This window comes from Microcoleus sp. D2_18a_D3, assembly GCF_036702455.1.
Lineage (GTDB): Bacteria > Cyanobacteriota > Cyanobacteriia > Cyanobacteriales > Microcoleaceae > Microcoleus.
In genome coordinates, this window is the sequence record NZ_JAUBTK010000011.1 from 57,672 (window position 1) to 114,784 (window position 57,113).

Annotated in this window: 52 protein-coding genes, 1 tRNA gene and 1 pseudogene (2 of these 54 cut by a window edge); 26 read left to right on the forward strand and 28 right to left on the reverse strand. The window is 45.8% G+C overall.

Annotation, left to right across the window (positions count from 1 at the left end):
• Positions 1-571, forward strand: partial view of a choice-of-anchor L family PEP-CTERM protein gene (locus QUB06_RS07685; RefSeq protein WP_333434790.1) — the 3' portion only. It extends 311 nt beyond the left edge of the window; the window shows 571 of its 882 coding nt (coding positions 312-882); its start codon lies beyond the left edge, outside the window; its stop codon occupies positions 569-571.
• Between the two features lie 532 nt (positions 572-1,103).
• Here the strand turns inward: QUB06_RS07685 and QUB06_RS07690 are convergent.
• From QUB06_RS07690 to QUB06_RS07705, 4 genes are all read right to left on the reverse strand, one after another.
• The gene (locus QUB06_RS07690; protein WP_333434791.1) at positions 1,104-2,306 is read right to left on the reverse strand and encodes a pentapeptide repeat-containing protein; all 1,203 of its coding nucleotides are present in this window, start codon (positions 2,304-2,306) and stop codon (positions 1,104-1,106) included.
• Between the two features lie 108 nt (positions 2,307-2,414).
• Positions 2,415-3,263 (reverse strand): alpha/beta hydrolase, encoded by an 849-nt coding sequence (locus tag QUB06_RS07695; protein WP_333434792.1) that lies wholly within the window; start codon positions 3,261-3,263, stop codon positions 2,415-2,417.
• 197 nt (positions 3,264-3,460) lie between these two features.
• A complete protein-coding gene (locus QUB06_RS07700) occupies positions 3,461-4,186 on the reverse strand; it encodes a DUF3120 domain-containing protein (protein WP_190662774.1) in 726 nt (241 codons plus the stop codon).
• Positions 4,179-4,763 carry a hypothetical protein gene (locus tag QUB06_RS07705; protein ID WP_333434793.1) on the reverse strand — a complete coding sequence of 195 codons (585 nt, stop codon included), beginning with the start codon at positions 4,761-4,763 and terminating at the stop codon, positions 4,179-4,181. The genes QUB06_RS07700 and QUB06_RS07705 overlap by 8 nt, the downstream gene beginning before the upstream one ends.
• 712 nt (positions 4,764-5,475) lie before the next feature.
• Between QUB06_RS07705 and QUB06_RS07710 the strand changes: the two genes are divergently transcribed.
• The 3 genes from QUB06_RS07710 (at position 5,476) to QUB06_RS07720 (ending at position 9,428) form a co-directional block, all read left to right on the forward strand.
• Entirely contained in the window at positions 5,476-6,729 is a 1,254-nt protein-coding gene (locus tag QUB06_RS07710; protein ID WP_333434794.1) for a ferrochelatase, read from the forward strand.
• A gap of 290 nt (positions 6,730-7,019) precedes the next feature.
• Positions 7,020-8,078 carry a trypsin-like peptidase domain-containing protein gene (locus QUB06_RS07715; protein ID WP_333247720.1) on the forward strand — a complete coding sequence of 353 codons (1,059 nt, stop codon included), beginning with the start codon at positions 7,020-7,022 and terminating at the stop codon, positions 8,076-8,078.
• A 42-nt stretch (positions 8,079-8,120) separates the two neighbouring features.
• Positions 8,121-9,428, forward strand: coding sequence for an SUMF1/EgtB/PvdO family nonheme iron enzyme (locus QUB06_RS07720; RefSeq protein ID WP_333434795.1), 1,308 nt, complete (start codon positions 8,121-8,123; stop codon positions 9,426-9,428).
• A 35-nt stretch (positions 9,429-9,463) separates the two neighbouring features.
• Here QUB06_RS07720 and QUB06_RS07725 read toward each other — a convergent pair whose 3' ends face one another.
• Positions 9,464-10,795 carry a DUF4041 domain-containing protein gene (locus QUB06_RS07725; RefSeq protein WP_333434796.1) on the reverse strand — a complete coding sequence of 444 codons (1,332 nt, stop codon included), beginning with the start codon at positions 10,793-10,795 and terminating at the stop codon, positions 9,464-9,466.
• Positions 10,796-11,052: 257 nt separating this feature from the next.
• The gene (locus QUB06_RS07730) at positions 11,053-12,219 is read right to left on the reverse strand and encodes an aminotransferase class V-fold PLP-dependent enzyme (protein WP_333434797.1); all 1,167 of its coding nucleotides are present in this window, start codon (positions 12,217-12,219) and stop codon (positions 11,053-11,055) included.
• 95 nt (positions 12,220-12,314) lie between these two features.
• Here QUB06_RS07730 and QUB06_RS07735 point away from each other — a divergent pair, with 95 nt between their 5' ends.
• The 4 genes from QUB06_RS07735 to QUB06_RS07750 all read left to right on the forward strand — a co-directional run bounded on the left by QUB06_RS07735 (position 12,315) and on the right by QUB06_RS07750 (position 16,283).
• A complete protein-coding gene (locus QUB06_RS07735) occupies positions 12,315-14,111 on the forward strand; it encodes a TM0106 family RecB-like putative nuclease (RefSeq protein WP_333434798.1) in 1,797 nt (598 codons plus the stop codon).
• 88 nt (positions 14,112-14,199) lie between these two features.
• Positions 14,200-15,327, forward strand: a complete 1,128-nt coding sequence (locus tag QUB06_RS07740) for an esterase-like activity of phytase family protein (RefSeq protein WP_333434799.1) — start codon at positions 14,200-14,202, stop codon at positions 15,325-15,327.
• Between the two features lie 56 nt (positions 15,328-15,383).
• A tRNA-Asp gene (locus QUB06_RS07745) sits at positions 15,384-15,457 on the forward strand.
• A gap of 163 nt (positions 15,458-15,620) precedes the next feature.
• Positions 15,621-16,283 (forward strand): Uma2 family endonuclease, encoded by a 663-nt coding sequence (locus tag QUB06_RS07750; RefSeq protein WP_333434800.1) that lies wholly within the window; start codon positions 15,621-15,623, stop codon positions 16,281-16,283.
• A 58-nt stretch (positions 16,284-16,341) separates the two neighbouring features.
• On the opposite strand, the gene QUB06_RS07755 is transcribed toward QUB06_RS07750, so the two are convergent.
• A complete protein-coding gene (locus QUB06_RS07755) occupies positions 16,342-16,551 on the reverse strand; it encodes a hypothetical protein (RefSeq protein WP_333267459.1) in 210 nt (69 codons plus the stop codon).
• A gap of 97 nt (positions 16,552-16,648) precedes the next feature.
• On the reverse strand, positions 16,649-17,146 hold the full coding sequence (locus tag QUB06_RS07760) for a DUF393 domain-containing protein (RefSeq protein WP_333434801.1): 498 nt from the start codon (positions 17,144-17,146) through the stop codon (positions 16,649-16,651).
• Positions 17,147-17,530: 384 nt separating this feature from the next.
• On the opposite strand from QUB06_RS07760, the pseudogene gltX reads away from it, so the two are divergent.
• Positions 17,531-18,973 (forward strand): annotated as a pseudogene (gltX, locus tag QUB06_RS07765) (glutamate--tRNA ligase); the annotation flags it as partial.
• Between the two features lie 402 nt (positions 18,974-19,375).
• Positions 19,376-19,810 carry a CAAD domain-containing protein gene (locus tag QUB06_RS07770; protein ID WP_333434844.1) on the forward strand — a complete coding sequence of 145 codons (435 nt, stop codon included), beginning with the start codon at positions 19,376-19,378 and terminating at the stop codon, positions 19,808-19,810.
• Positions 19,811-20,057: 247 nt separating this feature from the next.
• On the opposite strand, the gene QUB06_RS07775 is transcribed toward QUB06_RS07770, so the two are convergent.
• From QUB06_RS07775 to QUB06_RS07785, 3 genes are all read right to left on the reverse strand, one after another.
• Positions 20,058-23,714, reverse strand: coding sequence for a CHAT domain-containing tetratricopeptide repeat protein (locus QUB06_RS07775; protein WP_333434802.1), 3,657 nt, complete (start codon positions 23,712-23,714; stop codon positions 20,058-20,060).
• Between the two features lie 40 nt (positions 23,715-23,754).
• Entirely contained in the window at positions 23,755-24,978 is a 1,224-nt protein-coding gene (locus QUB06_RS07780; RefSeq protein ID WP_333434803.1) for a transposase, read from the reverse strand.
• A 678-nt stretch (positions 24,979-25,656) separates the two neighbouring features.
• On the reverse strand, positions 25,657-26,928 hold the full coding sequence (locus QUB06_RS07785; RefSeq protein ID WP_333434804.1) for an aspartate aminotransferase family protein: 1,272 nt from the start codon (positions 26,926-26,928) through the stop codon (positions 25,657-25,659).
• A gap of 128 nt (positions 26,929-27,056) precedes the next feature.
• On the opposite strand from QUB06_RS07785, the gene QUB06_RS07790 reads away from it, so the two are divergent.
• Entirely contained in the window at positions 27,057-28,337 is a 1,281-nt protein-coding gene (locus QUB06_RS07790; RefSeq protein ID WP_333434805.1) for a ribulose bisphosphate carboxylase small subunit, read from the forward strand.
• Between the two features lie 444 nt (positions 28,338-28,781).
• On the opposite strand, the gene QUB06_RS07795 is transcribed toward QUB06_RS07790, so the two are convergent.
• The 4 genes from QUB06_RS07795 to QUB06_RS07810 form a co-directional block, all read right to left on the reverse strand.
• Entirely contained in the window at positions 28,782-31,010 is a 2,229-nt protein-coding gene (locus QUB06_RS07795; RefSeq protein WP_333434806.1) for an AAA family ATPase, read from the reverse strand.
• 58 nt (positions 31,011-31,068) lie between these two features.
• Complete coding sequence (locus QUB06_RS07800) at positions 31,069-31,344, reverse strand: type II toxin-antitoxin system VapC family toxin (protein WP_333434807.1); 276 nt, start codon at positions 31,342-31,344, stop codon at positions 31,069-31,071.
• A gap of 110 nt (positions 31,345-31,454) precedes the next feature.
• Entirely contained in the window at positions 31,455-31,793 is a 339-nt protein-coding gene (locus tag QUB06_RS07805) for a hypothetical protein (RefSeq protein WP_333434808.1), read from the reverse strand.
• A 29-nt stretch (positions 31,794-31,822) separates the two neighbouring features.
• A complete protein-coding gene (locus QUB06_RS07810) occupies positions 31,823-32,905 on the reverse strand; it encodes an ATP-binding protein (protein ID WP_333434809.1) in 1,083 nt (360 codons plus the stop codon).
• A gap of 148 nt (positions 32,906-33,053) precedes the next feature.
• On the opposite strand from QUB06_RS07810, the gene QUB06_RS07815 reads away from it, so the two are divergent.
• Positions 33,054-33,365, forward strand: coding sequence for a TRADD-N-associated membrane domain-containing protein (locus QUB06_RS07815; RefSeq protein WP_333434810.1), 312 nt, complete (start codon positions 33,054-33,056; stop codon positions 33,363-33,365).
• Between the two features lie 45 nt (positions 33,366-33,410).
• Here the strand turns inward: QUB06_RS07815 and rbsK are convergent, their stop codons facing one another.
• Positions 33,411-34,331, reverse strand: a complete 921-nt coding sequence (gene rbsK, locus QUB06_RS07820) for a ribokinase (RefSeq protein WP_333434811.1) — start codon at positions 34,329-34,331, stop codon at positions 33,411-33,413.
• Between the two features lie 265 nt (positions 34,332-34,596).
• Here rbsK and nblR point away from each other — a divergent pair, with 265 nt between their 5' ends.
• The 4 genes from nblR (at position 34,597) to QUB06_RS07840 (ending at position 37,014) form a co-directional block, all read left to right on the forward strand.
• The gene (nblR, locus tag QUB06_RS07825; protein ID WP_333434812.1) at positions 34,597-35,292 is read left to right on the forward strand and encodes a response regulator transcription factor NblR; all 696 of its coding nucleotides are present in this window, start codon (positions 34,597-34,599) and stop codon (positions 35,290-35,292) included.
• 170 nt (positions 35,293-35,462) lie between these two features.
• Positions 35,463-35,978 (forward strand): DUF192 domain-containing protein, encoded by a 516-nt coding sequence (locus QUB06_RS07830; RefSeq protein WP_333434813.1) that lies wholly within the window; start codon positions 35,463-35,465, stop codon positions 35,976-35,978.
• A 493-nt stretch (positions 35,979-36,471) separates the two neighbouring features.
• A complete protein-coding gene (locus tag QUB06_RS07835) occupies positions 36,472-36,786 on the forward strand; it encodes a hypothetical protein (RefSeq protein ID WP_333434814.1) in 315 nt (104 codons plus the stop codon).
• A 12-nt stretch (positions 36,787-36,798) separates the two neighbouring features.
• On the forward strand, positions 36,799-37,014 hold the full coding sequence (locus QUB06_RS07840) for a DUF2949 domain-containing protein (protein WP_333136155.1): 216 nt from the start codon (positions 36,799-36,801) through the stop codon (positions 37,012-37,014).
• A gap of 59 nt (positions 37,015-37,073) precedes the next feature.
• Here the strand turns inward: QUB06_RS07840 and QUB06_RS07845 are convergent, their stop codons facing one another.
• The gene (locus QUB06_RS07845) at positions 37,074-38,231 is read right to left on the reverse strand and encodes an alanine--glyoxylate aminotransferase family protein (RefSeq protein ID WP_333126546.1); all 1,158 of its coding nucleotides are present in this window, start codon (positions 38,229-38,231) and stop codon (positions 37,074-37,076) included.
• A gap of 78 nt (positions 38,232-38,309) precedes the next feature.
• Complete coding sequence (locus tag QUB06_RS07850) at positions 38,310-38,555, reverse strand: DUF5340 domain-containing protein (protein ID WP_333434815.1); 246 nt, start codon at positions 38,553-38,555, stop codon at positions 38,310-38,312.
• Between QUB06_RS07850 and QUB06_RS07855 the strand changes: the two genes are divergently transcribed.
• Entirely contained in the window at positions 38,554-38,742 is a 189-nt protein-coding gene (locus tag QUB06_RS07855) for a hypothetical protein (protein ID WP_333434816.1), read from the forward strand. The two genes, QUB06_RS07850 and QUB06_RS07855, sit on opposite strands and share 2 nt — an antisense overlap.
• Before the next feature lie 162 nt (positions 38,743-38,904).
• Here the strand turns inward: QUB06_RS07855 and trpC are convergent, their stop codons facing one another.
• Positions 38,905-39,804 carry an indole-3-glycerol phosphate synthase TrpC gene (gene trpC, locus QUB06_RS07860; RefSeq protein ID WP_333434845.1) on the reverse strand — a complete coding sequence of 300 codons (900 nt, stop codon included), beginning with the start codon at positions 39,802-39,804 and terminating at the stop codon, positions 38,905-38,907.
• Between the two features lie 150 nt (positions 39,805-39,954).
• On the opposite strand from trpC, the gene QUB06_RS07865 reads away from it, so the two are divergent.
• The 3 genes from QUB06_RS07865 (at position 39,955) to QUB06_RS07875 (ending at position 41,193) form a co-directional block, all read left to right on the forward strand.
• Positions 39,955-40,347: a XisI protein gene (locus QUB06_RS07865; protein WP_333434817.1), complete on the forward strand. Its 393-nt coding sequence runs from the start codon at positions 39,955-39,957 to the stop codon at positions 40,345-40,347.
• Between the two features lie 157 nt (positions 40,348-40,504).
• Positions 40,505-40,837 (forward strand): DUF433 domain-containing protein, encoded by a 333-nt coding sequence (locus QUB06_RS07870; RefSeq protein ID WP_333055073.1) that lies wholly within the window; start codon positions 40,505-40,507, stop codon positions 40,835-40,837.
• Positions 40,834-41,193: a DUF5615 family PIN-like protein gene (locus QUB06_RS07875; RefSeq protein ID WP_333156722.1), complete on the forward strand. Its 360-nt coding sequence runs from the start codon at positions 40,834-40,836 to the stop codon at positions 41,191-41,193. Before QUB06_RS07870 ends, QUB06_RS07875 begins: the two co-directional genes overlap by 4 nt.
• A gap of 254 nt (positions 41,194-41,447) precedes the next feature.
• On the opposite strand, the gene QUB06_RS07880 is transcribed toward QUB06_RS07875, so the two are convergent.
• Complete coding sequence (locus QUB06_RS07880) at positions 41,448-42,899, reverse strand: NB-ARC domain-containing protein (protein WP_333434818.1); 1,452 nt, start codon at positions 42,897-42,899, stop codon at positions 41,448-41,450.
• Positions 42,900-43,114: 215 nt separating this feature from the next.
• On the opposite strand from QUB06_RS07880, the gene QUB06_RS07885 reads away from it, so the two are divergent.
• The 4 genes from QUB06_RS07885 (at position 43,115) to QUB06_RS07900 (ending at position 45,198) form a co-directional block, all read left to right on the forward strand.
• Positions 43,115-43,618, forward strand: a complete 504-nt coding sequence (locus QUB06_RS07885) for a hypothetical protein (RefSeq protein ID WP_333434819.1) — start codon at positions 43,115-43,117, stop codon at positions 43,616-43,618.
• Positions 43,619-43,651: 33 nt separating this feature from the next.
• Positions 43,652-44,206 carry a hypothetical protein gene (locus QUB06_RS07890; RefSeq protein WP_333434820.1) on the forward strand — a complete coding sequence of 185 codons (555 nt, stop codon included), beginning with the start codon at positions 43,652-43,654 and terminating at the stop codon, positions 44,204-44,206.
• Positions 44,207-44,485: 279 nt separating this feature from the next.
• The gene (locus QUB06_RS07895; protein ID WP_333434821.1) at positions 44,486-44,812 is read left to right on the forward strand and encodes a nucleotidyltransferase domain-containing protein; all 327 of its coding nucleotides are present in this window, start codon (positions 44,486-44,488) and stop codon (positions 44,810-44,812) included.
• A complete protein-coding gene (locus tag QUB06_RS07900) occupies positions 44,809-45,198 on the forward strand; it encodes a HEPN domain-containing protein (RefSeq protein ID WP_333434822.1) in 390 nt (129 codons plus the stop codon). Before QUB06_RS07895 ends, QUB06_RS07900 begins: the two co-directional genes overlap by 4 nt.
• Positions 45,199-45,212: 14 nt before the next feature.
• Here QUB06_RS07900 and QUB06_RS07905 read toward each other — a convergent pair whose 3' ends face one another.
• From QUB06_RS07905 to lpdA, 3 genes are all read right to left on the reverse strand, one after another.
• Complete coding sequence (locus tag QUB06_RS07905) at positions 45,213-45,794, reverse strand: hypothetical protein (protein WP_333434823.1); 582 nt, start codon at positions 45,792-45,794, stop codon at positions 45,213-45,215.
• The gene (locus QUB06_RS07910; protein WP_333434824.1) at positions 45,791-46,282 is read right to left on the reverse strand and encodes a DUF4365 domain-containing protein; all 492 of its coding nucleotides are present in this window, start codon (positions 46,280-46,282) and stop codon (positions 45,791-45,793) included. Before QUB06_RS07910 ends, QUB06_RS07905 begins: the two co-directional genes overlap by 4 nt.
• A gap of 285 nt (positions 46,283-46,567) precedes the next feature.
• On the reverse strand, positions 46,568-48,004 hold the full coding sequence (lpdA, locus tag QUB06_RS07915) for a dihydrolipoyl dehydrogenase (RefSeq protein WP_333434825.1): 1,437 nt from the start codon (positions 48,002-48,004) through the stop codon (positions 46,568-46,570).
• A gap of 446 nt (positions 48,005-48,450) precedes the next feature.
• Between lpdA and QUB06_RS07920 the strand changes: the two genes are divergently transcribed.
• Positions 48,451-48,729 (forward strand): hypothetical protein, encoded by a 279-nt coding sequence (locus tag QUB06_RS07920; protein WP_333434826.1) that lies wholly within the window; start codon positions 48,451-48,453, stop codon positions 48,727-48,729.
• 265 nt (positions 48,730-48,994) lie between these two features.
• On the opposite strand, the gene QUB06_RS07925 is transcribed toward QUB06_RS07920, so the two are convergent.
• The 3 genes from QUB06_RS07925 to QUB06_RS07935 form a co-directional block, all read right to left on the reverse strand.
• Positions 48,995-51,277, reverse strand: coding sequence for a lipopolysaccharide biosynthesis (locus tag QUB06_RS07925; protein ID WP_333434827.1), 2,283 nt, complete (start codon positions 51,275-51,277; stop codon positions 48,995-48,997).
• Between the two features lie 178 nt (positions 51,278-51,455).
• Positions 51,456-53,033 (reverse strand): polysaccharide biosynthesis/export family protein, encoded by a 1,578-nt coding sequence (locus tag QUB06_RS07930; RefSeq protein ID WP_333434828.1) that lies wholly within the window; start codon positions 53,031-53,033, stop codon positions 51,456-51,458.
• A 129-nt stretch (positions 53,034-53,162) separates the two neighbouring features.
• Entirely contained in the window at positions 53,163-53,873 is a 711-nt protein-coding gene (locus tag QUB06_RS07935) for a cyanoexosortase B system-associated protein (protein WP_333434829.1), read from the reverse strand.
• Positions 53,874-53,983: 110 nt separating this feature from the next.
• Here QUB06_RS07935 and QUB06_RS07940 point away from each other — a divergent pair, with 110 nt between their 5' ends.
• On the forward strand, positions 53,984-55,153 hold the full coding sequence (locus QUB06_RS07940; protein WP_333434830.1) for an RNA-guided endonuclease TnpB family protein: 1,170 nt from the start codon (positions 53,984-53,986) through the stop codon (positions 55,151-55,153).
• A gap of 41 nt (positions 55,154-55,194) precedes the next feature.
• Here QUB06_RS07940 and crtB read toward each other — a convergent pair whose 3' ends face one another.
• Positions 55,195-56,073, reverse strand: coding sequence for a cyanoexosortase B (crtB, locus tag QUB06_RS07945; RefSeq protein ID WP_333434846.1), 879 nt, complete (start codon positions 56,071-56,073; stop codon positions 55,195-55,197).
• Positions 56,074-56,223: 150 nt separating this feature from the next.
• Positions 56,224-57,113, reverse strand: the 3' portion of a protein-coding gene (locus QUB06_RS07950) for a DegT/DnrJ/EryC1/StrS family aminotransferase (protein WP_333434831.1). Its footprint extends 250 nt past the window's final position; the window shows 890 of its 1,140 coding nt (coding positions 251-1,140); the start codon falls outside the window, past its right edge; the stop codon is at positions 56,224-56,226.

The window sequence follows — 57,113 nt, forward strand, 5'->3', positions numbered from 1 at the left end:
TTTAAGCACGGACTTTGGTGCTAAGGGTGAACGGGGGGATGTGACTCAGCTAAACCTCAGCTTTTTTGCTGATAGCACGGTTCAAAAGTTGTTCTTTGAATATGTATTTGCTTCTGAGGAGTTTCCTGAGTTCGGCGCTTATGAAGAATATAATGACGATTTTGAACTGCTGCTGAACGGCACTAATTTGGCCCAATTGAGCGACGGAAAAACAGTTACGATTAATAATCTGGTTCCAGATCCATATAATCGCTCTACATATCACCCAGACTATATTGACAACCCAAGTTTGACAGGTATTGCTGCTAACATTGTTAAGCTCGACGGTTTTACTAAAGTTTTAGGTTTTGAGGGTTTGCTCAAGCAAAATCAGACGAATGTTCTCAGCATCCGCATTAAAGATGTGGGCGATGGCTATTTAGATTCTGCTGTATTTATTAAAGGCGGTTCTGTGGGGACGGTTCAACCTGAGCCGGTTCCCGAACCGATGACTGTGGGGGGTTTGATGGCGGGAGGCGCTATGCTGGCTGCTGGACGAAAGTTACGCAATCGCCGTGCCGGAAGTAATTAATAACTGAAGGAAGTTCGGCAACGGATTATGTAACGGATGTAACGGATATAACGGATGTAACGGATGTCAGGAAGAAGGCCCTTCGACTTCGCTCAGGGTAAAAAGAAGAAAGAAGGAAGAAGGAAGAAGGAAGAAGGAAGAAGGAAAAAATAGAACAGGAAGCATTTTGGCGGTTGCTGTAATATGAATATCGAGGAGCCGTGTTGGAGACAGAAAGGGGGTTTGATGAAGGAAAAGACCTTGTTGCAGTTGTTGAACCGGGTAAAAAAAACTCGGTTTGTGCGATCGCGATCGCGTAATATCATCTCAAGTAATTTAAGCATTATGGGTACGCAGCGAGGAATGCAAGTCCTCATACAATTCTGACGACGAATGCCCTCACTACGAACCAATTTTATGGCGGTTGTTCTAGCGGACAGAATATAAGTTTTTATCCCAAATTCGCAAAGGGCGGATTTTTTTGTGTTTGGAGTTGCAGCAAATATTGCGGGTAAAACCCGCGTCTACAACCACTGACTAAAAACTAAATAATTTAGCTATGAACAGTACCGTCGGGTAAGATTGTACCTGTTAATGTAGTCCGGGTAAGTTTGACCATAACTCGATCGCCGTAACCGATTTTCGCTCCTGTTAAGTCAGCACCGCTCAAGTCAGCACCGCTCAAATCGGCTCCGATTAAGTTGCTTTCTCTCAAGTTGGCATTGATCAAACAAGCTCCTAACAAATTGGCCCTGAACAAGTTTGCTTGGTGCAAATTCGCGCCTGTGAGATTGACGTTGTGTAGAAAAGCATCACTTAAGTCGGCTTCACTCAGGTTTGCATTGCTCAAGTTTCTTCCTGAAAAATCCTTTTCTTTTAAGGAAGCTCCTTTGAAGTTGGAACCGCTCAAATCGGGAGCTTGCGGCCCAGCTTGGCGGTAAGACTGAGATGGCGGCGGCTGCGATTGGTAGCGGGACGCCTCTGAATAGGGCCCTGCAGGGTTTCCCCCATAGTTTCCCCCATAATTTCCAGGATATTTTCCTGAAGAGGGTTCAGAAGAGTAGCGGGGTTCTTTAGGGTTGGCCGGTGGTGGCTGGGTGTTTTGGTGCTGGGTGTTTGGATACTGAGTATTTCTGTACTGATTGTTTTGGTACTGAGTATTTTGGTACTGAGTATTGGGTTGCTGATTGTTTTGGTACTGAGTATTGGGTTGCTGAGTGTTTTGGTACTGAGTATTGGGTTGCTGGGTACTTTGTTGCTGGGTATTTTGTTGCTGAGTGTTTCTGTACTGAGTATTTTGTTGCTGGGTAGTTTGTTGCTGGGTATTTTGTTGCTGAGTGTTTCTGTACTGAGTATTTTGTTGCTGGGTATTTTGTTGCTGAGTGTTTCTGTACTGAGCGTTTTGTTGCTGGGTATTTTGTTGCTGAGTGTTTCTGTACTGAGCGTTTTGTTGCTGAGTGTTTTGGTGCTGGGTGTGTTTGTGCTGGGTATTTTGGTGCTGGGTGTGTTTGTGCTGAGTATGTTTGTGCTGAACGTTCTGATTCTGACCTCTTGGTTGAATTGATCGCAATTGTTCGCGAGCTTGATTAATTTCCTTAATCTTTTCTTCAGCTTTCTGTAGTAGTCTGGGATTGTCTTTGGGGATGCGATCGGGGTGCCAAATGAACGCTAAATCCTTGTAGGCTTGGCTAATTTCTTCTCTGGAAGCTCCCGGCAACAGTCCCAGCACTTTATAGTATTGGTCGAGGTCGTTCATTGTACCACCTTTCGCTTTAAGAAATTAGGAATTAAAAATTAAGATCGGAGCAAAAGCCGTTCTCAAAGCTTGCTTGTCCGATCGTACATTAGATGAACAATAACTCAGCTAAGCCGCTGCTGGCAAAAATTCTCGAATTCGCTGCAAGTATGTTGCGGCATCCTCCAGCATCGGAAAGTGAGCCGTATTCGGAATTATAACAAATTCTACTTTTTTGCTGAGGGAGGCTGCTTGCTCTCCCATGATGGCGGGGATAATTTGATCGAATTCTCCGGCCACAAGCAGTGTGGGAACACTCAGCCGCGCAAATTCTTGGGGCATTTCCTCGGCTGCTCTTTTGCTGACGGCCGTCACCATTGTACCTATAGCAGCTTGCTCGTCTGCCATTAAAAAATCCTTGAGAAACGCCAGACTTACCTCTGTGGGCAGGGAACGGCGCAAAAACCGGGCCATAAATAGCCGATCGGCAAACGGGATGGATGCCAACCAAGAGGGTCTAAATTTTACCACATAGCCACCGAATTTGTGAAAAGTTGTAAAAGATTTTTCATCGTATTCAAAAATCCCGCTGCAAGTGAGAATTGCTTTTTCTACTTTTTCGGGGTAAAGGTTGAGAAATAAAGTAGCAATTGATGCACCTGTGGAGTGAGCATTGAGAAAGACGCGGCTTAAATTCAGAGATTCTAATAATTCAGCTAAGTCGCGGGCGTAGGTTTCGAGTTCGTAGCTGGACTCAGGAGGCTCTTTTGGCAAGGGCGATCGACCAAAACCTCTCATATCGTAGAGCAAACAATCAAAATCATCAGCAATAGCCCGGGCCGTGCTTTCCCAGTAGCGCGCTGAGCCCGCCCAGCCGTGCAGGAATACCATCACTGGTTTACCGCTAGGTTGGGCCGTGTTATCTGCCGTTATCCACTCGTAATAATGTTCTACACCGCGAATTGAAATGAAAGACATGATATTGATTTGGGATTCTTAGATTTTAGATTTTAGATTTTAACTCATAATTGTTCAGTAAATGCCCAAATTCCCGACTTCTTAAAAAAAAGTCAGGAATCTCAAGGCTATATCCATCAAAAAACTCTGCGTTAACCTGCGTCAATCCGCCCACATTTGCGGTCAAAAATTACCAACATAGGAACCAATTATAAATCTTAAGCTGCGGAGGCTGCTAGCCAAAATAAGCCGTCTACTAAAAGAGTGCTCAAAACTGCTCCGCTGAAAGCGCGCCAGTGCAGTTCTCGATCTCGCAAACTCAGCAAACCGACTGTTAGCAGCACAGCGATTAAAACTAAAGCACAGCCTATCCCCCAAGGAGTTTCAATTTGACCGATCGCACTTTGAAAAATCGGCATTGCTAATTCCGGTTCTGCGTGCATCACTTGCCGCCAGTAGGGCATCAACCCAGTTAAATAAAAATATAAATCAGTAATGGCAGTGCCCAAGAGCGAACCTAAATAAAAATAGCCGCCCACTTTTCCCCAAGATTTGCCCAAGCACCAAATAGCAAAAGGCAAGCCAATTGATTCTATAGGTAGATGTAAAATTGGTTCCCATCTAAACCAGCCCCAATAGATAGAACCTGCGAGCCAACATCCGGCAAATCCTAATAATAAATCTCCCCAAAGTTGTGTTTTGGGGCGAAAAATTAGAATTAAACTCAGAACGAACCAGGGGATAGTTGACAGCAAACTGATCGTTGGATATAAGCGCACTAACGGTGCTTGCACGAAGACTGGAATTGAGACTAAAAATGCTGAGGCACTAAATATCAACCACTGTTTGATGGTGTTTGTTGTGCCTGAAGTGACAGAATTGTCGAGGCGGGCGATGGTGGCAATAGGTGCGATCGCTGATGATACTAAATTAAGATTAAACAACTGATTGGACTCCGTATTGTTTCAATAGGTGGACTAAAAATTTTGCTGCGGTTGTGGGTGCGACAGTCTCAACGCCGGCGGTGGTTTGGCTGACCTGCCAGCCTTTTGCCGTTTGGGGAGCTCGCCATAAATCCAAATGTTCGATCGCGGGATCTGCATAAAAGCTTTCTCCACCGCCACCGAGAATGGCTGAACTCCAGTGCGTAAAGCGATCGTGGCTGATTCGGTGGATGGGAAAATTGCCCCCCAGGGGTACTCCCCAACCGTCTAAGGCAAAAAATGCCCCGACTTTGCCGCCGAGTTGCTGCCACATCCAAGCCGCCCCGATCGCCCCGGCTACTCCTGCCGAAAAGCTGACAAATACTAGACTTTCTCCTGCTAACTCTTCGCTGCACAAAAAGTGCAATATGTCAAGAGGTGAAAAAGGCGGATATTTATGAGCGGGAAAAATCTTGACACGATCGACTATTTGCTGGTTTTGGCGATCGGCTGCCACTCCCCAAAGCCCCGAAAGTCCCGCCAGGAAACAGTCGGTTAGCTTTGGTTCGTGGACTCCGGGGCAAATTACCAGTCTCATAGTTCGTCAAGAAAGTTAATATAGTTCGCAACATAACTTTATCATATAGCTATTATATCATATACTACCCCAGGGGATAGGGTGTTAAACTTATAATAGAGTCAAGTTTGAAGAGTATCCCCCCAAGTTAAAAGCTGGGAACGCTCCAAACAGCTTTAATCTGAGGCAAGGTCAGGGAGTCTTAAGAAAACATGAAACTTATCCCCCCCCGCCCCATCTCCTGTCAAGCTTAGCAAAGGCTGATTCTAGTTTTAAGCAGTTCTGTATTTAGATTTAACTTTTCCGGCGGCGTCGAAGCTGACCCCACAAAAGCTTAAACAAACAGGACTGTGAAAATTAAGAGGCCTGCCAGCTTAGCTGCCCTACGAATTTCGGGTCAGGGTCAATCGATTTTAGATTTGAGATTTTAGATTTGAGATTGACCCCACGGATAAATGCGGAGGCTTGAGGATTTTCGATTTGGGATTGATTCCACGGATAAATCACGTGGCGGGTACCATCAAGAAATTCTTGGTCAAAAAACCTACTTAGGACTGATGCCCATCAATCCGGTTTCTAGGATAAATAAGAGGTTTAACCGGGAAGTATGGGCGCAGAAACCGGGAATCAGCCCCGCGCACGTCAGTCGTGCGATCGCACACAATGAAAAATCTCCGATTCCCCCTTCATCCTGCCTGGATCTCTTAGAATAAATAAAATTGAGGAATACAAAGTGGTTGCTTCTCCAGAAAAAATCGAGTACAAAACATCTGCAGCACCCGCAAGTAACGATCGCGTTGCTGTATTGCTGATGGGTTATGGCGAAGTCGAAAGCTACGACGATTTTGCCAACTACAACGAACAAGCTTTAAATTTGCTTACGGCAAAGTTTGCGCCAGTACCGCTTTGGATTTATCCGCCGCTGGCGAAGATTTTAGCAATCTTTGACTTGCACGAGTGGAGTCACCAACACGGTCAATTCGTTTCGCCGCACAATGCAATTTTTGAACAGCAGCGCGCCGGGATTGAAAAGAATTTACAGGAAAAATGGGGCGATAAAGTAAAAGTGTTCAAAGCTTTTAACTTTTGCGCGCCGTTTTTGCCGGAACAAGTAATCCCTCAAATTCAAGCAGAAGGATTTGACAAAATTCTGATTTATCCGCTGTTGGTAGTTGATTCTGTTTTTACCAGCGGCATTGCAGTCGAACAGGTGAATAAAGCTTTAGCACAAACCTTTGATGGCAAAGAACATTGGGTAAAAGGACAGCGCTACATTCCTTCTTTTTACGATGAACCTGCTTACATCCAGCTAATGGCGGATTTGGTTGAAGAGGAAATTAAGAACGATTTAGCTGTAGCGCATTTGCCTTCTCAGATTGGGATTGTGCTGATGAATCACGGTTGTCCGCACAAGGCGAAGGGCTTTACTTCGGGTATTGTGGAAAGTCAAGCTTTGTACGATCGCGTGCGGGAACGTTTGATGTATCGCTATCCTTTGATTTCGGTGGGTTGGCTGAATCACGACACACCCCTGATTGAATGGACACAGCCGGATGCGACGTTGGCGGCGAAGAATTTGATTGATTTGGGTGCAACTGCGATCGTCTTTATGCCGATCGGATTTGCGACAGAAAATCACGAAACATTGTTAGATGTTGACCACATTATTGAGTCTTTGCAGAAACAGCGTCAAGGAGTTACTTACCGCAAATTACCTTGCGTAAATGACCATCCAGAGTTTCTGAAAATGGCGGCAGAGTGGGCAAATCCGCAGATTGAAGCGTTGTTGAGTGAGACTGCGGTTGCTGTTAATCCGAGTTTGGCTTCGGCGCACCGCGAACACAGCCATTCTCACGGCGATCACGGTCATTCTCATGGCGATCACGGACACAATCACGGTGGACATTCTCACGGTGGGCATTCTCATGGTGGGCATTCTCATGGTGATCACGGGCATTCTCATGGCGGGCACGGGCATAGTCACTAATAAAACTTGGGCCTGAGAGCTCAGAAACCGGGTTTTTTGCGAAGATACTGCATGGAAATGGCAGGTTTAGTGAAAAACCCGGTTTCTTTTGTTGAGGTGCGTAGGTCTAAATTTGGGTGAAAAGGGCGATCGACCTTTGTGTTTTTGGAGAAGGGGCGATCTGCTTTTTTATTTCAGGTGTTAATTGCTAGCGGGAAGCATTAAGCTGGTTATAATTTTGTGCAACTGGTATATTCAAAGCCTGTTTTTATTTTATGTAGTAAAAATATTTTTATTAAAATACTAAAAATATGGTCAATCTCGAAATTGAAGATCGTAAACAATTAATAACTCTGCTAAAAGATTTACAAGAACTGGGGACAGAGCGATCGCGCCAGCAAATTTTGGAGTTAGCAGGGCTGAAACCGTTGATACCAATGCTCGATCTTTCGGGTGCTCCATTTATTGCAGTTAGTGAAATCGTTAACTACCTGTCTAATTACGGACGTTTAACCTATGACCACGAGGCGCTTGGCCTGTTCTTGAATACCTTGAAAAGCTTGGTAGGGCTTCAGCAGCAATCTTTTGTGGATATGCTGCTGACAAAGTATGACATGATGACCCCAATCTCAGCATTACCTGTTATCGATAAATGGCGGGGAAGAGAAACTCCTACGGATGTATTAGAAAAAATTATAGGTGAGAATACGCTGCGACCGATATCATTCTTGCAGCAGGGACTTCAGGTCGCGCGGTCAGTTGCGTATGTTGGGGTGCGAACCAGCCAAAGTCGCTGGTCAGGTACAGGTTTTCTTGTGGCTCAAGATTTGTTGTTGACCAACAATCATGTTCTGCCTGATTCACCTTTACTTTCTGAGACAATTTTCCGTTTTAACTACGAAGAAAATTTTATGGGAGAAGCTCAAGCAACTGATGAGTATCGTGTTAAACCTAATGGAGTTTTTTATACCAACCAAACCTTAGATTACACTTTGGTTCAACTTGATGGAGAACCGGGACAAAGATGGGGTTGGGTACGACTATTACCTCAAGCAATGATTAGCAATGGTAGCCGAGTCAATATTATTCAGCATCCATTGGGACAACCCAAGCAGATTTCTCTTCAGAACAATTTTGTTCAATACGTGGGCGGTAATGTGGTGCAGTATATAACCTCGACCCTGCAAGGCTCCTCTGGTTCTCCGGTCTTTAATGATTCTTGGGAGGTTGTGGCTCTACACCATGCTGGAGGTAATATCCCTGAACCAACAACCCTACAACATTACTTTAGAAACGAGGGCATACTAATAGAGAGTATCTTAGCTGACTTACCCTCAGAGTTGGTAGAACTACTGAAGGCAGCACAATAGATTACCTAGTTTTACAAAAATTTTACAAGCATCTAAAGCTCAATGACTATAAATATCAAATCCCAATTAGTGAAGTTCCTAGCCCATATACCAAAAACTCAAACTGTTCCTGAGCGTAGAGCACTCTTGATGATTGTGGGATTTGATCATTTAGGCGCTAAAATAGATTCTTTTGAAAAAAACAATTTGGTTTTTTTTTCTGAATTAATTGAACTTGTATTCTCCGAAGGACAAGCTCAAGTATCGGAATTTCTGAGGGCGCTTGTGGATAGCGGGATGGTCGGTTTAGAAGCTAGGAATAAACTGAATGAGTTCATTGAAGAAATTGCAACTTTCGATCGTCAACAATCAAATAACAGATTTATCGAACGGAATAACAATCAATCAATATGCTCCCCTTCAACGTCTACTCAAGTTAGTTCGTCATCTTCCTCTTTTTTAACTCCGAGCCGAAGTGCCACAAGAATAGGAGAACAACAAAATAAGAGGTTAGTTGTTCCATCAGTTCCTGGGATTAAAGCTTTTGAATTTACAGTAGTGATCGTAGATGCCCAAGGCAAAGAGATTAACCGTTATCAAGAACAAGCACATTACTTAACTGAAGACCTTGGCAACAGCGCAATTTTAGAGATGGTATATATTCCCGAAGGAGCCTTTTGGATGGGTTCGCCAGAATCTGAAGGAAAGCGATACTACAAGGAAAGACCTCGGCATTCAGTAAAAATCAAGGCATTTTTTATAAGCAAATATCCCGTTACACAAGCACAGTGGAAAGAAATTGCTTTGTTACCAGAAGCACGTTCAAAGCTTAAACTTCGCCCATCGCGTCCAGGAGGTAAAAGTCACGCTGTGACCGAAATTTCATGGTTTGATGCTGTTGAATTTTGCGATCGCTTATCTGAAAAAACAGGTCACAAGTATCGTCTTCCTAGCGAAGCAGAGTGGGAATATGCTTGTCGTGCTGGAACTACAACCCCTTTTCATTTTGGGGAAACTATCACTTCTGATTTAGTTAATTGCGATAGTAGCCGTCCCTATCGTTCAGAACCTAAAGGAATTTATCGTAAAAAAACTCTTCCAGTGGGAAGCTTGCAGTTTGCTAATGCCTTTGGATTATTCGATATACATGGTAACGTTTGGGAGTGGTGCTTAGACAATTGGTATGAAAATTATAATAATGCACCTACCAATGGAGAGGCATGGCTAGACAGTAGTGAGAATCAAACTCGTGTAATTCGTGGCGGTTCATGGCTCAATGACCCGTCTTTGTGTCGTTCGAGCTCCCGCTCATATAAGAATGCAAGTGATCTGTCTAAAAATGTTGGTTTTAGAATAGTTTATTCTCTCTAACGTGACGTACTATAAAAGTTTTGCCTAATTTTTTTTTAACTCGACGCTATTCCATTTTCTTCTAAATACGAATCGTTGGATGTTAACTGCTGATGCTTTTTGCGTGCAGCTAGAGTTTGGTGGTATTCATATGCTTCAGGTCTTATTTGAACTACATCAATCCTCAAAAATCCAGTTTTTTTATTAATTTCTTGTACGGCTTGCTCAATTTCATCTATTGAAACTTGGAAGAACTCTCTCCTTGAGTTCTCTAAATTCACTCTTTTATCATCAAAACGTTGATGCAACCTTTCTAATGTATCTAGGGCATCTTCCGAGAATATTTTGAAGTGAATATCAAATCTAAATGGAGCTGCGGGGTTCATTTCCCTGATATATTCATCTTCCCTCTGACGATTGGTCATACATATCCGGTATATATCCTTTCCAAAAGAGCCGATATTTGAAATTATATAAATATATCCCCATTTAACCCCATTAGCGTTTTCTTTCTCTCTTCTATCTTCCGCTAATTGTTCTTCTAATTGCCGAATTTTAAGTTCTAGCTCGTTCCGCCTTTCGCCTTCAGCTTGTTCTATTTCTTTCCTAACTTCTTCAAGCTCTTGTTGATGAAGCCTTTCTCTTTGTTCCGCGTCTTTAGCTTTTTGTCGGGCTTTTTCTATGGCTTCGCGCTGTTTATTTTGCTTTTTAATTTCTTGTTCCATTTCGCGCCCTTTCTGTTCTTTATTCTCTAAGTCACACTTAATATTTAACTCCCTGATTTTGAGATTGAAATATTGTTGGGAAATTTCACACTGAGTTTTTTTTGACAAACCGTTGATTTTTTTAAAGGTTTTTTCAAGTTTCTTTTTTAAAGAAGGAAAATTATTATATTTTACCTCATTTTTCATAATATCTTTAAATTGCATTTCAAATAAAAACTCGATCAAATCGAGAATGCCACGTGTCACGTTTTCACCTTCTCGCTCGTTATTGTTTAAGTAAAATTGCTTATGACAAATAAAGGCTTGCTTATTTTTTTCCATTTCCTCCTGTTCTAATCGAGTTGAGTCCCAGAGAAGCATATAAGTTTCATAACTGGTAAAGCTATATTTTGGTTCATAATAATCTAGAGATTGAAGATGGGCTTTGGCAGCAAGTTCGCGTAATTCCTGTTGACGATTTATAATTTGGGTATTTAAGGATTCTTGTTGGTTTTCGAGTAGTTGAATGTTTGATTCTAACTGCCGTTGATATCTCTCTTTGTCATCCAATGCTTCGTACCTGCGTAAACGCTGTCTAAGCCGAGACTGTTCAAGCTTAGCTTGTACTAATGCGACAAAAAGTACCAATATTAATATGATCAGCCCTATAAGTGTTAAAGACATGGAGCTTCGTATTCCTAGTGGTGTACACTTTTACCTAGCTTAGAGATTTTTTCGGACTTATGGCAAGATACTTGAGCCAACTAGCGATCGCTTGAGGAGTAGCCTGGTTTAGGCTGCACATAGAAATCAGTTCGAGCCTATACCAGCTTGCTTATCCAACCATTGATGAAACCCCACTATCATACTATCTTATTTTAGGGATTGGGCGTATATAGAGCATTCAAGCATCTGCTAAGGGTTTCAACCGCCGACTCTTATCAGGGATTTCTAACTATTTCACTAAAAACCCCCTCCACCAACTTATCAATCTCCGCCTCAGTTGTAAAATAGTGAACACAAGCCCGCACACAATCAGGATTAAGAATAGTCCTTACCATAATTCCCTGTTTTTCCAACAAATCGACCAGCTTTTTGTGTGGCATCCCATTAGTTAATCGAAACGAAACTAAACCCGCTTCCGGCGCAGATGTCCGCAAACATCCCACATCGGGAAGTTCCGACAAACGCTGCCAGAGATACTTACTTAAACGGCAAATTTCTGCATACCTTTCCTCGATCGTACCCCATTCATGTTGCAGGGCGATCGCACTCCGCAAACCCGCATACAAAGGATAAGCCGAAGTCGCAATTTCATAGCGCTGCGCTCCAGACTTCCACCCCATAACTTTAGCATTAGCATCCGTCACAATTCCCCGCCAACCGATAAACACCGGATGCAAATCAGCCAAAGCTTCCACACTCACATAAAGCCCCCCCAAACCTTCCGGGCCACACCACCATTTATGACCAGTAAAAGCATAAAAATCAACCCCCGATTCAATCAAATTCAAAGGCAAAACCCCCACAGATTGAGCCGCATCAACTAACACTTTGACTCCTGTTTTGTGACATACTTTTACAATCTCAGCCAGAGGCAAAACTTGGCCAGTATTCCACAAAATGTGACTGATAACCAACAATCGAGTATTTGGCTGCAAACTATCAGCAATCACCGCCACCGGATCGCCTTCATTCAAAGTTGCCACCAACGGACAAACCGAAACCTCAATGTTGAAACGGCGCTGAAGTTCCATTACACTAGCTACAATGCCGGGGTGTTCGCAATCAGAAAGCAGCAAATGGTCGCCTGCTTTCCAGTCAATGCCCCACAGCGCAATATTGCAGCCGACGGTGACATCTTCAGTCAGGGCGATCGTTTCAGGAGGGACAGCCAACTCAGATGCGATCGCACGTCGCGTCAGCATCGCCTCCTGAACCACCCAAGCCCCCACCTCCCCCGAAAACGGCCCCCCAAGCTGCACCCGTTTGTAAGTCTCATAAATCGCCTCTAAAGCAGGCTCAGGCAGCGGCCCTTGTCCGCCGTAGTTAAAATAAGCTTTATTGGCCAAAGCTGGGAATTGTTGCCGGTGATTGTCCTTTGTCATTTTTTTTGGGGAATTATTGATAGCGTTAATATTGAATAACTAATGCTGTGAATTTTATACCTTTGGCCTGATACTCTATGCCTTGCGAATACTAAATGTTAATAACTGACAAACTGCTACTTTCCTATCAGCGATGCCATCTCCGAGCATTTTTAGACACCTGCGGAGACTGGAAACAACTAGATCCCCCCAGCGATTTTTTGCTGAAACTGATGCGCGACAGCGCGGCATACCAGCAGCAAGCTTTGGAACACGAGACTTACCAACAACCATATTATCCTAGAGGGGATTGGGAAGCCGGCGCGGCCGCTACATTGAGTTTAATGCAGCAAGGGGTCGATCGCATTTACCGAGGAGTTCTGATCCAGGGCGAATTCGGCCAAACCAACGGCGCAACAACTTCTCTGGTAGGAATTGACAGTCAATATTTCCCAGAATTTGGCGAAATCCCCGAAACTCCCGTTCATCTTTCATCCTCCAATCTTCACTCTTCAAACATTACCCTGATCAGCCGCCCCCATTTATTAATCAAACAGCCGGGACAATCAAAATTTGGCAATTGGAGTTATATTACTGCGGATATTTGGCTTAGCAAGCGACCCAAACAAGAGTATCAAATTATCGCAGCTTTTCACGCCCAAGTTTTAGCTTCCGTACAGGAAACAATGCCCGAGGCTGCGTGGCTGATGCTGCGAAAAAAAGGGTGGTGGCAGGTGAATCTCGACCAGCGAACTCCTCAGATGTTCGAGATTTTAGACAACTGCATTCAGATGATAGAAAATCGGGATAAACCCGAGGTGTTCATTTCCCGGCAAAAGTGCAATCTTTGCGGTTGGTATACTATCTGTCACGCCGAAGCCGAATCTATTAAACATCTTTCCTTATTGCCGGGAGTTACTGCCAGCCGCTATGCTAGATTAAAAACTCTCGAAATTACTGATGTAGAAGCTCTCGCTAATGCTAGTTCCGAACTGCTGGCTGAGTATCCAGAATTCCCGGATAGAGTTGCTTTTGATGTGGTGCAGCAAGCTCAATCGCACTTGCTAAATCAACCGCTGTTGCGGGAAGAAGGAAGGAGGAAGAAGGAAGAAGGAAGAAGGGAAGAAGGAAGGCACGACACGGATACAGGGATTAACGATCGAGAAGAAGGTAGAAGTGAGAATTCAGAAGAAGTTAACTCATCTGAAATAGTACCAGATATTGTAGACAATATCTTGAATGACATCGCAGTTGAGGAAGTGAAAATTAGAGAAAATAAACCTGCGACATCTTCTATACCTGCGCCAATTCTCCGCAAGAAACCAATTCCCTATTCCCAATCTGTCTTTTTGCCGATCGCCCCAATCGAACTCTACTTTGATATTGAAGCAGAACCAGAGTTAAACTTGGATTACCTCCACGGAGTCTTAGTTGTTGACAGGTACAACAATACGGAAAAATTCCACGGTTTTTTAGCAGAATCAGCAGCCGAGGAAGGTGCAATCTGGCAGCAATTTTTAGAATTAATGTGGACTTATCCTATTGCTCCGATTTTCCATTTTTGCGACTACGAAGTCAAGACTTTTAAGCGACTGGCTAAACTTTACAATACTCCAGCTTATTTGTGGAAACCCGTGCTGAAACGGTTTGTAGATATTCACAAACAAGTGACGCAAAAAGCGATTATGCCGGTGGAAAGTTACGCACTCAAACCAATTGCCCGCTGGCTGGGTTTTGACTGGCGAGATGCTAAGGCTAATGGTGCTCAGTGCGTCTGCTGGTACGACGATTGGCTCAAAACTGGCGATCGCTCGCTCTTAGAGGCGATCGTCCGCTACAATGAGGATGACTGTCGTGCTACTTATGTGGTTAAAGATTGGTTGACCAATTTTTTGCTGAATCATGAGCCGTGATTTTTAGATGTAACGAACCGCGAAGACGCAAAGGGCGCGAAGGAAGAAAGGGAAGAGGAAGATAGGTAATAATGTATTTATTGGTAAAATGCGAAGGCTAGCAAAAGCAACTATATTTATTGTCTGTTTTTTGATGGCAGCAACTGTTGCTATTTGGGTAAACCAATCTGCTCAATCTTTCGCTGTTACGAAAATAGATTTTATCGGCAGAGCAATATTTCCTACAGGTTCTCCTTTTCAGGGGACGGAAATTGGCGGAATTTCGGGCATTACTTATGATGCCGAGAAACAAGTTTATTATGCCATTTCTGATGACCGCAGCAGCAAGGCTCCGGCGCGCTTCTATACTCTCAAAATCAACTTGGAATCTGGGAAACTGGAAAAAGAGCAAGTTACTTTTACGGGAGTCACTACTTTATTAGATGAAAACGGCAAAAGTTTTCCTGAATTAAGTTTAGATCCGGAAGGGATAGCTTTTACTGGCAATAGCGTGTTTGTTTCTTCTGAGGGAGATGTCGAGCGCCAAATAAATCCTTTTATCAAAGAGTTCTCCCTCGATGGTAAACTGCTGAAAACGCTGCCAATTCCTGAACTGTTTTTGGCCGACGACAAGGGCAGTAAAGGCATCCGCAACAATCTCGCTTTTGAAAGTTTAACTTTAACGCCCGATCGCAAATACCTATTCACCGCCACCGAAAACGCCTTGGTTCAAGATGGCGGCGTAGCTTCCCTGGAAACCGGGAGCCCGTGCCGGATTTTGCGCTACGATGCGGTGAGCGGCAATCCAGAAGCATCGTTTCTCTACATCACCGAACCGCTACCCGCTGGCGCGAATCCTGTGGGAAAATTAACTAGCAACGGTTTAGTGGATTTGTTGGCGATCGACGATAACCGCTTGCTGAGTTTAGAGCGTGCTTTCTCCCTGGAAACCGGCACAACTATCAGAATTTTTGAGATTTCCTTGGAAAAGGGCGATCGTATTGAAGCGCTCGAAAGCCTCAAAAGCCGTCTCAGCGAGGTTTCTCCCGCTCAAAAACGCCTGCTGCTGGATTTGGAAACGCTGAAAATCCCCCTAGACAACATTGAGGGGTTGACATTTGGCCCGGTGTTAGGCGATGGTAGCAGAGGTCTGATTTTGGTGAGCGACAACAACTTCAGTCCCCTGCAAGAGACTCAAATTTTGGGCTTCCAAATAAAAGTTCAAAAAACCTCTTGACAAAAGGTGAAGTGATAGGCATAATAGAAATTGTGCCTGAAAAAACGGCAAAACGAGGGACAGTAGTTCAATTGGTTAGAGCACCGCCCTGTCACGGCGGAAGTTGCGGGTTCGAGCCCCGTCTGTCCCGTTCTCTCGTAAATCGAAAGTTTAAACCTTTCATAAATCTCTTTCTAAATAGAGTTCGTTTTTAGTCAGGACTTCATTCCTCCTGCGGAGAAAAAAGGACTAAAGTCCTGACTGCGAATCTTATGCTATTTAGATAGCAGGACATGATTAAGGAGCGGGAAAATATGACCGTTACAACCATTAATCCCTCACCGGAAAAAACGACACAACGGATAGTATTATCTAATATCAGTTGGCAGACTTACGAACGCTTATTAGCAGAAGCAGGAGACAAGAGATCCTCGCGATTTTCATATTCTCAAGGAGTCTTAGAAATTCTCATGCCATCCGACTTGCATGAAACTATTAACTGTTTGCTCAAACGGATTGTTACAGCTTTGACTGAGGAGTTGGACTTGAAGATTAAGGGATTTGGTTCGACGACTCTCAACCGTGAAGATTTAGAACAAGGTGCAGAACCAGATTCATGTTTTTATATCCAAAATGTCGATCGCATTCTAGGGAGAAGGCTTGACATCTCAACCGCTCCTCCCCCAGACTTGGTAATTGAAGTTGATATTACCAGTCCTTCTTCTAATCGATTTGTAGTTTACACACAGCTAGAAATCCCTGAAGTTTGGCGGTATCGGGGACAAACTGTACAAATTTATCAATTGCAAAATCGGGAATATATTACCTGCGATCGCAGTCCGACATTTCCCATCCTTTCTGTAGCAATGCTCAATCAATTCTTGCAGATGGCAGAAACTCAAGATGACAATGCGATAATTCGGTCTTTGCGTCAATGGGCGAAAGAGCAGTTGCGATCGCCCGCAAATGAGCAATAATACTAAACTTAATTTAACTAATTCCTTTCTCCCACGGACGATCGACTCCCAGCAGCCCTCAAAGGTGCGAGGAAATAAAGGGTCGGGCGATCTGATATGTCAAAACCAGAGCGATGGGCACGAGGATCGGAATCGCCACTAGCAGTCCCCATTTGCCAAACCTAAGTTTTTGACCGTCCGATTTTAACAGGAAAATCACAGCGGCAATTCCCATAAGTATCCAGAGACCACCGAACCCCATGAAGACTGTATAGCCTGCATCTTGCATTTTTTTTGACCTTTAATAGTAGTCCATCTTGAATGTTAGTTGCAGTCTGTTTCTGCTGACATCTTCTGATAGGTTGATCGCACTTACTAAATATGACTCATTTCGAGTTTGGTCGGCAGCGGCCCTGACTCTCGCACTCGATCCGCTGAGTTCGATCGCTCATAATAGTTGCTAAATCCGGCCTTCCCGTCAGCTTCAGCCGCCAGTCTGCCCAAATTCCGTACAGCCAGTTGGCGATCGCCCCGATCGCTGGTAACTTAGTCACAGCATAAACCCAGCCCATACCTAAAATCTCGTAGGTGCGGCGAAAAACCTCCACATTTTTAACCGTCGTACCGTCGGGTAACACCGCGTGAATCCGCCCCATCGCCGTTTCGTAGTCGATTCCGCCGTGGGCCTCCGGGTTGTAGCCATCATCCGCGATATCCACAAACGACACTAAACCTCGCCCCGCGTCCTGTTTTTTCAAGAAATTAACCTCCCGCACGCACAGAGGACATTCACCGTCGTACAGCAACTCAATCTGCCAAGCAGGCGCAACAGACTCGGGTGAGGGCGCAACAGATTCGGAAAACTCAGTTTTAGCAGCAGACATAGGGAAATAAATTTTAACGTCGTCGATCGCACACAAACATTTTACAAGCATCAATAGTTATCAGGTGCGCCTTGGGTACTCCTAAAGCAGTTATTTGTGGTGTGAAAAATAGTCCCAAAGGTGAATCCAGTCTTGGCCGCCCGCAAGCTATTATCGTCAAGATGCCTTCTAGTGCGTTGCGGGAGACTCTCGCCCGATCGCTCGTTAGCTCCGCGATCCGAAGGAAAGCCCTCGAAGAGGAGCGCCCATTATCAAGCAATTCGAGGCAAAGCAACTGCCAAGCACAACTTTTAAGTCGGCAACAAAATATAATAAAATTTGAAGTCTTAAACATCAGCTATTCCCCCAACCCGTAAATCGCCCAATCTAAAAGCAAAAATCTACATGAATGTCAGAGTCCGTCTAGCGCCCAGTCCCACCGGAAACCTACACATCGGTACCGCCAGAACCGCCGTATTTAACTGGCTGTTTGCCCGCAACCAAGGCGGAAAATTCATCCTGCGGGTAGAAGACACAGACGTAGAACGTTCTAAAAGCGAATACACCGATAACATCCTCGAAGGACTCACCTGGCTGGGTATGGAGTGGGACGAAGGCCCGAGTTTTCAGTCACAGCGTCTGGAAATATACCGCCGAGCAGTCCAAACCCTTCTAGACAATGGACTCGCCTACCGCTGCTACACCACGTCGGAAGAACTCGACGAAATGCGGGAAGCACAAAAAGCCAACAAACAAGCCCCCCGCTACGACAACCGGCACCGCAACTTGACAAGCAAAGAGCGCGCAGCTTTTGAAGGCGAAGGGCGACAAGCTGTGATTCGGTTTATCATCGACGACGATCGCACGATCGCGTGGAACGACATGGTACGCGACACCGTAACCTGGAAAGGTAGCGACCTCGGCGGCGATATGGTAATTGCCCGTGCATCCAGCGGCGGCGTCATCGGCCAACCACTCTACAACCTCGCCGTAGTTGTCGATGACATCGACATGGGCATCACCCACGTCATCCGCGGGGAAGATCACATCGGCAATACTCCGAAACAAATATTGCTCTACGAAGCTTTGGGCGCGACAATCCCAGAATTTGCCCACACGCCGCTGATTTTAAACTCCCAAGGGCAAAAGCTTTCTAAACGCGACGGCGTAACCTCGATTTCTGACTTCAAAGATATGGGCTACGTCCCCGAAGCTTTAGTTAATTACATGACTTTGCTCGGTTGGACTCCGCCGGATTCAACGCAGGAAATATTTACACTGTCGGAAGCAGCAGAATTATTTACATTCTATCGAGTCAACAAAGCTGGTGCAAAATTTGATTGGGATAAACTCAATTGGCTAAACAGTCAATACCTGCACAAAATGCCAGTGCCGCAATTGACAGATTTGCTGATACCTTATTGGTGGCAGAAAGGCGGTTATGAGTTTGATTCGGAGGCAGACCGCCCCTGGCTCGAACAAATAGCTGCTTTAATCGGCCCGAGTCTCGTTCGCTTAACCGATGCTGTGGATATGTGTAAGGTATTCTTCTCCCCCACCGTGGAATACGAAGAAGAAGCACTCGCACAGTTGCAGCAAACAGGGGCGGCACAGGCTTTACAAGCAGTTGTAGAAGCTATGGAAAGTCATTCGTCCCTGACATCAGCGGAAGCTCAGAAAATCACTAAAAAGCTCAGTAAAGAGAAAAATCTTAACAAAGGGCTAATTATGCGATCGCTCAGAGCCGCTCTGACAGGTGCAATGCACGGCCCCGACCTGATAGAATCTTGGGTAATCCTTCACCAGCGAGGAACGGCTAAAACCCGTTTGCTTGATGCCATTAGCAACTTGAATGGGCCTGCTGTTGGTGTCGCGGACGAAACTCCTACCCCAGAACAACCACACGCAGAAACAGTCGCCGAAAGTTCTGCTACAGAACAGTCAGCAGTGGAGGTTTCAAAAGTCGAAACACCGACTATTGAAACAGTCGAAACCCCGGTTGTTGAACCATCAGCAGCAGAGGTTTCAGAAGTGGAAAAACTTGCGATCGAAACAGTCGAAACGCCGACTGTCGAACAAGCAGTCGAAGTTACAGCAGTCGAAATACCGACTTCAGAAACAGGCGAAGTGTCGGCTCTTGAACCAACCGACGGGGAGGTTGCAGCAGTCGAAATACCGGCTCTTGAAACAGTCGCAGCAGCAGTTGAAATACCTGCCGCCAACCAGCAAAAAACTATTGCGAGTGGAGAAATGACTTCATCAAACGAACCAGAAACAACCGTTATCATCACCGAAGTTCCTGCCGGAAATGAAGCAGACAGTTCAAGCGGTACAACAAAAGTCATAATTACCGAAGAACCGCCAAGTCAGACCCAGCAGATCAAAGAACAAATTATCGCAATTTTGTCCGAGTTTCCCGCTTACATTGGCAGCTTTTACGAACAGTACAAAAGTCCCTTGACTGTTATCGGTGTAATTGTAGCCTCGATTGTCTCTTTGAAAGTGCTTTTGGGCGTAATAGACGAACTCAACGACATCCCCCTGCTAGCACCCACATTCGAGCTAATTGGTATCGGATACACCGTGTGGTTTGTCTACCGCTATTTGCTGCGATCGTCCAATCGGCAACAATTAGGTCAAGAAATTCAAGCATTGAAAGAACAAGTTTTCGGCAAAAAGTCCTAAAATTTTGCTGGTAATTTGTTGAATTTGTGCCCGACACTGATAACTTTAAATAAGTTGTTAGTGTCGGGTTTTTAAATGACTAATGACTGTTGACTGTTGACTGTTGACTGTTGACTGTTGACTGATGACTGTTGAGTGTTGACTAATGACTAATGACTAATGACTAATGACTAATGACTAATGACTAATGACTAATGACTAATGACTGATGACTAATGACTGTTGACTAATGACTAATGACTAATGACTAAACCCCAGCCGCAGTAAAAGCCGCCCAATAATAAGGATTGGCAAAAGGATAGGGTTTGCGGTTGCGAATTTGCTGCAAAGAAGCCTCCGCAATCAGGCGAGAACTTTGAGAAAGCCGATCGAACATTTGCGAAATTTGAGGTTGAAAATCCGCCAGCAACACCTCCAATTCCTCGCTAGTCAAATCCCGCAGCCACCTTTGAGCGTCCCCCAGCGCGATCGCCACATCTCCCACCTGCAACCGAGAAAACCGTCCCAGATTTTCATAAAACTTGCTCGTCAGCAGCAGCGTAGAAACATCGTTCACCTTCCAAAGACTGCTAACCACACTAGACGTGCCAGCATACAACAAACCCGCCGACAAACCCACAAAATCTCCTCCAGCACCGCTAACTCCGCCAGCGGCAATTTCGCAACCCGATAAAGTAACTAAAAAATATTGCCGAAAATCCAGATTAAAAATTTCCTCCAAACTCAGAGAATCATTCCTCAAAAACACGGCGGATTTAAGAGGCCAAGCCAAATTAAGCAAACTCAAACAAGCAAAATGAGCGCATTTTTTCGGCTGCAACTGCCCTATTTGCTGGGGCAAATTCCCATTATTAGCAGACATTTCTTGGGAAAAAGCCTCTTTAATTGCCGGCTTATGGCGCATAACTTCTGTATTGGCAAAATACTGGGAAATCTTGCCGATTTCAATGTTGCTGTAGAACGCATCTCTGGTGAAAGTTGGAATTGCCAAAAGCTGCTGCAAACCGGGTCTGTACCGACCCAGAGCCGCTCCGTGTGCACTTTGTCTCAACAGCAATAGCTGACAGCTAGGAGCATAGCGAATTCCTCCGGCAAATCGATCGATCAAATAAGCAGCAGGCGCTGCAACGTCGCCAAAAGACGAACTTTGAGAAAAATCCGAAAGGCTGTAGGTTTCCACATCAAAACCGCTGCGATCGCTCCACCCAGACCTAAAAATTCCCCCACCGTCCTCAAACCCGTCTCTCCCCGCCAAAGGCAAAGCGTGGAGTGGCAAAGCGTGCAAAAATCGGTGCGGCACAAAAATCAGCCGATCGCAATTATCGGGAATCAGCGCCACCACTCGATCGATTTCCAGCATCGCAGCCAAGCGTTTGAGGCGAGTCGGGAGATGATTGATCCAGCGACCTTTTTGTTCAGAATAAGCGGTGAGGTACTCCTGGCCCCAACTTTCGGCAGCCAAAGCATTTTCCGCCGAACACAGGTGAACGGCGGGATATTGTGCACTCTTTAGCACCACAAAAGCAACCAGCAACTCACCCAAACTCGCCCACACCACAGCAGCGCAATTGTCATCAGGCAACAATTGGCGAATTTGCTCAAAAGCGATCGGTTCAACTTTGTGAGCGAGGCTGAAGAAAGGATCGTTTGCCTGCACCTCCCGCGCAATCAACCTATCCAACTGCTTCCACAATTGATTTAAGTGCATGAAGTCCGAGTTCGGCAGCAGAGAACCGCTGTTCAAACCTTGGCTATCGCCCTCAGAAATCAAGGTCGTGTTGGGATCGGGTTCTCCCTGTTCTTGGTGCTGCTGTTCCCCCGCTATTTCCAGTTGCAGCGACTCCAACTCGCTTCGCACCGCTGCGGGAATTTCGGCTTTCGGAGTCAAGTGGCATTTAACCAGCAGTTCTACCAAATTCCGATTTTTGTGGCGTTCGGCGTATTCCAGAGCCTTAGCGTAATATTCAGGTTGGCTGGCGCCGAGTTCCAGGCAAACTTGCACCAGGCATTTATAGAGTCCAGCCCAGGTGCGGGTTAATTTGACTTTTGCGGTAGTCGTCCGATCGCCAAAATCGGCTGTATCAACCCCAACTTCGCAACGCAAGAATTCCACAGTATCCACAGCAGCAGTAAAAACCCCGTAGGCGCGAAGCAAGTCGCCTCGAACTCGGTAAGCTTGACCCAAATAAAATAAAATTTCAGCCCAGCGGTGGGGATAGGTTTCGCGAGTGTAGACTTGACAGGCGCTGTGATAGCAACTGATCGCGCTTTCCATGTGCGACAAGTCTTCCGCCTCCGTAAGTTGCGAATAAGCCCTGCCGAGATAAATTTGCAGCATTGCCCAGCGGTTGGGATATGCCTGCTTGGTGTAGACTTCGGCCGCATTTTGATAGCAGGCGATCGCGCTTTTTAGGTTGCGGTTTTTTTCCCCTTTCACGTGTTCGCAGAAAGCGCGGCCGAGGTAGGCACAGAGCATTGCCCAGCGTTCGGGAGATTTTTGGCGGTTGCAAAACAGCAAAGCATTTTGATAGCAGGCGATCGCCATTTCCATATTTTCGGCTTTTTCCCCTTTCACCCGCCGACTGTAGATCCTACCGAGGTAAGTTTGGATCGAAGCCCAGGCTTCGGGAAATTTGATGCGGGTGTAGACTTGTAAAGCATTTTGATAGCAGGCGAGCGCCATTTCCAAATTTTCCACCGGATCGCCTTTGATGCGATCGACAAACACCCGGCCCAAATTCCTTTGAGTCGTCGCCCACTGCTGCGGAAAAGCTTCCCGAGTCCGCACCTGCAAAGCTCTCTGATAGCACGTAACCGCGTATTCGAGATTTTCAGCTCGGTTGCCCTGCTGCAACTCACAGTAAGCATTTGCCAAATTATTTTGAGTTGTGGCCCAACGCCGGGGAAAGACCTTGCGGTTGTAGACTTGCAAAGCATTGTGGTAGCAAGCGACTGCCAGTTCCAGATTTTGGGCTCGGTTGCCCCGCAGTCGGCGGCTGTAAGCACGGCCGAGATTGTTTTGAGTGCTCGCCCACTCTTCCCCGAAAGCCTCGCGGCTGCGAACTTGCAGCGCGTTTTGATAGCAGGCGATCGCGTGTTCTAGATTGTCGGCCGGATCTCCCCTGAGACGCTCGCTGTAAGCGTTGCCCAGATTGTTTTGCAACGTCGCCCACTGTTCCGGGTACTGTTCGGGCGTGCGTACTTGCAGGGCATTTTCAAAGCAAGCGATCGCCTGTTCGATATTTTGAGCCTTATCACCTCTGGGGCGATCGGTGTAAGCGTTGCCCAGATTGTTTTGCATCACCGCCCATTCTTGGGGAAAGTCTTTGCGGGTAAAAACCTTAGCAACTGTTTCGTAACCGGCAATTTCGATTTCCAAGTTATTAGCCTTGCTGCCGAGGGGAAACCGCCCAATTTTGTTGCTCACATTGCCGATCAGGGCTGCAATCCGCCTTCTCTCGGATTCTTTGGCTGCAGAAAACACCAAAGTTGCCCAGCAGCGCAGCAGTTGTGCAAAATTCTGGTCGAGTTTATCTAAATTGTTTCTCAGCAGCGAGTACAGGTGCTGCGAATCAGCGCTGCGCGCGACTGCCTGCAATACTTCTGCTAAAAAAGCCAGATATGCTGCCGCCGTTGCGGGCAATTTAGAATTCCCTTTTGCAGATTCTAAGGGTGCGATCGCCCTTTGGAAAAATTTTGCAGCTTTCAGCAAGCTTTCTCGCGTCAGTGCCACTTCTTCCAAATAAAGCGTTTGCACGAACCCAAAGTCGATCGACTTTGGGTTCGTCCTCAAAATCAAATCTATTCCTGAGTCGCCAGGATTTTCCAGCAGCGCTTGGAGCATATTAACATCAGTTTTGCGACGCTGTTCGTCCATCGTGCATTCCGCCAAACTATTAACCATAGGAGCGCTGCTTCCGTGCAACCAAGTGAACTACCCACCGCTAAATCGTAGTACCGAATATAGTAGGGGCTTCTGTACTCATAGGCGAGTGCCTTAGCTGAGACTTTCGTCCAACCTTTGGTCTTACCTCGCCTCCTAAAGCCGAAACGGCTGAACCTTCCGCCTTTAGTATTTTGATACCTTCTGCTTTCATATTTATCCCTGCTTTCTTCTCGCGAGCGCGATCGGTAGCACAGTGAGGACAAGTCCCTTCCCTCATATCTAATGGCATCTCGGTCATTTGATGGAAACAATTAGAACAAAGTTGCGAACTGGAAACCCCTCTATCAATCTCGACTAAGTTCCCGCCTTTGCGTTCCCACTTGTAGGCTAAGAAGTTGGTAAAACTTCCCAAAACCTCATCCGATCTCGCTTTCGCCAAATTTTGATTGCGAATCCTGTTCCAGAAATGAAAGTTTTCTACTATAACCGCGAGGCGATCGCTGACCAACTTATAACTAAGTTTATGTATAAAATATTGCCACCAATGCCTAAACCGTTCGCATACCTTGGCAACAGCTTTTCTATATTTGTATTCAGAATTACTTCTTTTCTGCTGGCCTGTAAACTTTTGCTGCTTGGGCTTCAAGTTCTTCTCGAGCTTTGCAAAATGCTTGGCATTGTCATATTTATATCTTTTTTCATCATCGGGGACAATAGCAAAGTATTTCACTCCTAAATCGCCAGCAATTCTACCTTCTTTTGTTTTCTGGTTATCAGCCTTCTTGATTTCAGTCAGTATAGATGCAAGATATTTTCCTGAATATTTTTTACTAATAATAGAAGTCTGATTTTTCCCCTCACTTAATCTATATCTCTTTATTTGTGTCTGACTTATTTTGCTAATACTTAAAATTAGAATAAACACAAAATTGACGTTTTTAGGATGCTGAACTAACAGTTTTTTAGCTTGATATGGGAACTTATAAAACCCCGCCACTTCATCAAAAAAGTTTTTGTATGCAGTCGTTAAGTTGATCGTAGTAGCTTGCCCAAATTGGCTGTAATACAGACCTAACCCTACACTTACATCGAATTTTTTGATAGCAGGTAAAAGTGTGTTGAGGCCGGAGTAGCCACGTCCTTTACCAGTTTTTTTATAAACTTCAATTGATTTATTTAGATCGTAATTAGACCACCAACGCGCACCCCCAAAAGTTGAAGCTACTTGTATTTGTTGATTTTGGGTAGGATACAAACGAACTTGGATAGCCTTGTGTAGCAATCAACATCACCTCCTTGGTTCTTCTATTCTCTCACAATATACAGTTGATTATCAAAGCATTACGAAAAAATTTTGTGACGAGGATTACATATTTTCTCTCTTGAAAGCGATAGCCAAAATTACTTGAGGATGCAATCGCCGTCACCCGCCCTTCCCACTATAACGGTACTCAGTTGAGTTGGAAGGGCGCGAAATATAGCCTTTCGAGCGTAACATGAGGTGCACGCTTGATAAGCGGGCATAGGGCATAGGCCTCCGTGGGCATAGGGCATACCTCACCAAGATTGAGAACTACTATAGTTAAACTAGGATTCACAAGTCCCAACAGATACGCAGATAGCGAAACTAGCACCTACGATCGCTAATAGTATAATTTTGCGCGCTGCTCTTTAGTAAAATCGCAGTTCAAAACACCGTCAGTCTTTCAGGGCGGGTTTCACAGACATTTCTAAATTTGACAAACCCGCCCTGACAGACTTGCAGCGGGGCGGGTTTACTTTATACCCCGATCGGACTTAGGCCAAAAAACCGGGCTTCTGGGAAACTATTGGGTTTGGTAACGAGGAATCTCGAAAGAAACCCGGTTTCTGAGGAAGAGTGTGTCCTCGACTAAGTGAGTTATCTAGGATATTGCGCGAGTTTCAGCGCTACAGCTAACAAAAATCAACTCAGTAAATTTTACTGTACCGCTTGAGAGCGCAAGGCTGACTCCACTGCCAGCAGAGCTCGATCGACTTCAGCGGCGGTGACAATCAGCGGCGGGACAAACCTCAGCACTTTGGGCCCTGCTGGAACCAACAAAACTCCTGCGGCGATCGCAGATTTGACGATATCAGCGGATGTAAGTTCGATATCAGCTTGCAATTCCATCCCGACAATCAAACCCCAGCCGCGCACTTCGGCAATTAAATGCGGATATGCTGCCGCCAACTTGTTGAGGCCTGCTTTCAACTGTTCCCCGCGCTGCTGCACGTTTTCCAGAAGGTTTTCCCGTTCTAAAGTTTGGCAAACGCACAAAGCTACAGCGCAAGCAAAAGGATTGCCGCCGAAAGTGCTGGCGTGACTTCCCGGTTCAAATACATCGCAGAAAGATTTGCACAGCATAGCGCCGATCGGGATACCGCCGCCCAATCCTTTGGCAGATGTAAAGATATCCGGTTCAATGCCGAGGTTTTCGTAGCCCCAGTATTTGCCGCTGCGTCCCATCCCGACTTGCACTTCGTCGAGAATCAGCAAAATGCCTTTTTCGTCGCAAATTTCCCGAATGCGCTGGAAGTAGGCGATATCTCCGGGGCGAACTCCGCCTTCGCCTTGCAGCGCTTCTAGCATAATTGCAGCTACTTGGCGTTCGTCTTTGTCGAGTTGCTCGATCGCACTTTCGATCGCACTAATATCGTTGTAGGGCACGTAGTGAAATCCGGGAACCAAAGGGCTAAAACCCTTCTGGTATTTAGGCTGTCCCGTTGCCGTAATTGTCGCCAAAGTCCGCCCGTGGAAACTCGCAACGGCGGTAATGATTGTCGGATTCGAGATATTTAATTTTTCGTGGGCGTACTTGCGGGCGAGTTTAATTGCCGCTTCATTAGCTTCTGCACCGGAGTTGCAAAAGAAGGCTCTGTCCGCGCAAGAATGGTCTACAAGCCACTTTGCCAGCTCGCCCTGTACAGGGATGTAATAAAGATTAGAAACGTGGTGCAGGGTCTGAATTTGCTGAGTTACCGCTGCAATCATTGCCGGGTGGGCGTGTCCCAGAGTGCAGGTAGCAATACCAGCCACAAAATCGAGATATTCGCGGCCCTCGGTATCCCAAACGCGGCAGCCCTGGCCCCGTTCTAGGGCGATCGCAAAACGCCCGTAAGTTGTCATTACATAGCTGTCGAAGCTCTCAGAACTGAAGGGACTGGCTTCGGCTTGCACGCTTGGTTCTTTTAGTAAGGTTTCTGGACTCACGAATCGCTCCTTAACACATAATATTCAGACCTCGATTGTACGGTAAAAATCCAGGTTAGCGGTGCAGGCTGTTAGTTTTGTCATAAAATCATAACAGTAACTTCAATTAATCCCTCACAAATCTACTGATGAGTTATTACATTTCTCCTAACTTTCTCGATAAAGTTGCGGTGCACGTCACTAAGAACTTTTTAAATTTGCCCGGGGTAAGAGTTCCCCTAATTTTGGGAATTCACGGCCGCAAAGGAGAAGGCAAAACTTTTCAAACCGAACTGGTTTTTCGGCGGATGGGCTTTGAACCGGTGATGATATCTGGTGGGGAATTAGAAAGCCCGGATGCCGGAGATCCGGCGCGTTTAATTCGCTTGCGCTACCGGGAAGCTGCGGAGCAAATTCGCGTGCGCGGCGAGATGTGCGCCATCTTTATTAACGATTTGGATGCCGGTGCGGGCAGGTTCGATACTACTACTCAATATACTGTCAATACTCAGATGGTCAATGCGACTCTGATGAATATTGCTGACAATCCAACTAACGTGCAGTTACCGGGAAGTTACGACAGTACGCCGCTGCACCGAGTGCCGATTATTGTCACCGGAAATGATTTTTCTACGCTTTACGCGCCGCTGATTCGCGACGGGCGGATGGAAAAGTTTTATTGGGAACCCAGCCGGGATGATAAAATTGGCATTGTTGGGGGAATTTTTGAGTCTGACAAATTGTCAAAAACCGAGATTGTGGGGTTAGTTGATAATTTTCCCGATCAGGCGATCGACTTTTTTAGCGCTTTGCGATCGCGCATCTACGACGAACAAATCCGCGAATTCATTCACAAAGTAGGAATCGAGCGAGTTTCCAAGCGTTTAGTAAACACTTTGGAAGCAGCGCCAGATTTCCAGAACCCGAATTTCAGCCTCGCTCATTTATTAGAAATGGGCAATTTGATGGTGGGTCAACAAAAGCGGATTCAGGAAATGCGCTTAGTAGATGAATACAACCAATCGCGCCTGTTCAACGTTCAAGGAACCCCCAATGCTGCGGCTGCTAGGCCAACGCAAAGTCAATTAAACGACCCGTCATCGAAATATTATAAGGCTTACGTCGAGCCAACAAGTTCTAAAGGTGATAACGGTCATGCGGCGGGGCTGAGTTCCGAGGTATTGGAACAAGTAAAACAGTTGTTAGCAAGAGGCTGCAAAATTGGCATAGAATATGCAGATAATCGCCGATTTAAGACTGGTTCTTGGCAAAGTTGCGCGACGATTAACAATGCACAGGAAAAAGATGTGGTTGCATCTTTAGAAACTTGTTTGGCGGAACACGGCGGCGAATACGTGCGGCTGATTGGTATCGATCCAAAAGTCAAGCGGCGGGTAGCTGAAACAATTATTCAGCGGCCGCAGGGTTAAAGCTAAAGTAGTTAAAGTTATGAAGGACACAACAGTGTTCATAGGTGTCAACTTAAGCTGTCAGCCGGCGCACCCGGTAGTCCGCCAGTCCGCCAGGGAATGAATTCCCTGTCTAATAGCTAAAGTCCTCTGAAGAGGACTAATGAGTTTAAAAATTTTTCTTCTCAGTGCTCTTGATACCAATTTTTTATGAGGCTGCATAGAATCTGCTCGCCCCTAACCCCCCTTAATAAGGGGGGGACAAGATTCTTCTCAAAGTCCCCCTTCTTAATGGGGATTTAGGGGGATCGAGATATGTGCAACTTGACCTTAAATTGGTATGAGAGGACTTTAGCTTTGAGGCAGGGGTTTCAACCCCTGTCGGACTATCGGTTTAACGTTAAGTTGACAGCAATGAACACTGTTGTGTCCCTACAGGCAATATCTTCTTACTCTCGCCGTAGGCTACAGGACAGACAGAGATGATGCAAACCAGCGGCGAATTAATTCAACTTGGAAACGGTAGCCCTGACTAACTTCCTCAATCAATTCGCGTTGCAGAAGTAAATTGAGTGCATCGGATTTATCGGGAAACTGTTGCAAAATAGTTAATCGGCTGACTATTGCCCCTTCTCCTCGTGCTGCCAAAAACTGCAAAAGAGCTAATCCTGCTGCATCTGCTTGATTGCTTTGAATATCGGCAAAAAAGAAACTGCCAACACTTAAAGCCTCTGGGATTGCGGCTTCGACATCGGCTAAAGTTGCGAGTCGGCGGATAGATGGATCTTGCTCGTTTTTTAGGGCGATAATTTCAGCGCAGAGGAGTTGGATTAGGAAAGGGTGACAGCGGGTGAGTTGCAAAACTCGATCGACCGCATTGGGTTCGTAACGCAGGGTAAAATCTTGGACGGGTTGCTCAATTAGTTGGCGCGCTTCGGGTTCTTTCAGGTAGCTGATATGAACGACTTGGACATTGATTAAATAGCTAGCCCAACGCTGAAATTCTTCTATTGTATGGGAACCAGCTAGCAGCACTTTGAAGCGGGGACGATGTTGAATCAGGTGACGCAACATTCCCAGAACATCCTCCTCATCAAAGCGTCCTTTTGTGATGGCATTATCTAGCGCCTCGAATTCATCCAAGGCAAGCAGGGCAATATTTTGTTGTAGCGCTTGTTCTACTTCGTCCAGCCATTCATCAAAGCGGGTGAAAGGATCATCTTGCAGTGTTTCGCGCTTAAGAGATGGGAGAGTAAACGCACTTTGGCGCTGGGCTGAGTTTGCCATACTGCGGGCGATATTGTAGAGAAAACCAGCATAATCACTCGCTGATGAAACCGGCCCTTGTAAGTCTACGAACATGGGAATGATAGTGCTGGGTAGCAAGCGTCCCAGGTTGTTGAGGAGGGATGTTTTGCCCATGCGCCGCTGACCGTAGAGTAACAAAGGAGGGCGGCGGCGGTCTAGCAGTAATTGCTCGATGCGCGTACTGATGTAAGTTCCACTTAAGTCAACGGGTTTGACAAAGATTTCCTGTTGTTTTGTCAGGGGTACGCCGATTATATAAGGGTTGTCGATTTCTTGTCGCAGTTCGACAACTTCTGCTAGTTCCCGCACATAGTCGGTGACAATTTCATACCAACTATATGCAATAGGGCGAAAATGTACTGCATATTTGTCACCACGGCGGGTCAATTCTCGAATTAAATCATTTAATCTTTCTGCTACAGCACTGAGGGCTAAACGCTGGTTGTAAGCACTGTTTTGGTTGAGGGCTGCTGCTACATCCTCGCTGATGCTATTAAAGCTACTTAGGAGGGAACTAACTGGACTATCCAGTTCTCCAAGGGCTAGATTGCCGTAAGTGTTACCGATAGCAGCTACATCCGTACAACGTTCTAATTCCCGTGCATCAAGTTCAATTTGTACAGCTTGTGCAGCCCAACGCTGACGGCTTGTGTTTAAATAGTTGAGTGCAGCTTTGCCCTCTTCTGGATTCCGCCTCATTACTAAAAGAACGTGCTGGTCTAAGCCTTGTAGCGGAAGCCACTGCCGCTCATCCCAAAAAGCGGAATGCCAACGTAAGAAACTAAGTTTATTGGTTTTGTGTCCTTTGTCTAGTTGGTAAAGCAGAATATTCCATCCCGTGAGGAAAGGATACAGTACCACTGGCAGCCATAAGTTGATAGTTATTCCGACGCCCAACGCCACGCCCAACGCCACGCCCGACGGCACACCCCACGCCACGCCCCACGCCACGCCCAACACCAGGCTCAACACCAGGCTCAACGACGCCACGCCGAACGCCACGCCCCACGTCACGCCCAACCCCACGCCCGACACCACGCCCCACGCCACGCCCCACGCCACGCCCCACGCCACGCCCCACACAATCTTTTCTACTGGCACACCTCGTAGCCAAAGCACTAAGGCCAAAAAAATTGAATTAGTTAGGACAGGCAAAACCAGAAATGCTTGTATTAGTAGCTTCCACAAAGCTGGGTTTTGCCATCTTAAACCTCTTTTGCTGTTAGATTTGCGGTCTAAAGCAGGGTCAATACGCTTGAGATGATTTTGCCAAGCCGACGGATGAAAGAAAAACCACAACAGCAGTTGCAGGCTACCCATAATTAGGTTGGGATGCTTTTCTGGTGCATTGGTGTAGGCGTTGCGCGGCACATTTGGCGATGTCATTTAGATTGGGAATTTTTATCAGTTTTCTCAGTAGAGTATCAGAGTTATTTGTTTTCTATCATTTCATAGTTTGAACATCTGGATAAGCCAAAATTTTTGAGTCAGCCGTTAATAGCTGACCTCCATAAATTCTTGCAGTTGCTACAATTAGTTGGTCAGCCGGGCCCCTGTGAAAACCTGTTAACTTAGTTGACTCAACAATGATAGGAATTGTCAGGTTCAGTAGCTGCACTCCTGGATAAGCCAAGGCCGCAGTCAACCACTCATCAACTGCGAGTGACAGAGCGAGTCTGTTATTCTCTACCAACTTAGCAACTTCCCAACAAGAAATCATACTCACTCCTAAACCTTGAGATTGGTATTGTTATATCCACTCTCGATGCTGCTGGGTTAGTCGCGGATTGTTGTCCGCCCACCAAATCCAGATATGGGTATCCAGTATTATCATTGCAGTGCTTCCCATTCTTCCAGAGGTAAAGCAGGTTCAAAGGGGTCATCGTAGCGATCAACCGTCCCTTGCAAGGGATAATGCAAAGTATGGATAATTGTCTGATTAACCCAACTAAGATAATTATTTAATTCTTCATAATCCTGCAATTCTTGTAAGTCTTCGGAAGTGAGTTCAGCTACATTTCTTTTAGCCGTTAATATTCCAATTCGCTCCAGGAAAAACCTAGAAGCGCGAAATACCAGCACTCCTTGTGCTAACTCTACCCTAACAGCTCCTTCTCTTGGCAAAGTTTTAGGTAAACGCTCCAACCTTATCGGTAAATTAGTTGTCATAGTCTCGCTCTAAAAATGTTAGTTTCATTTTATATAGATTGTAAATCAGCAAAGGGTTTTAGTTGCTCTAACCCTTCTTCACGCCACTTATCCCCCATTTCCCCATCTTCCAGACTAAATAATCGTTCTCGACAAAGGATTTGCAGCAGCAGAGGCCAGCATTTACTTTGATTCAAAATCCACTCGACATCCTCAGCCGGAAAAGGAATGGGCGAACTGGCTATCAACTCCCGTGCTTCAGCTTCAGTCAAAGCAGCCAGAGTTGTGGTATATCCAAAGATATTGAAAAAAGGCGAACTATGTCCCGTACTGCGCGCTAATTCGATCGGCGATTCTGGAGTTGCCAAGACAAAGCCTAAATTCCCATTGGTTTGGTTAGTCGCCAAAGAGCGCAAACTCTCCCAAAACCCATCATCTAATTCGGGACAGCGCTGTAAACCTACACCAATTTCATCTAATAGGATGACTGTAGGCTGACGTAAATTACTGCTAACCGCATCCATAAATCTATCTAAGTCGCAAGGGTTAGGTACTGACATTTTTAGGCATTCTAAAATGTAGCGCAGCAGCCCTTCCCGATTTTGCCGTCGCGAATCTTGAAAATCTACGAAAATCCAGCGATAGTTTTCTGGATGGGGCAACCAGTCAGATTTTTGACCGGGGCGCAACTCTTCTGTTGGGGTGGTGGTAATATTTTTCAAGTAGTGCAGCAAAGAAGTCTTGCCAGTGCGCCTTTTGCCGATAATCGCAGCATTTTGCAGGGGACGGCGTTTCAGTAAGTCGAATAGGCGTTTTAGTTCCTTCTGCTGCCCGAAAAAGTAGCGCGGATGGGTGATGGGAGTACCAGTGATGAAAGCAGAGGTTTCCTCGAAGATAGGCTTAGGGATAGTTTCGTCTATATGTACGATATTTCTCCACTCATACCCCAATCTCTCGCTAATTTCCAGAAAATATGAGTAATCAACAGGTTGTCCCGTCAGAAATTTCTTGACTGTGGATAGCCCAATGTCCAATTCTTCAGCCAAAGCCTTCTGACTCGGAAAGCCGTTGCGTCCTAAGGCCGATTTGACTTGTTCGATACACCCTGGAGAAACTTTGAGCGATCGACCCATGATGCCTCCAGAGAAAATTACTAAGTCGAATTATAGATTTAATCTCAACTAAAAGTCAACGAACAAGTCAACCCGATCGACTTTTTTCTCGACTCCGAATTCAACCTCCCATGTTCTTCAATAGAAGAGTAGAGTTGAATTTACACAAATGTCGGACAATAAATTACATCCCAAGCAAGCACCATCCTCCGATGATTCTGCCAAGCTCGATCGCAAGATTATTCAAGACAGTTGGCGTCAAGCGCGTTTGAGTTCTCACGCAACTCTTGGATTCATCATTGTCAGCACTTTTGTCAATATTTTAGGCATCGGATTGTTGTTTTTTGGCAAAGTTCCAGAAGGAACAATTACCGCCACTAGCGGCTTAACAACAAATATTGTTAGCTTGCTGGTCATGTTTGCGAAAGAAAATAACGCTCGACTCGATCGCTTAGCCAAAGAGTTCAAAGACGACGATTAAATAAACATAGTTAAAGTAGGGTGCTCTGCGGCGCACCTTACAAATTCAAATTAAATTCTGCAAAAATTTATCAAAAGTTGCGCGATCGGGCATAGCACCTTGAGCACCCACTTTAGTTGTGCACAGAGCGCCCGCTGCTGCGCCCCACCGCACCGCCTCTGACAAGGACAGATCGGCATCTAAGGCCGAGGCAAAGCCGCCGTTAAAAGCATCGCCAGCGGCCACAGTGTCGATCGCCTCCACAGCAAAAGCCGGTACAAAAAAGGTTTCATCCGCAGTAACAGCAACAGCCCCGCGATCGCCCAATTTGACAATAACATTCTTGACACCGCGCTCCTGCAACTGTTTGGCAGCTACAATCGCTGTTTCCGTGTCATTCACCCGAAAACCTACTAACTGGCCCGCTTCCACTTCATTCGGCGTGATAATGTCAATTAGCGGATAAAGTTCGATCGGCAAATCTGCCATAGCCGGTGCTGGATCGAGAATAACTCGCACCCCCGCTTGATGAGCAGCTTTCGCAGCTTTTTGGACAATTTCCAGGGGAATTTCTAACTGTAACAGCAAAGATGTAGCTGCTGTTAACAGTTTTTGGAGACGTTCTATATCTCCTTCACCGACATTGTTATTCGCGCCCGGAATCACAATAATATTATTTTGACCTGTCTCGTCTACGGCGATAATTGCCACACCTGAATGAGTGTTTTGGTCTATTAATACATTGTCTGTATTTACACCATAAGATTGTAAACTTGTCAATAATTCTTCAGCAAATTTATCGTTGCCGACGCGACCGATGATGTGGGTGGAAGTGCCGAGACGGGCGGCGGCGACGGCTTGATTTGCTCCTTTGCCGCCGCCTGCTGTGAAAAAATTGCTACCGATGATAGTTTCCCCTGGTTGCGGCAACCGGGGAGTTTTTGCTGCTAGGTCGATGTTGATACTGCCGAATACGATGATGGTCATAAATTATTCAATTTGGTAATTGGTAAGCTGTAGCGCATTTAATTGGTAAACTACTGTTTACTTAAACTATTGTGAGGCAGGCAGGATAGCCTGGGGCGATCGAACTTCAAGTTAAATGCCAAATAGTTTAATTGGTAATTGGTAATTGGTAATTGGTAATTCTCCCACTCTCCCATTCTCCCCCTCTCCCCCTCTCCCTCTCTCCCACTCTCCCTCTCTTCCTGAAGACGTGCTAGAACAGTTATGGTCTTCATCGGTCAATTCAATGGCTGCAATTACTCTCGATCGCAATCCCTGTGTCCTGCTAGTTGAAACAGACGAAGTTCTCGCCGGACACTTGAGTCTAGACTTAAAATCCTCCGGCTATGAACCGGTAGTAGCTTCTAACACCGCCACCGGCCAAAATTTAGCCCGTGAATTGCAGCCTGCTTTGATTGTAATTGACCGGATACTTGGCGCTGAGTCGGGGCTGTCACTGTGTTCTCACCTCAGAAGTATTGGCAATCGGGCGCCGGTGCTGCTATTGGTCGGTCGTGATACAGTTGATGATCGCGTAGCTTGTCTGGAAGCTGGGGCGGATGATTATTTTCTTAAACCTTACCGCACTGAGGAGTTTTTGCAGTTGGTGCGCTTGTATTTGCAGCCGGATAACAGCAGCAACGAACAATTGAGGTTTGGCGATTTAGTTTTGGATTTGGCCTCTAGGCGGGCCCTGCGGAACGGACGGGCGATCGACCTGACGATGAAGGAATATGAGCTGCTAAAGTATTTGATGGAACATCCCCGCGAGGTTTTGACTCGGGAACAAATTCTCGAAAATGTTTGGGGTTACGACTTTTTGGGCGAGTCGAATGTAATTGAGGTTTACATCCGCTATCTGCGACTCAAGATTGAAGATGAGGGGGAAAAGCGCTTGATTCAGACGGTGCGCGGTGTTGGCTATGTGATGCGGGAAGCTTGAAGAAGTCATTAGTCATTAGTCATCAGTCATTAGTCATTAGTCATTAGTCATTAGTCATTAGTCAGTTGTCAGTGGTCATTAGTCAACAATGCCCATGCCCCATGCCCTATGCCCCATGCCCCATGCCCTATGCCCCATGCCCAATCTAAAATCTAAAATCTAAAATCATTATGAATTATTTAGCTACTTTGCTCGGTATTGGAGTAAGTATATTTTTGCTGGGATGTTCGCCGACTTTACCTGTGGCGAATGCTGGTGCTACTGGTATTTTGGCGAATCAGTCTCCGACGGCGAAAACATCGGGTCAAGTGCTGCCTGTTTCTGCTAGAGCTCGGATAGGCGATCGCCCAATCGAACTCGAAGTGGCGAAAACACCGGAACAGCAGGCTATGGGTTTAATGTACAGAACTTCTTTGCCGGATGACAGAGGAATGCTGTTTGAGTTTAAACCGGCGCGGCGGGTCAATTTTTGGATGAAAAATTGCAAGATTTCTCTGGATATGATTTTTCTGCGGGATGGGGTGGTTGAGGCGATCGAAGTTTCTGCACCTCCTTGTACTGCAGATCCTTGTCCTACCTACGGGCCCGATACTGCTGTCGATCGAGTTATTGAACTCCGGGGCGGGCGAGCTGCTGAACTCGGTGTCAAAAAGGGCGATCGTATTGAAATCGAGTTTTTCGACTAAAACTTCGGACTGTTTCAGTAAAATCTGCACACAGACATAATCCCCGGGTTTCCATCCCCCAGAGAGCCCCTTGCCTTCGGAATTCCCAAGAAAATTTAGAAACTTTACAAAAATTGATAAAATCTATTAGAATATTAATGTAACATTCAGTACAAACACCGAAAGATTTGCTAGGATGTCGATCTCAGTCAGTCAGGACTTGAGCTTGTTTCCGGAAGCTGTAGATTGTTGGTCGCAGGTATGAGACGAGTCAGCGACTCGTTACCAATCCTGAGAGACGATACTCAGCCTCAAGGTGTAGCAACACGAAAAGAAATTCTCTGGAAGTTCTGACGATCGAGCTAAATCTACTAACCCTATCTAAAGTAATATGCTACGAGCCAAGTTAATTGGCGGTAATTGGCAAACTTAACTTCTGGTAGCAGTTTTGGGTTTGATCGAAATATCTAACTAATTTTGCCGAAGTAGATTTGCGGATTCTGCATTTCGGCAGATGAAGTTAAACTCTGAACCTGGTTTAGTAGTTTTAGGTAGCAGAATAAATTCTGATTCGCGCTGCAAAGATGCCGAGGTATTCAGTTTAAGTTCGATCGCGATCGCAAGTCGATCGGGCCGACATCAGCAAAATTGCAAAACCTTTCACTTTTTGGGAAAGGTTCGCTTTACAGTCGCACTCAGCATTATGTTTGGCAGTTTAACCGCTAATACTGTTTTAACAGCTATCGACGGTAACAAGACAAATTTAAAACTGGCTTATTACTCATCAAAAACATCAGGTTCACATCAGAAAATGGTGTCCTATACTTAGAGGTGAAATCACATGGCACCCGCTAAATACACTAGATTAATTCGATTTTTACAAGAAGATTTGGCAATTTCGCCCGCGTCAATTGCTGTCGCCGAACGTGTCGGCGATAACAAACAGCGGCAGCCTGATAAAGACCCGAATTCCTTGCCGATGGTTCTGTGGCAATACGGTTTAGTCACTCTCGAACAGTTGGATAAAATCTTTGATTGGTTATCCGAAGCATATTAAAAGGATTTTAGATTTTAGATATAAATAATCCAAAATCCAAAATCCTTTAACAACTGAGATTAGGATTCAGCCAAGAATTTGGCAGCAGCGGCAACGCCGGCACCAGGAGTGTAGCCTTCATGACCCAATTCTCGCAACACGACTTCTAAAGAGGAAATTGCTGCTAGAATATCGCGATCGCACACAAAGCCCAAATGACCGATTCGGAAGATTTTACCTTTCAAATGGTCTTGTCCGTCGGCGAGAGCAATGTCAAATCTCTTTCTCATCAAAGTCCGCACTTTTTGAGCATCTACGGATGCTGGTGGCATAACCGAAGTAATCGCAGGGCTGGCGGCATCGTCAGCAGCAAACAACGGCAAACCTAAAGCTTTTACAGCAGCGCGAGTAGTTGTCATTAACCGTTTGTGTCGCGCGAAAACATTTTCCAACCCTTCTGTTTTCATCATCTGCAGTGATGCTTGCAGGGCAAAAAACATATTGACAGGGGGAGTAAAAGGAGTGGTGTTTTTGGCAGCGTCTTTGCTATATTTACCCAAATCCAAATAATAGCGGGGCAGTTTCGCAGTTTTGTAAGCTTCCCAAGCTTTCGGACTGACGGCCACAAAACCCAAACCGGGAGGAATCATGTAAGCTTTCTGAGAACCCGAAGCAATGACATCGATGCCCCAAGCGTCCATCGGAATATTGACAGCGCCTAAGCTAGTGACAGCATCGACCATAATTAAAGCTTCACCGTGGGCTTTAACGTGGCGGTTGATGGTTTCGAGGTCGTTGAGGACGCCGGTGGAGGTTTCCGAGTGGGTGATGATGACAGCTTTGATTTGCTTCTCTGTATCTGCTTCGAGTTTTTCGCGGAAGTGTTCGGGGTCTAAAGGTTGGCCCCACTCGGCTTTAATAATTTCGGCATTTAAACCGTAAGCTTCGGCGACTTCGGCCCAGCGTTCGCCAAATTTGCCGTTAGTGCCGACTAAAACTCGATCGCCCGCACTCAGGAAATTAATTATCCCAGCTTCCATCGCGCCGGTACCAGAAACCGTTAAACTCAGCACGTCACTTTTTGTTTGGTGCAGCCATTTCAAGTTTTCGGTACATTCTGCAAAAATCGCGTCAAATTCCTTGCTGCGGTGGCCCATCGGGTGTTTTGCCATCGCTAACAAGGCCGCTTCAGGTACCGGCGTCGGGCCGGGAATCATCAGCATTAATTTGTTGTCCATGATATTGTCCTAAGTTTTTCTGTGGGAGTTATATAGAATAAATCAAATACGATCCGTCACGTCGCTACTCTAACTTTTTTAACTTTTAACTCCCTTCTGGTTAATTTCATTTAGAGCCCAGCGGTGTTCTACCGCTAAGTTCGATCGCTCGCAGCTTTGTTCTAATTGCTTTTGAATGGCAAGGGCTTTACGCAGCGTAATAATAAGTTGGTGCACTTGTTGCTGCTGCGGCGATTGTGGACTGACAGCAAACATCGTTTTGCGTTCTAACAATTGAAGTAGCAATTCATAATGAATGTACGAAGGAAGGGGGATTGGCTCCATGAAAGCTAATATACCTCAGCGAACCGACACCCCATTGCAATTGCATGAGGCATCTCAGGTGAACATTAGATGCCCGATTTTTTATTTGTTTTCTAACCGTACAATAACCCCTGCTTTGCCGATCGAATATTCGGGGCTGGGTGCGTTGGACACGCTAAATCTTGCGATCGACAGGCTTACAGAATAGATTTAATTGCTTTCTGGCAAAATATTTCTATGCAATATAGCTTTGAGTGCTATTTTTTTTTACAGTAGCGCTTGAGTCGATGCAGGCTAGAAATTCTCATTATTTACCTACTTAATCATTTTTTATCAGAATTAAGGGTGGTTTGTCAAGCGGTCTCGCCTTTCACAGGCTGGGAGGGCGATCGGCAAGCGAGGCTAAAGCAGCACCCGGATCTGGCTGTTTGACTAGAGATTCGCCGATGAGAACGGCTTCGGCGCCGGCGCTGGCAACTTGAGTTAGGTCGTCGCGAGTGTGGATTCCTGACTCGCTGACGATGAGGATGCCTTTTGCTTGGATTTCGGTTTGTCGGGAGGCTAATAGTTGAGCGGTAGTTTCTAGGCTGACGGAAAAGTCTGCTAGGTTGCGGTTGTTGATACCGATCAGGTTGACGCCTTCTAGGGTTAATACTCGATCGAGTTCTTCGAGAGTGTGAACTTCTATCAAAGCTGTCATGCCCAAAGTCTTGACAATTTTCACAAAGTATTGTAAGTCTTTATCTGACAGAATGGCTGCGATTAACAATACAGCATCGGCGCCGTGAATCCGGGCGAGATAGATTTGGTAGGGATAAATAATAAACTCTTTGCAAAGTAAGGGTAAATCGACGGCGGCACGGATTTTAGCGAGGTTGTCGAAGCTGCCTTGAAAGAACTTTTCATCGGTGAGTACGGAGATGCAGCTAGCGCCGTTTTGTTGGTAAGCTAGGGCGATCGCCACCGGGTCGAAATCTTCGCGAATTACGCCTTTGCTGGGGGAAGCTTTTTTAACTTCGGCGATGATAGCGGGTTTGGTTTTGCCGTTTTTGAGGGCGGCAAGAAAGTCGCGGGTTGGCGGTGCAAAGGGGAGTTTTTTGTGAAGATCGGATAAGGGAGTGCGATCGCGTTTTTGGGCGACTTCAGCTTCTTTTTGCCAGACGATTTCTTCGAGGATGTGCTGGGGTTCGGCGTCGGGTACGGCGATTTGGTAGCTGAGGTAGAGGACGGAGACGGATGTGCTGGGGGGACGGCGACGGATTTGAAGCATGATAGGGGGATAAAGGGCGATCGTAACAAGTTTCAACGTATTATATAATGTGGTGCTAATTTGTAGGGTGCGTCGCTATGAGATATTCGATGAAACTTGCAGATTGACGGGTGGCGACGCACCTTACCATAAAAGTGAGGCGATAGTTCAATGGATACCCGATTGAAATACCAAGAAATTATCAAAACCATACTTCAGGAACACGCTAATTTCCGCAATACTATACCTGACGGCTATCATTCTCAACTGCTATTTGATGACGATCGAGGAGGATACTTAGTTTTGGATATTGGTTGGAATGATGACAATTACCTTCACGCTACACCAATTCACATCAATTTAATCGACGGTCAAATCTGGATTCAATATGATGATACCGAAGAAGGAGTGGCGACTGATTTACTGGCAGCAGGTATTCCTAAAGAAGATATTGTACTCGGTTTTCGCCATCCTAATGTGCGGCAATATACTGAATTTGGAACGGGTTTGAGTGGCAAAGATGAAGGAAATGTTGTTGAATCTGCGGCTATGCAGTCAGCCTAAGTAGAGTACGGAGACGGATGTGCTGGGGGGACGGTGGCGGATTTGAAGCATGATCTGGGGATAAAGGGCGATCGCCACAAGTTTCTATTATATAAGGTCGATCGCCCTTTTCAATTTATGATAAAATGCGATTAACTAAGTATTCGGAGATAAACCGATGCAACTAGAAGACTATTTTGAGTTTCTCGACCCTGATGACATCCGCATCAAAGGACATCGGATCGGCATCGACGACGTGATTAAATATTACTTGGATGGATATTCCCCAGACCAAATTCTGGAAGAATTACCAAGTTTGAATTTAGAGAAAATTTACGCGACGCTAACTTATTATCTGCAAAATCGGAGGCAGATGGATGCTTATATGTTGCGGCTGGCGAAGTGGCGGGAAGAACGCTATCAGGAATGGTTGGCTAATCCATCTCCTCTAGCATTGCGTTTGAGAGCAATCAAAGCACAGCGAGAACAGGAGTTACTTAACCTGAAGTGAAAATTCGTTTTTTACTCGATGAAAATTTGCCTCCTAAGCTCAAAAGTGCTGTTTTAAACCTCGATCCGGAGATAGATATTTTGCGGGTGGGTGATTCAAATGCACCGCCATTAGGCACCTTAGATCCAGAGATTCTCATTTATTTGGAATCATCGAAACGACTATTAGTGACGGATAATCGCAAAAGTATTCCCGGACATTTGGAGGAACATTGGGCCGCAGGGGGACAAAGTTGGGGATTAGTTTGGGTGCGTCCAAGTGGAAGTATCGGCAGATGGGCAGAAACAATTCATTTTATTTGGGAAACTACTGAAGCTGAAGAATGGCTCGATAAGTTAGATTGGATTCCATATTAGAGAATGATGTGGAAAAAGTACGCGCGTGCGTAGCTATCCCGTAGGAATGGCACTTTTGGGCAGCCAAAATCCCTTCGCTAACCCGCAAGTCCGCCGGGGGTTAAAAACCCCCGTCTCATAGCAAAAGTCCTCTAAAAGAGGACTGAAAAGCCAATTCAATAAACAAAGGTCGATCGCACATTTCTAAATTTTACCAAAAGCTCGATCGCACATTTCTAAGTTCAAGATAATTAACTTGACGATAATATAATTTTTTATGAGTCACAGTTGGGGTTAAAATAGTTAGTTTTGACATACTCTTTTAGTACCGGTGCAAGGGTAAAAAATGTGCGATCGCCCTCCGGGATTTTTTCAACTAATGAACGCCGCCCCAAGGATTGCATCACTTTCAAAAATTGCGATCGAGATAATTGCAGATTCTCTGGCACTTTTGAGAGGGAAACTGGCGCTGTTTCACTCGCTAGCCATGACATTACCTGTTTTTCTGACTCGGATAAGCGATTAAATGGCTGATGCAGTAAAGATTCTAAATCACCTAAAAATAGTGGATCGTCAGACAAAAATTCCGATAGGCTGCCGTCAAATAAATCTTGAATCATTGTAGCAACTATTTTTAACCACAAGGGATTGCCTCTGTATTGTTCAATTAGTTCTGACCATTTTTCATGTTCAGCTAAACCTTTTTCTCTAAGGATTTCCCCCGCTGCCGTACCTAAACCATTGAGTTGTAATGAGCGAATCGGCTGATTTTTGGCTTCTAATGCGGCGATTTCTCTAGGCTTTTCCGAACCTATCAGGATTAAGCAACTGTTGTGAGATAATTCTCCTACCTGTCTGAAGAGTGTGCCGTAATCTTCATATCCAGGTTTGTAATTGCCAGCGAGTTGTCCGCTGCTATTTACCATTTGTACGTCATCGAGTATCAGCAGACAGCGGTATTTTTGCAAGTAGTCCAGTAGGGGCAATCCCCCCGTGGTTGCCCTTTCCTCTGGGGAGTGGGCGGGCACGCCGTCGGCATTTGGGGCGGGCACGGGGGCACCGCCCCTACTGAAGAATTGAATTATATTTGTTTGAAGTATTGACAGGGGTGGAGATGTGGCGAGACTTCGCCAGATGACGAAATCAAATTCATGTTTGATTTGTTGGACAAGTTGTGCGGCGAGTGCGGTTTTGCCAATGCCGACTATGCCTAGTATGGCGAGTAGGCGGGTGTTTTCGTGGAGAATCCACTGTTTGAGGGTGGCGAGTTCGGATGTGCGATCGTAGAAAATTCCAGACTTAGGCATTTCAGCTAAGAATTGACGCAATTTTGGTTCAGTGTTGCCTTTGTTTAGAGGTTCTTCATCGGTTGGTGAATTGGGGACTTTTGGGGACTGCAAACTATTTTCACAGACGTTGACGTTACCAATGTGTACACAATCTTTATTATTGAAGTTCCAGAGATGTGAAAATTTTACTTGCTCCAATCTGACTCTAAAATTTGCTTTATTGACTTCTTCGCCTAATACTTCTGATAGTAGCTTCCATAATGCAGAGGCAATATCTTTAATGTGACCTTCACTACAGTGAGATTCATCTGCTATTTTTGAGTATTTCTGACCTTGTAAAGTTCCCCGCAGTATCACCTCTTGCAGATTGTCTAAGTGTTTTCCCGTATTGATAAAAACTAGGTCGTCGGCAAGTTTTAAGACTTCTTGAACGTCCATAGGTCGGGTTAATGCTGGGGTTTTGCCTATTATATCCTACTCGATCCGACTTTTTCCGACCCGATTGAGTTTGTCCAGCTTATTCTGGCGTGGCTAAATGGCAAATGATATAAAAGTGCTTACTTTATCCGACTTTTTCCGACTGGACAAGACTGAGATTTTATAGTCACAATCATATTAAAGAGGCACTATTATAGCTTTCCCATAGGAAAAAAATGACTGCACAAGCATTATCCCTCCCCCAAGCAAACTTAAAAATGGCTATCTGGCAAGTAGATGCCGATTCAATGAGTAGTAGCGAGTTGTATGTCTGGTTAAATGATTGTGGCTTGCCCCACGAAGTCACCATCAGATTGCACGAGTTGGCTAGCTACACTAAAAAAGCTGGTAACAAAGTTTTGGCTGTAGGGAAAATTGTTCTGATCAAAATTATCGAGTTTGTCAAGGCACATCCTAATTTAGCTACGGGCATTGCTCTAGGAGCTGCTGTGGGGCTATTGGCAAGTTCAGTACCAATTATAGGCCCAGTGTTAGCGCCATTGGCAGCAGTGCTAGGTATAACTGTTGGTGCGATCGCTGGACATAGACTAGATCAAGGCTACCGTCAAGTAGATGGCATAGTTGGAGTAACACAAGACTTTATTCAAATCGCCCAATTGTTTTTTCAACTACTGATTGATGTTTTCAATGCAGTTTTTCGCAACGTTATCACTGCTTAAATAAGAAATTTTAAAAAAATCACAAGGCTTAATATGTCAGGAAATAAAACCCTAACTAAGGAGCAAATCCTTAAAGCGATCGAGGAATTGGAAAAAAATCCCGATGATAAACTCGGAATTTTAGGTGATGTTGGGATTACAGCATTAGGTGCGGTTGGTGCTGGCGTGGCTGTTTCTGCTGCGGGAATAACTACATCTATACCAATAATCACAGCAATAACTGGGATCGGGATGGTGGTAGCTGCTCCTTTGGGACTGGTTGCCGGAGCGGCTTTAGCAGGTGGAGCTGCTTGCTATGGAGTATCGAGGCTAATCAAAGGTGGCGGCTATAATGAAGCGAAAAAAAAAGAATTGATCCAACAGTTAAAAAAACAGCTAAGCGAGGTTGAAGCAAAAGAAACAGAATCTAAGCTTGAAGACAGTGACAAGACAAAATTTATCGTTTCCTTGAAAGAACCAATTGAGCTTAATCTAATTAGCCCTCAAGATGCTCAGGATTTAATGAGGTCTGTCGAAAGCGGTCAAATACCTATCAAGGAAGCTATTAATATCGTCAAGGCTATAGTTCAAGCAGCTAAACCCCAATAGTCTTTTAAATCCCTGACTGGAAAATGCTAGGCACAGGCTATGTTGCTGTGGTATTTCTGAAAATTGACTTAGCTGCTGAAAGAGCGATCGCCCTTCTATTATTGAAGTGCGATCGCTCTTTTTTTGAGTATCACTAATTACGTTTATCCAACACCATAGGAAAATTTACCGCTTTGACAACTATTCATAAGACAAACTATAGTGAGTAGGAGAAAATCGGAGTTGGATATTTGGTATAACGAAAGAATCCCGATCGCCCTCCAATCATTTATAACAAATATGAGCATTAACGATAAACTTAAGAACATACTAACTCAGTTACGATCGCACTTCGAGCAACTCTACGGCGATCGCCTCACCCAAATGGTACTCTACGGTTCCCAAGCCAGAGGCGATGCAGGCCCAGACTCTGACATTGATATTTTAGTCGTCCTCAAAGGGCAAGTAAACCCAGGCGAAGAAATTAAAAGAACCAGCCACATTCGAGCCGATTTGTCGCTCCAAAATGATGAAGTCATTAGCTGTCTGTTTATGGACGAACAGCGATTTATACATTACAACGGGCCTTTATTGAGGAACATTCGTAAAGAGGGAATAGCTTTGTGAAACCAGAACAATTAGACTTGCTCCTGAAAGCTCGTCAAAGTCTATCGGCGGCAAGGCTATTACTAAATAATGGTTTCCCAGACTATGCAGCATCCCGCGCTTATTATGCCATGTTTTATATTGCTGAGGCATTTTTAGATGGCGAAGGAATGTCATTTTCCAGTCATGCCGCAGTAATTGGAGCTTTCGGCCGAGAATTTGCCCGTACAGGAAGAGTTCCTGCTGAGTTTCACAGATTTTTAATCGATGCTCAAGACTTGCGAAATAGTGGGGATTACGGGGGACTTGATACTGTCACTGTCGAGCAAGCTGCGGAGCAAATTAACTGTGGTGAGCAATTTCTCGAATTAGCCCAAAATGCGATCGGCACTTTACCGCCGCCCTAAATACGGGCGATTCCCTACGGGATAGCTACGCCGCGCGTACTTTCATCTTCTTTAGCTTCCTCCACCATCAAAGCAAAACCGTGCAGATTCTGCATCACAAAAGATTCACCTACTTTGACCAAATCGCCCGCGCAAGTGACAGGAATTCTCTCCTGATAAGCTTTCAGTGCTAATTTACCATCAGTCTCTTTGAGTTCCACATGGATTTTCTGCAGCTTGTTCACCACAAATCCCATCATTGCAACTTTAGCAATTTCCTCCCCTTCTTGCCGATCGACTTTCACAACAAATCCTTGAACTTCCGTATTTTCTAACGAAGTAATTAAATCGCTTAAAATCTCTAACTGAGAACGATTTTCTGCCGCTTCCAGCGTCTTGACAGCATCTCCCATGCGAGCTGGATAATCGGCAAACTCCCTTGTCAAAGGCAGGCCAATATCAAACACATCTCCTGCATCATTTTTCTTAACCCAAATCGCTCCTTTATTTTTATAAATTCGGCTGTGTTCGTGCCAGCCATTTTTTTGTAAATATGCTATGATTACATTCACATCTAAACTCTTAAAAACTTCTAAATCCCGTACAGTTACTTTCATGGAATATCTCCTTGGCTAATGCGCTGCATAATGGACTGTAGAGCCTCTGCTGTAAACTGATTGCTGCGGGGCAACTCAACAGTCACGCGACTGGTATTTTGAGTTTCCGGCATTCCCCGCAACGATACCCAATAGGCACAATGTTTGATCGACATTTCCGACTCTGACTGTTGTATCCATTCCCCGATATTTTCCGGCACTAAAACCACAATCAGTACGCGGGGAATAAAGGCTGTCACTCTTAAGTCGTTATAATTTTTGACATTGAGTGGATATCGCACATATTGGGCATTGAGTACATCTCTTGACGTACATTTTAACTGCAATTCGAGGCGGTGCGGCTGCACTGGATCGCGATCGACAGCCTTGATACAAAGGTCAACGCTGTCATAATCATTTTCGGGTTGATCTACCGAACAGCCGGCCACTGCTGCAACAGCACGCACGTAAGCTTTACTAAATAGTTCTTTTCGCTGATTCAGTTCCATTTAAACACACTTCTCAAAAAGGGGCGGATACGATCGCACATTGGTGTCAACAAACACGTCAAATATAGTACCAGTCTTTTGTTGCTCCCATAGGCTTTCGAGCCCCCCTAGCCCCCCTTAATAAGGGGGGGACAAGAGCATTCAAAGCCCCTCTTAAAAACGGGTGAAACGGATTTCAAAGTCCCCATTCTTAAGGGATTTAGGGGGATATCGACTCGACTACAAACGAGTTTTATCTAGTGTTTAGACTTAAGTTGACACTAATGGGAATACCGCCCCTACAGATTAATGGCTTCCCGCTCCAGCCGCCCGTTTAAACGCCTCATCCAGCACTTCCGAAAGCGTCGGGTGAGTGTGAACTCGGAATGCTAAAGTGTTCACAGAATCGCGCTGGGCGATCGCATTTGCCGCCTCCTGAATTAAATCCGCAGCGTGCAAACCGAAAATGTGAACTCCCAACAACTCCCCAGTATCTTTCCGGTAAATAACCTTAGCCATACCGTCGGTTTCACCCTCCGCAATAGCCTTAGAATTTCCCTTAAAATAACTCTTGACAGAACCGACCTCAAACCCTTCAGTTTTTCCTAACTCCTTCGCCGCAGGTTCAGTCATCCCCACATAGCTAATTTCCGGGTGAGTAAACGCCGCCGCCGGGATACTCAAATAGTCAACTTCGCGGGCACGGCCACAAATATTTTCCACCGCAGCAATTCCCTGAGCAGACGCAGAATGCGCTAACATCATCTTGCCATTAACATCGCCGATCGCCCACAAATTTTGCACCGGTTCTCCCGCCGCCAAAACCTGCATCTTATCGTTAACTGGGATATAACCGCGCATCGTTTCCACGCCAACAGTTTCTAACCCCAAATTCTTGCTCACCGGAACCCGACCAGTTGCTACCAAACAAGCATCAACTTCCAAAACTTCGACAACTTCCTTAGTTTTGAAATCAGCTAATTCAATAATGACCGGCGAACCCGGAGTAATCTTCTTCGCCAAAACACCCACTTTTGTTTCAATATCGCGGGGTGCAATTAACACCCGTTCTGCTAACTTAGCAATATCTGGATCGAAAGTCGGCATCAACTGATCTAGAGCTTCAATCATCGTGATTTCACAGCCCAGTGCGGTGTAAATATCGGAAAACTCCAAACCGATGTAACCGCTACCAATAATTGCAATCCATTTCGGTAGCGATTCCAACCTGACAGCATCGTCGCTGGTAAATACAGTTTTGCCGTCAATTTCTATCCCAGGGGGGACGAAAGGAATTGAACCGGGGGCGAGAATAATATCCTTGGCCGTAATCGTTTTCTCGCCTTTATCGGTTTCGACGGTAATTTTTTGAGAACCGGCTATTTTGCCCCAACCTTGGATGACATCCACATTCAAACGTTTGAGGCTGTTGGTCAAGTCGCCGCGAAGTTTGCTAACAATAGTGTTAGCGTGATTCGCGATCGCCCCGCGATCGAAATCCACACTACCCAACTGAATTCCCAAAGTCTTCAGGTGGTGGGCATTCCGCAAATCTCGCACTCGCCCAGAAGCCGCCAACAGCGCCTTAGAGGGAATGCAGCCGCGGTTGACGCAAGTCCCCCCCATGTCCCCCGCTTCGATAATTGCCACTTTCAGCCCGCAGCTAACCGCGTGTATGGCCGCCCCGTGTCCGCCCACGCCAGCGCCGATAATTGCTAAATCGTAATCAAATCCCTGAGTCACCTTAAAATCTCCTAATGCCTTTGAAATCTTAGGACTCAAGCAAAAAATACCGTCTCTCCGTCCTTTCGAGCTGGCGCGTTGCCATAGCAACCCTTGAACAGCGGTAATAGTTGCATAAGTCCTGTTTCCTTATTCTCGACTAGACTAGGGTTAATTAGACAACGAAAGAGTCCTAACTGAGATTTTTTCAGGGTCAATGATTTTGAGCTGGGTCTACACAAAGTCTCAAATCACTCAGTTGGCGGGTGTACAGTTAAATACAGTTTGAAGGCTGACTATGCCCGTTGCGGGTTTTATATTGGGGCAGCAACTTGGGCCGCAGGCATTCCCACCGCCCGGTTAAATTCTGTCCTCCTGCTTGTTTTAGTCGGTTTTGATGTCTAATATCTGCACGCGCCGGGGCGGACAGACTTTGTTGGCAAATTTTAGACCCTATGGAGTGGCTTATGACGGATGACGACTACCAGAAAGATTTACGCCGGGCTTCGGCTCAATCATTTTTTGAGTCCCTGGATGAATTGTTCGATTCTATAGAATCCAACAGCACTCAAGCTGCACAACCTAAATCTCCACCGCCTCCGGCGAAGTCTTCGAGTCAGTCTTCGAGTTTGCCGAAGAAGACTAGACCTGCGAAAATTAATTTGTCGGATTTTGAAGATGCGATCGCCGATTTGGAACAGTTTATCCAGAGCAAACACCAGAAACGCCCGGAATCCAATCAATAGTGCGATCGACTCATTTTCAAGTAGTGACTGTTGACTGTTGACTGTTGACTGTTGACTGTTGACTGTTGACTGTTGACAAGCGAAAAATTTTAGACCAAAGTTCAGCCTCCCAGATTCATCTGTGGAGTCGATTCTAAAATCTAAAATCTAAAATCTAAAATCGACTGGCTGTTGACTGTGCTTTCGGCTTAAGCTGCTTATGTCGCCGCCTACAATATATTCATATTTCGTTGAGGATTGCTTTACAAGAATCAAGCCAGATAAATTAGCTCAATTTACTATTAATAGCCTTGTTTTTAGGCTTTGACTGCTGCGGTAATTGCCTCGATCGCACTTCGATCGCGCGATCGCCGATCGCACTCACAGGCAACTCCCATTCATCAATATCAATATCATTGCGGAACTTCACCGGAATATCAGCACCGTTAATAATCGCTCCCAACAGCCGCGGCCCGGATTTATGCGACTCCTCATCCTCAGATTCCAGCAACTGATCTGCAGCCTCAGACAACATACTAGACAAAGTGTAACCAGGCCGCGCCACCAAAATCATACCGTCCGTGTACGGTTCCAGGGTCAGCGCGTCGTTGCACTCGCTCAAAGCCGGAGAATCCACAACCACAAAATCAAAGCGGTTGCGAACATCCTCAAACAATCTCCGCATTTCGCTTGATTCTAGTACGGCGGAGGCTTGTCGCAAAAAGCCGGGACTCGGCACAACGTATAGATTTTCTACCTCTGGAACCAAAAGAACGCACTCGCTAATATTGCCGTAATAGTGCAAAGGTTCCACCGTCGCCAGAGGATCAGCAGCAATTTTCAAAGATTCAACATTAGAAGGCGATCGCAAATCTGCTTCAATTAGCAAAGTCCGTTTACCCGATCGAGCCGATGCAATTGCCAAATTGTAAGCACTAAAACTTTTCCCCTCCAAAGGCGCCGCCGAAGTCAGCAACACCACCTTCACCGGTTTGTTCCCGATCCGGCGCAAATTAGTACGCAACCGCTCGTAAAATTCCAAATAGGGAGAATTTACCTCCAAGGCCAGCGGCATTATTTCATCGCCGTAGGAATCAAACACCGTCACTTCAGGCAAAACTCCCAGTATCGGCACCTCTTTTTCCACCAAAGCCGCCCGCACTTCTTCCCAACTGTAAAACTTGCCGTTGAGCATCCCCAACAAAAATATCAACCCCCCGCCCAGCAGCAACCCCACAAATCCGCCCACCGCCAGCATCACGGGCAAACCTCTCTTGTTTGACTCAACGTCATCAGTTTGTGGCCATTGGGCGATTCTCAAACTCCCCGTTGTCTCAGCTACCGCCGCCTCAGCATCTACCAAAGCCGACTGCATCTTGTCGTAGAGAGCTTTTTTGAACGCCACTTGTTGGGCTAACCGCGCTTGTTCTAACTGCTTGTTGGGGATTGTGGCGTGTTCCCGACGCAATTCTTGTTCAGTTTTCTCGATTCCTTGGAGTTGCTGTTGCAGCGTATCCCGCTGCGTTTGCAAACCTATCAAAGTTTGAGCTAACTGCTGTCTCGCCGGATCTAAAGAAGAGTCTACCCGAATTCGAGCGGCACTTCTGAGCGGAGCAGCCACCCCGTTACCGCCGAGTACCTCAGATTGCCGCTGCTGCAACTGCTGCTCAAAAGCAAGTTTTTGTTTGAGCAATTCTACAATTTTCGGGTGTTCCTCCTGCAAGTCGCTGCGGAGAATTTTGAGCTGAGATTCGATCGAAAACAATTGCACTCGCAGTTGGGCAATAATTGGATCGGCAGAGAGTGCTTGAGCGACGTAAGCTTGCTCCACATTCAATCCCAAGCGCTCCTGCAAACTGTTAATTTGAGCTTCAATTCCTCCCAACTGCACGCGGAGTTGCCGCTGCTGCTGTTGGCTGCTGGTAATCGCTAGGGGCAAAGCACCGCTCTGAGCAGCTAAAATTGAAGTTCCTTCTCGTTTTTCGTAGGCTTCAAGTTTTGCTTCCGTCTCTCTGAGTTCCTGAGTTACTTTTGGCAAACGCTTGTTAATTTGGGCGATCGTATCATGTAGTCTAGAAGTATTAAGAGTTTCGCTGCGAGCCACCATTTCGAGCATCAGCGTCTCTACTACCGCTTTGGCTCTTTCAGGATCGGCATTTTTGTACAATACTTGAATCAAAGCACTGGGGTCATTATTCTTACTGGGCATCTTTATCTGCACATCTTTTCCCAGCTTGTCAGCCAAAGCTTGTATTTTTTTCGCTTCTTCTTTGTTTAATTTTCCTTGGGGTTTGATGAGTTTTTTGGCTGCTGGTTCAACCACCATTTTATTCAGCAGCATATCTTTAGTTATTTCTTGTCCTTCCTGTTGAATTTTAGTAGTAGTCGATGCAAAAATCACGCTCGGTCTATCGTAGGCTAGCGTACCTATTGCAACATAAACTGGCGCCGCCTTTGGCTGCAGGGCCACTACTCCCGACACGCCCACAGTCACCGCGAGAGTAGCCAGTCCCACCCACTTGTATTGGTCGAAAGCAATTAAATAACGTTTAACAACGGATAAAGTCATGACGATTTTAGATTTTAGATTTTAGATTTTAGATTGCTAATTGTTAACGATAACTAATGATTGCTGACAAATGATACCCATTCCCAAAAACCTTAGAACTTTCGGCTTGCGATTAAACCCATATTGCATAAGTCATTCCCCATCTCAAATCGAAAATCGAAAATCCAAAATAGTATGACTACCTCTCATTACGTGACGGGCCGAACAAATCTGTTACCCCATTTCTCAACTGCTCAAAGAACAGAATAAATCCCAAAGTATCGCGGAATGGTCGAGTAAAAGTGTTCAGTACATAACCAATGCGCTCTACCAAATTCCTACCAATCACAATCACATCATTATCTTCGAGCATCGGGTTCTGAGAAACATTGCCCTCCAAAGCAGCTTTAGCATCTATCGAACGGTTGATTGTTCTACCTTGCTTTTCGTCGAACCGAATCAGGGCTATTTTCCGCAAGTTAGCAAGATTAACAGGCAAGTTGTTGAGAGCATCCAAAAACCTGCTGCCATTTTCTACGTAAAACGAGGTCAAACCACCACTAGCGTAACTCAAAACTCGAACGTAGATCCTGGGCTTAATCAAAGTAGACCGCGAAACCAGAGCTTTATCGTAGTCTAGGTTTTTGGTACTAGCGTCCAATTCCGGGATGACAATCACATCTCCTGATGCCAAAGGAAAATCGAACAAATCTTTACCATTTGCTAGGGGAGTGTAGAGGTCGATTGGTTCCTCCACCGAGGAGCCGTCCACCGTAGTCCGCCGCACTCGCACCTCCCGCAAATCGGCTTTTCCCGTGACTCCCCCCGCAATCACCAAAGCAGCCGAAATTCGACCAGAACCCGCCGGAAGCGTGTAAAAACCCGGTTTGGTGACTTCTCCGGTGACAGTGATTTGGACGGGGACAGCAGCAGCAGCGAGGCTGTACCTGGATGCCAAATCTTGATCGGATTTGCGATCGGGCGTAACCTGTTTATACGGTACGACGATCGCATCTCCATCTTCCAAACGCAAATCCGGCGGAGCAATACCAGTTTGCAACGGTGTCAAAATATCAACAACTTGCTCCGCGACATCACCGGACGGCAGAGTCCGCCGCACCCGCACCCCTCGCAGTTCCGCCGTAGGATTAGTCCCAGCAGCCGCCGCCAAAGCCGCAGGAAGCTGGGGGGTTTGCAGCGGATAAAAACCCGGTCTGGCCACTTCCCCCGTCACCGTCACCACTACGGGGCGCTGAACCAGCAAAGCAGCCGAGACTTGAGGATTTTTGATAAATTGGCCAAAGCGCTCCCGGAGGCGCTGCTGTGATTCTTCGACAGTAAGACCGCGCACATTTACTGTTCCGATTAGTGGCAGTACAATTACCCCTTCAGGGCTGATGGCACCTGTAAAACCTAGCTCAGGGAATCGCTGAACTTGAACAGAAATCTGGTCTCCCGGGCCCAGGCGGTAGGGCCGATTCCGAAAAGCTGGGTTAATATCCCGGTTGAAATTGGCAGGCGGCGGTGGCGGTAAACGCAGTGGCGGTGGCGCCACGAGTCGCTCGGAACCAGGAACAACAGATTGAGCTAAAGCCGTTTCCGAAAAAATTTTGCTATTAAAACCCCAGAATACAGCAGCAAAAGATAGAGTCCAAGCAGTTGAATACAGACCTGCCAAGGAAAAAGCGAGGCGATTTTTAATAGTGGATTTTTGCCGCATTTTCAGAGGATTTAAAAAAGTAATATTTTGAATAATGACCTGATTTGTAAGTTTCATCTAAATATAGCGACGACAAAAAACAATAAGATATTTTCGGGGCGGGTTGAACTAGAATATTGACTAGGAAGCAGTTGATTTTGGCAAAAGTCGCCCACGCCCTAGGCTGATTTATTTACACCTACCTGCTTACTGAAACCGAAAAGTTTCTGTAATTAATTTAGCCTGGACACTTTCACCGAGAGATTCCAGCAATGGTTGAGCTATCTTAATGTCGCCCTGCGGTTGAATGGGAAGGATGATACTGACAGCAACCCAAGAGGCGCGGCGGTTCGACAGTCTAGCAATGCTGTCTTCCCAAAACCAGCGGCTGGTTGTTGGAGAACCCCCGTTAGGCCAAGCGTACCACTGCACGACAGCAAAAGTTTGTTGGGGAGTCCAGCTTCGGAAAAACCTCGCCTCGACAGTAGGCTGTGGCTGGCCGGGTATTGGTGCTAATTTAACTGTAAACCTCAAAGTGCGATGAGAATCGGTTTGCCATCGGTGAAATCCATCGATATCTAGCCATTCCACTTGGGGCTGGTTTTTGGCGTAATTTTGAGGCAACAGCAATAAAAGGGCAATTGTTCGATCATTTTTAATTTCTTGAACTAACCATCTGTGAGCGCCAATTTGGACGTTATTCTGAACGGCTATAACCTGCCACCCAGGAATTTTTATCCCGTTTTGGCGCACACTTCTTAATTGCTTGAGGTTGGCAAGGGTTGGCGGGTTCGTCCAAGGCCACCTTCCCGTCGCGTAGCCGGGAATTGCTACTGCCCCAACTAATACCAGCAAAAACACCAGTACCATAATTTTAGATAATTGATACCGCCGCAGTAGTTTGTGTGCTGAAATCATCTGTTTCATCAAAAAAACTGGGTGGAAACCCCGTCCTTATAGGACGGCTTGACAAAAATATACAACACTCAGCCAACTAGATCACAAAAGACGTGTTAGACTGTGACGATATGGAAAAAGCCTATCGCTACCGAATCTACCCCACCACCGAGCAAGAAAAACTCTTGCGACGGACAATGGGTTGTACTCGGTTAGTGTACAACAAGGCTTTGGCTTACCGCACCGAATCTTGGTACGAACGCCAAGAAAGAGTTGGCTACGGCGAAACTTCCTCTATGCTAACGAACTGGAAGAAAGAGGAAGAACTTGATTTTTTGAATGAAGTTAGCTGCGTACCTCTTCAACAAGGGCTGCGCCATCTTCAGACAGCCTTCACCAATTTCTTTGCAGGACGAGCTAAGTATCCTAATTTTAAGAAAAAGCATAACGGCGGTAGTGCTGAATTTACCAAATCTGCTTTCCGCTGGAAAAACGGACAGGTCTTCTTGGCTAAATGTAATGAGCCATTACCTATCCGTTGGAGCAAACAGATTCCCGTAGGGTGTGTCCCGTCTACTATTACAGTAAAGTTAACTCCCGCAGGGCGTTGGTTTGTCTCCATACTGGTAGACGACTATACAATTAAGCCACTTCCAAAGTCAGACAAAACTATCGGGTTAGATGTGGGGATTACCAGCCTGATTGCCACCAGCGACGGTAATAAAATCGCCAACCCTAAACCTTTTAAGAAACTTCGCAAGAAGTTAAAAAGGAAGCAAAAAGCCGCTTCTCGCAAGCATCCGGGAAGCAACAATCGGGAGAAAGCCCGGAGACAGGTAGCAAAAGTTCACGCACAGATACTAGATGTGCGTAAAGATTTCTTGCACAAGCTAACGACTCAACTCGTTCGTGAAAACCAAACGATTGTAGTTGAGGATTTGGCTATCAAGAATATGGTGAAAAACCATAAGTTAGCTCTTGCCATTAGCGATGCTAGTTGGAGTGAATTGATTCGCCAACTAAGCTACAAGTGCGATTGGTACGGGCGCGATTTAATAAAAATAGACCGCTGGTTTCCTAGTTCTAAACGCTGTGGAAATTGCGGTCACATTGTTGAGAAATTACCATTGAATATTCGCGATTGGGAATGTCCCAAGTGCGGAACAAACCACGATCGCGATATCAATGCGGCAAAGAACATTTTGGCGGCTGGGCTAGCCGTTTCAGTCTGTGGAGCAACTGTAAGACCCGAAGAGAGCAAATCTCGGAAGGCTGGTGTTATGAAGCAGAAACCCAATTAGCGATGATTGGGAATCCCCGTCCGCGACGGTCGGGGTGGATGTCAATAATTGCCAGACTGACTTGGGAAATACTTGTCCATCCCGTTGAGGAGAAGTACCAATAACCCTAGTATACAAGCAGAATATAAATCTCCCCCCCATCCGGCGTGTAGCCAATTAAAAAGCGCCTCTCTGTCGGTTCCGTGAAAGTAAGTTAGCAAAGTATTGCGAAAAATGTTGGAAGTGATGCTAAGAATGGATGTAATCACTAAAAACAAAAGGCTTTTTTTGCGAGAGTTCCAAACTCCCGTCCAATCCAGCAGAATTAAGCTGACGTAAAGACTGGTAAACAGCATTTTCAAGCCTGCACAGTGTGGAGCAACTTCTACAATGCGCTCGTTTACGTACAGATAAATTTCTTCCACTCTCACGTTGATACCAATCTTAATTAATATCCAGCCTGATGCTTCAGCAATGAATTGCTGTAAGGGCAAGGCGTAGGGTTCTATGAGGTAAGGAATGTGGTTCGGCGAGGCCAGAAATACGAATAAAAGTGGCATCGCCTGCAATTTCAAGCCGGGAATTCCTTTTAAAGATAAGCAAATGCTGGCCAGCATTACGGGCAGGGATAAATTTACTAAATCGCTCAAGCGACTCAGATAAAAAAGCGTGGCTAGTACCAGTAAAAAGCCTCCCAAAGGATGCGGTGAGTTGGGTAAGCTGCGCCAGCACTTTCGGTTCATCCAAGCAATATAAGCTGCGTAGGGCAAACCAATTAGTCCGTGGCTGAAATATTCGTGTTCGAGGCTGATGCTTTTGTTCAACCAGCCGTCGTACCAATGTACTAGCAGGGGGGCGTACAGCAGCACTAGGAGCACCGTGATACTTTCCCCCAGGAGGTATCGCTTGAAAACAATGCGAATTTTGCGCTGGATGTGCATGGTTTGAGAAGTTTTGAGATTGCCACGCTGGATTGGCAACGCGAAAGCGGTTTTGAACTGTGAGTTAAAGATTTGTTAATTTCCAACTCAAACGCTTTTATAACCGCACCCTACTGCTTGAAACACCCTCAGCATAACTTTTATGAACAATTAACAATTCAATGATAGTACGATCGCCCGAACAACTTGCTCGATCTGAGTATTGCTCAATCCGGGATACATTGGCAATGATAAAATCTGTTCGCACAGGGTTTCTGCGTGGGGGAAGTCGCCCGGATTGCCTAAGTTTTGGTAGGCGGGTTGCAGGTGACAAGGTACGGGATAGTGTATGCCTGTTTGAATGCCGTGTTGGGCGAGTTTTTCCTGAAGGGTGTTGCGGTCTATCGAGCTTTCCTCAGTAATTTTGATAACATAGAGGTGATAAATGTGACCGCTGCTGCTGTGGTTGGCGATGGGTACAATTCCTTTGTGTTTCAGGGGTTCTAATAGAGTATTGTAGTGTTGAGCAGCGTCGGTGCGATCGCGATTCCATTTTTCTAAGTAAGGTAATTTAATATTGAGCACGGCGGCTTGCAAATTGTCGAGGCGGCTGTTGGTACCGATTTCTGTGTGCAAATATTTACTGGGTGCTCCATAATTGCGGAGAGTTCGCATTTTTTCTGCGAGCTCTGCATCGTTAGTAATTAACATCCCGCCGTCGCCAAAAGAACCGAGGTTTTTGCTGGGATAAAAGCTGAAGGCTGCTGCTTTCCCAATAGAGCCCGCGCGGTATCCTTCTCTTTCGGCTAAGTGCGCTTGGGCGGCATCTTCAAATATGATTAAATCGTGGCGCTTCGCAAAATCTAAAAGCTGCCGGGGCGATACCATTTGACCGTAGAGGTGTACGGGGATAATTGCTTTAGTTTTCGAGGTAACTGCTGTTTCGGCTGCTGTGAGGTCAATCAGGGCGGTTTCCGGGTCGCAATCTACGAGAATAGGTATAGCTTTGGCTTGGAGGACGGCGATCGCGGTGGCGATAAAAGTGTTAGCGGGTATGATAA

What these genes read in the sequence shown, in the direction of transcription:
- QUB06_RS07725 (WP_333434796.1), bottom strand. Translation starts at nt 10,795, where the DNA reads ATGTCTTTAACACTTATAGGGCTGATCATATTAATATTGGTACTTTTT.
- QUB06_RS07705 (WP_333434793.1), bottom strand. Translation starts at nt 4,763, where the DNA reads ATGAGACTGGTAATTTGCCCCGGAGTCCACGAACCAAAGCTAACCGAC.
- nblR (WP_333434812.1), top strand. Translation starts at nt 34,597, where the DNA reads ATGGCTGCAATTACTCTCGATCGCAATCCCTGTGTCCTGCTAGTTGAA.
- QUB06_RS07865 (WP_333434817.1), top strand. Translation starts at nt 39,955, where the DNA reads ATGGATACCCGATTGAAATACCAAGAAATTATCAAAACCATACTTCAG.
- QUB06_RS07870 (WP_333055073.1), top strand. Translation starts at nt 40,505, where the DNA reads ATGCAACTAGAAGACTATTTTGAGTTTCTCGACCCTGATGACATCCGC.
- QUB06_RS07885 (WP_333434819.1), top strand. Translation starts at nt 43,115, where the DNA reads ATGACTGCACAAGCATTATCCCTCCCCCAAGCAAACTTAAAAATGGCT.
- QUB06_RS07840 (WP_333136155.1), top strand. Translation starts at nt 36,799, where the DNA reads ATGGCACCCGCTAAATACACTAGATTAATTCGATTTTTACAAGAAGAT.
- QUB06_RS07800 (WP_333434807.1), bottom strand. Translation starts at nt 31,344, where the DNA reads ATGATTTCTTGTTGGGAAGTTGCTAAGTTGGTAGAGAATAACAGACTC.
- QUB06_RS07790 (WP_333434805.1), top strand. Translation starts at nt 27,057, where the DNA reads ATGAGTTATTACATTTCTCCTAACTTTCTCGATAAAGTTGCGGTGCAC.
- QUB06_RS07855 (WP_333434816.1), top strand. Translation starts at nt 38,554, where the DNA reads ATGAAAGCTAATATACCTCAGCGAACCGACACCCCATTGCAATTGCAT.
- QUB06_RS07690 (WP_333434791.1), bottom strand. Translation starts at nt 2,306, where the DNA reads ATGAACGACCTCGACCAATACTATAAAGTGCTGGGACTGTTGCCGGGA.
- QUB06_RS07940 (WP_333434830.1), top strand. Translation starts at nt 53,984, where the DNA reads ATGGAAAAAGCCTATCGCTACCGAATCTACCCCACCACCGAGCAAGAA.
- QUB06_RS07715 (WP_333247720.1), top strand. Translation starts at nt 7,020, where the DNA reads ATGGTCAATCTCGAAATTGAAGATCGTAAACAATTAATAACTCTGCTA.
- QUB06_RS07720 (WP_333434795.1), top strand. Translation starts at nt 8,121, where the DNA reads ATGACTATAAATATCAAATCCCAATTAGTGAAGTTCCTAGCCCATATA.
- QUB06_RS07795 (WP_333434806.1), bottom strand. Translation starts at nt 31,010, where the DNA reads ATGACATCGCCAAATGTGCCGCGCAACGCCTACACCAATGCACCAGAA.
- QUB06_RS07750 (WP_333434800.1), top strand. Translation starts at nt 15,621, where the DNA reads ATGACCGTTACAACCATTAATCCCTCACCGGAAAAAACGACACAACGG.
- QUB06_RS07835 (WP_333434814.1), top strand. Translation starts at nt 36,472, where the DNA reads ATGAAGTTAAACTCTGAACCTGGTTTAGTAGTTTTAGGTAGCAGAATA.
- QUB06_RS07920 (WP_333434826.1), top strand. Translation starts at nt 48,451, where the DNA reads ATGACGGATGACGACTACCAGAAAGATTTACGCCGGGCTTCGGCTCAA.
- QUB06_RS07730 (WP_333434797.1), bottom strand. Translation starts at nt 12,219, where the DNA reads ATGACAAAGGACAATCACCGGCAACAATTCCCAGCTTTGGCCAATAAA.
- QUB06_RS07935 (WP_333434829.1), bottom strand. Translation starts at nt 53,873, where the DNA reads ATGATTTCAGCACACAAACTACTGCGGCGGTATCAATTATCTAAAATT.
- QUB06_RS07910 (WP_333434824.1), bottom strand. Translation starts at nt 46,282, where the DNA reads ATGGAACTGAATCAGCGAAAAGAACTATTTAGTAAAGCTTACGTGCGT.
- QUB06_RS07930 (WP_333434828.1), bottom strand. Translation starts at nt 53,033, where the DNA reads ATGAAACTTACAAATCAGGTCATTATTCAAAATATTACTTTTTTAAAT.
- QUB06_RS07760 (WP_333434801.1), bottom strand. Translation starts at nt 17,146, where the DNA reads ATGTCTGCTGCTAAAACTGAGTTTTCCGAATCTGTTGCGCCCTCACCC.
- QUB06_RS07805 (WP_333434808.1), bottom strand. Translation starts at nt 31,793, where the DNA reads ATGACAACTAATTTACCGATAAGGTTGGAGCGTTTACCTAAAACTTTG.
- crtB (WP_333434846.1), bottom strand. Translation starts at nt 56,073, where the DNA reads ATGCACATCCAGCGCAAAATTCGCATTGTTTTCAAGCGATACCTCCTG.
- QUB06_RS07850 (WP_333434815.1), bottom strand. Translation starts at nt 38,555, where the DNA reads ATGGAGCCAATCCCCCTTCCTTCGTACATTCATTATGAATTGCTACTT.
- QUB06_RS07810 (WP_333434809.1), bottom strand. Translation starts at nt 32,905, where the DNA reads ATGGGTCGATCGCTCAAAGTTTCTCCAGGGTGTATCGAACAAGTCAAA.
- rbsK (WP_333434811.1), bottom strand. Translation starts at nt 34,331, where the DNA reads ATGACCATCATCGTATTCGGCAGTATCAACATCGACCTAGCAGCAAAA.
- QUB06_RS07845 (WP_333126546.1), bottom strand. Translation starts at nt 38,231, where the DNA reads ATGGACAACAAATTAATGCTGATGATTCCCGGCCCGACGCCGGTACCT.
- trpC (WP_333434845.1), bottom strand. Translation starts at nt 39,804, where the DNA reads ATGCTTCAAATCCGTCGCCGTCCCCCCAGCACATCCGTCTCCGTCCTC.
- QUB06_RS07890 (WP_333434820.1), top strand. Translation starts at nt 43,652, where the DNA reads ATGTCAGGAAATAAAACCCTAACTAAGGAGCAAATCCTTAAAGCGATC.
- QUB06_RS07895 (WP_333434821.1), top strand. Translation starts at nt 44,486, where the DNA reads ATGAGCATTAACGATAAACTTAAGAACATACTAACTCAGTTACGATCG.
- QUB06_RS07770 (WP_333434844.1), top strand. Translation starts at nt 19,376, where the DNA reads ATGACTTCATCAAACGAACCAGAAACAACCGTTATCATCACCGAAGTT.
- QUB06_RS07815 (WP_333434810.1), top strand. Translation starts at nt 33,054, where the DNA reads ATGTCGGACAATAAATTACATCCCAAGCAAGCACCATCCTCCGATGAT.
- QUB06_RS07695 (WP_333434792.1), bottom strand. Translation starts at nt 3,263, where the DNA reads ATGTCTTTCATTTCAATTCGCGGTGTAGAACATTATTACGAGTGGATA.
- QUB06_RS07830 (WP_333434813.1), top strand. Translation starts at nt 35,463, where the DNA reads ATGAATTATTTAGCTACTTTGCTCGGTATTGGAGTAAGTATATTTTTG.
- QUB06_RS07905 (WP_333434823.1), bottom strand. Translation starts at nt 45,794, where the DNA reads ATGAAAGTAACTGTACGGGATTTAGAAGTTTTTAAGAGTTTAGATGTG.
- QUB06_RS07880 (WP_333434818.1), bottom strand. Translation starts at nt 42,899, where the DNA reads ATGGACGTTCAAGAAGTCTTAAAACTTGCCGACGACCTAGTTTTTATC.
- QUB06_RS07775 (WP_333434802.1), bottom strand. Translation starts at nt 23,714, where the DNA reads ATGGTTAATAGTTTGGCGGAATGCACGATGGACGAACAGCGTCGCAAA.
- QUB06_RS07925 (WP_333434827.1), bottom strand. Translation starts at nt 51,277, where the DNA reads ATGACTTTATCCGTTGTTAAACGTTATTTAATTGCTTTCGACCAATAC.
- QUB06_RS07740 (WP_333434799.1), top strand. Translation starts at nt 14,200, where the DNA reads ATGCGAAGGCTAGCAAAAGCAACTATATTTATTGTCTGTTTTTTGATG.
- QUB06_RS07755 (WP_333267459.1), bottom strand. Translation starts at nt 16,551, where the DNA reads ATGCAAGATGCAGGCTATACAGTCTTCATGGGGTTCGGTGGTCTCTGG.
- QUB06_RS07735 (WP_333434798.1), top strand. Translation starts at nt 12,315, where the DNA reads ATGTTAATAACTGACAAACTGCTACTTTCCTATCAGCGATGCCATCTC.